Origin of the sequence: Virgibacillus sp. MSJ-26, assembly GCF_018918075.1 — a bacterium.
Lineage (GTDB): Bacteria > Bacillota > Bacilli > Bacillales > Amphibacillaceae > MSJ-26.
Map to the genome: position 1 here is coordinate 115,344 of NZ_JAHLPW010000008.1, position 52,397 is coordinate 167,740.

At 36.8% G+C, this 52,397-nt stretch carries 47 protein-coding genes, 1 pseudogene and 2 riboswitches (1 of these 50 only partly in view); of the genes and pseudogenes, 38 read left to right on the top strand and 10 right to left on the bottom strand.

The features are described 5' to 3' along the window. From KQI49_RS09525 to KQI49_RS09545, 5 genes are all read right to left on the bottom strand, one after another. Window positions 1-234 carry the 5' portion of a DUF1829 domain-containing protein gene (locus KQI49_RS09525; protein WP_216488336.1) on the bottom strand. Its footprint begins 183 nt before the window's first position, so 234 of the gene's 417 nt are visible here — the first part of the coding sequence; it begins with the start codon at window positions 232-234; its stop codon lies off the left edge, out of view. A 525-nt stretch (window positions 235-759) separates the two neighbouring features. Next, window positions 760-1,965 carry a M20 family metallopeptidase gene (locus tag KQI49_RS09530; protein WP_216488338.1) on the bottom strand — a complete coding sequence of 402 codons (1,206 nt, stop codon included), beginning with the start codon at window positions 1,963-1,965 and terminating at the stop codon, window positions 760-762. Between the two features lie 23 nt (window positions 1,966-1,988). Next, entirely contained in the window at window positions 1,989-2,813 is an 825-nt protein-coding gene (locus KQI49_RS09535) for a MetQ/NlpA family ABC transporter substrate-binding protein (RefSeq protein ID WP_216488340.1), read from the bottom strand. A 15-nt stretch (window positions 2,814-2,828) separates the two neighbouring features. Continuing rightward, window positions 2,829-3,479, bottom strand: coding sequence for a methionine ABC transporter permease (locus KQI49_RS09540; RefSeq protein WP_216488342.1), 651 nt, complete (start codon window positions 3,477-3,479; stop codon window positions 2,829-2,831). Next, window positions 3,469-4,500: a methionine ABC transporter ATP-binding protein gene (locus tag KQI49_RS09545; RefSeq protein ID WP_216488344.1), complete on the bottom strand. Its 1,032-nt coding sequence runs from the start codon at window positions 4,498-4,500 to the stop codon at window positions 3,469-3,471. Before KQI49_RS09545 ends, KQI49_RS09540 begins: the two co-directional genes overlap by 11 nt. Before the next feature lie 117 nt (window positions 4,501-4,617). Further along, window positions 4,618-4,716, bottom strand: a riboswitch (SAM riboswitch). 537 nt (window positions 4,717-5,253) lie between these two features. Between KQI49_RS09545 and KQI49_RS09550 the strand changes: the two genes are divergently transcribed. Both KQI49_RS09550 and KQI49_RS09555 read left to right on the top strand, forming a co-directional pair. After that, window positions 5,254-5,703 carry a 2-phosphoglycerate kinase gene (locus KQI49_RS09550; RefSeq protein ID WP_253286753.1) on the top strand — a complete coding sequence of 150 codons (450 nt, stop codon included), beginning with the start codon at window positions 5,254-5,256 and terminating at the stop codon, window positions 5,701-5,703. A gap of 24 nt (window positions 5,704-5,727) precedes the next feature. Further along, window positions 5,728-6,228: a GNAT family N-acetyltransferase gene (locus KQI49_RS09555; protein WP_216488346.1), complete on the top strand. Its 501-nt coding sequence runs from the start codon at window positions 5,728-5,730 to the stop codon at window positions 6,226-6,228. Window positions 6,229-6,757: 529 nt separating this feature from the next. Here KQI49_RS09555 and KQI49_RS09560 read toward each other — a convergent pair. Continuing rightward, window positions 6,758-8,125 (bottom strand): OmpA family protein, encoded by a 1,368-nt coding sequence (locus tag KQI49_RS09560; RefSeq protein ID WP_216488348.1) that lies wholly within the window; start codon window positions 8,123-8,125, stop codon window positions 6,758-6,760. 351 nt (window positions 8,126-8,476) lie between these two features. Between KQI49_RS09560 and KQI49_RS09565 the strand changes: the two genes are divergently transcribed. The 3 genes from KQI49_RS09565 to KQI49_RS09575 all read left to right on the top strand — a co-directional run bounded on the left by KQI49_RS09565 (window position 8,477) and on the right by KQI49_RS09575 (window position 12,254). After that, entirely contained in the window at window positions 8,477-9,526 is a 1,050-nt protein-coding gene (locus tag KQI49_RS09565; RefSeq protein ID WP_216488350.1) for a YdcF family protein, read from the top strand. 127 nt (window positions 9,527-9,653) lie between these two features. Next, window positions 9,654-10,805 carry a VanZ family protein gene (locus KQI49_RS09570; protein ID WP_216488352.1) on the top strand — a complete coding sequence of 384 codons (1,152 nt, stop codon included), beginning with the start codon at window positions 9,654-9,656 and terminating at the stop codon, window positions 10,803-10,805. 78 nt (window positions 10,806-10,883) lie between these two features. Further along, a complete protein-coding gene (locus tag KQI49_RS09575; protein WP_216488354.1) occupies window positions 10,884-12,254 on the top strand; it encodes a hypothetical protein in 1,371 nt (456 codons plus the stop codon). Between the two features lie 93 nt (window positions 12,255-12,347). Here the strand turns inward: KQI49_RS09575 and KQI49_RS09580 are convergent, their stop codons facing one another. Further along, the gene (locus KQI49_RS09580) at window positions 12,348-12,518 is read right to left on the bottom strand and encodes an OmpA family protein (protein ID WP_216488356.1); all 171 of its coding nucleotides are present in this window, start codon (window positions 12,516-12,518) and stop codon (window positions 12,348-12,350) included. Between the two features lie 251 nt (window positions 12,519-12,769). After that, on the bottom strand, window positions 12,770-13,612 hold the full coding sequence (locus tag KQI49_RS09585; protein ID WP_216488358.1) for an aldo/keto reductase: 843 nt from the start codon (window positions 13,610-13,612) through the stop codon (window positions 12,770-12,772). Between the two features lie 207 nt (window positions 13,613-13,819). Here KQI49_RS09585 and KQI49_RS09590 point away from each other — a divergent pair, with 207 nt between their 5' ends. From KQI49_RS09590 to KQI49_RS09640, 11 genes are all read left to right on the top strand, one after another. After that, the gene (locus tag KQI49_RS09590; protein ID WP_216488360.1) at window positions 13,820-15,292 is read left to right on the top strand and encodes a DUF2207 domain-containing protein; all 1,473 of its coding nucleotides are present in this window, start codon (window positions 13,820-13,822) and stop codon (window positions 15,290-15,292) included. Window positions 15,293-15,403: 111 nt separating this feature from the next. Then, window positions 15,404-15,691 (top strand): hypothetical protein, encoded by a 288-nt coding sequence (locus KQI49_RS09595; protein ID WP_216488362.1) that lies wholly within the window; start codon window positions 15,404-15,406, stop codon window positions 15,689-15,691. Window positions 15,692-15,941: 250 nt separating this feature from the next. Further along, window positions 15,942-16,391, top strand: a complete 450-nt coding sequence (locus KQI49_RS09600) for a CopY/TcrY family copper transport repressor (RefSeq protein ID WP_253286754.1) — start codon at window positions 15,942-15,944, stop codon at window positions 16,389-16,391. Window positions 16,392-16,431: 40 nt separating this feature from the next. Then, window positions 16,432-16,647: a copper chaperone CopZ gene (copZ, locus tag KQI49_RS09605; protein WP_216488363.1), complete on the top strand. Its 216-nt coding sequence runs from the start codon at window positions 16,432-16,434 to the stop codon at window positions 16,645-16,647. A 15-nt stretch (window positions 16,648-16,662) separates the two neighbouring features. After that, window positions 16,663-19,125, top strand: a complete 2,463-nt coding sequence (locus KQI49_RS09610) for a heavy metal translocating P-type ATPase (RefSeq protein WP_216488365.1) — start codon at window positions 16,663-16,665, stop codon at window positions 19,123-19,125. A 12-nt stretch (window positions 19,126-19,137) separates the two neighbouring features. Then, window positions 19,138-19,416: a glutaredoxin family protein gene (locus tag KQI49_RS09615; RefSeq protein WP_216488367.1), complete on the top strand. Its 279-nt coding sequence runs from the start codon at window positions 19,138-19,140 to the stop codon at window positions 19,414-19,416. An 835-nt stretch (window positions 19,417-20,251) separates the two neighbouring features. Then, window positions 20,252-20,830: a hypothetical protein gene (locus KQI49_RS09620; RefSeq protein ID WP_216488369.1), complete on the top strand. Its 579-nt coding sequence runs from the start codon at window positions 20,252-20,254 to the stop codon at window positions 20,828-20,830. 31 nt (window positions 20,831-20,861) lie between these two features. Continuing rightward, window positions 20,862-21,554, top strand: coding sequence for a response regulator transcription factor (locus KQI49_RS09625; RefSeq protein ID WP_216488371.1), 693 nt, complete (start codon window positions 20,862-20,864; stop codon window positions 21,552-21,554). 81 nt (window positions 21,555-21,635) lie between these two features. Continuing rightward, on the top strand, window positions 21,636-22,559 hold the full coding sequence (locus KQI49_RS09630) for an ATP-binding cassette domain-containing protein (protein ID WP_216488373.1): 924 nt from the start codon (window positions 21,636-21,638) through the stop codon (window positions 22,557-22,559). Then, the gene (locus tag KQI49_RS09635) at window positions 22,552-23,319 is read left to right on the top strand and encodes an ABC transporter permease (RefSeq protein ID WP_216488375.1); all 768 of its coding nucleotides are present in this window, start codon (window positions 22,552-22,554) and stop codon (window positions 23,317-23,319) included. Before KQI49_RS09630 ends, KQI49_RS09635 begins: the two co-directional genes overlap by 8 nt. A gap of 23 nt (window positions 23,320-23,342) precedes the next feature. Beyond that, a complete protein-coding gene (locus tag KQI49_RS09640) occupies window positions 23,343-24,266 on the top strand; it encodes a sensor histidine kinase (RefSeq protein WP_216488377.1) in 924 nt (307 codons plus the stop codon). A gap of 116 nt (window positions 24,267-24,382) precedes the next feature. Here the strand turns inward: KQI49_RS09640 and KQI49_RS09645 are convergent, their stop codons facing one another. Next, window positions 24,383-25,768, bottom strand: coding sequence for an MDR family MFS transporter (locus KQI49_RS09645; RefSeq protein ID WP_216488378.1), 1,386 nt, complete (start codon window positions 25,766-25,768; stop codon window positions 24,383-24,385). Window positions 25,769-25,997: 229 nt separating this feature from the next. Between KQI49_RS09645 and KQI49_RS09650 the strand changes: the two genes are divergently transcribed. The 16 genes from KQI49_RS09650 to KQI49_RS09725 all read left to right on the top strand — a co-directional run bounded on the left by KQI49_RS09650 (window position 25,998) and on the right by KQI49_RS09725 (window position 48,332). After that, the gene (locus tag KQI49_RS09650) at window positions 25,998-27,644 is read left to right on the top strand and encodes a catalase (protein WP_216488379.1); all 1,647 of its coding nucleotides are present in this window, start codon (window positions 25,998-26,000) and stop codon (window positions 27,642-27,644) included. A 318-nt stretch (window positions 27,645-27,962) separates the two neighbouring features. Beyond that, the gene (locus KQI49_RS09655; RefSeq protein ID WP_216488380.1) at window positions 27,963-28,643 is read left to right on the top strand and encodes a response regulator transcription factor; all 681 of its coding nucleotides are present in this window, start codon (window positions 27,963-27,965) and stop codon (window positions 28,641-28,643) included. A 97-nt stretch (window positions 28,644-28,740) separates the two neighbouring features. After that, entirely contained in the window at window positions 28,741-29,652 is a 912-nt protein-coding gene (locus KQI49_RS09660) for an ABC transporter ATP-binding protein (protein ID WP_216488381.1), read from the top strand. Beyond that, window positions 29,652-30,398, top strand: coding sequence for an ABC transporter permease (locus tag KQI49_RS09665; RefSeq protein ID WP_253286756.1), 747 nt, complete (start codon window positions 29,652-29,654; stop codon window positions 30,396-30,398). The genes KQI49_RS09660 and KQI49_RS09665 overlap by 1 nt, the downstream gene beginning before the upstream one ends. Window positions 30,399-30,417: 19 nt before the next feature. Beyond that, entirely contained in the window at window positions 30,418-31,326 is a 909-nt protein-coding gene (locus KQI49_RS09670) for a sensor histidine kinase (RefSeq protein WP_216488384.1), read from the top strand. 748 nt (window positions 31,327-32,074) lie between these two features. Continuing rightward, window positions 32,075-36,943, top strand: a complete 4,869-nt coding sequence (locus KQI49_RS09675) for a 5'-nucleotidase C-terminal domain-containing protein (RefSeq protein WP_253286757.1) — start codon at window positions 32,075-32,077, stop codon at window positions 36,941-36,943. Window positions 36,944-37,488: 545 nt separating this feature from the next. Next, a riboswitch (TPP riboswitch) is annotated at window positions 37,489-37,592 on the top strand. Window positions 37,593-37,675: 83 nt separating this feature from the next. Beyond that, window positions 37,676-38,278, top strand: coding sequence for a Ykof family thiamine-binding protein (locus KQI49_RS09680; protein WP_216488386.1), 603 nt, complete (start codon window positions 37,676-37,678; stop codon window positions 38,276-38,278). Next, window positions 38,274-38,876, top strand: coding sequence for an ECF transporter S component (locus KQI49_RS09685; protein WP_371817548.1), 603 nt, complete (start codon window positions 38,274-38,276; stop codon window positions 38,874-38,876). Before KQI49_RS09680 ends, KQI49_RS09685 begins: the two co-directional genes overlap by 5 nt. Continuing rightward, window positions 38,857-40,446, top strand: a complete 1,590-nt coding sequence (locus tag KQI49_RS18910; protein WP_371817546.1) for an ABC transporter ATP-binding protein — start codon at window positions 38,857-38,859, stop codon at window positions 40,444-40,446. The genes KQI49_RS09685 and KQI49_RS18910 overlap by 20 nt, the downstream gene beginning before the upstream one ends. Further along, window positions 40,443-41,222 carry an energy-coupling factor transporter transmembrane component T family protein gene (locus KQI49_RS09695; RefSeq protein WP_216488390.1) on the top strand — a complete coding sequence of 260 codons (780 nt, stop codon included), beginning with the start codon at window positions 40,443-40,445 and terminating at the stop codon, window positions 41,220-41,222. Before KQI49_RS18910 ends, KQI49_RS09695 begins: the two co-directional genes overlap by 4 nt. Before the next feature lie 514 nt (window positions 41,223-41,736). After that, window positions 41,737-42,495, top strand: a complete 759-nt coding sequence (locus KQI49_RS09700; RefSeq protein WP_216488392.1) for a cytochrome c biogenesis CcdA family protein — start codon at window positions 41,737-41,739, stop codon at window positions 42,493-42,495. A gap of 15 nt (window positions 42,496-42,510) precedes the next feature. Further along, entirely contained in the window at window positions 42,511-43,077 is a 567-nt protein-coding gene (locus KQI49_RS09705; RefSeq protein WP_216488394.1) for a TlpA family protein disulfide reductase, read from the top strand. A 107-nt stretch (window positions 43,078-43,184) separates the two neighbouring features. Further along, window positions 43,185-43,754 (top strand): thiol-disulfide oxidoreductase ResA, encoded by a 570-nt coding sequence (gene resA, locus KQI49_RS09710; RefSeq protein WP_216488396.1) that lies wholly within the window; start codon window positions 43,185-43,187, stop codon window positions 43,752-43,754. An 18-nt stretch (window positions 43,755-43,772) separates the two neighbouring features. Beyond that, the gene (gene resB, locus KQI49_RS09715) at window positions 43,773-45,443 is read left to right on the top strand and encodes a cytochrome c biogenesis protein ResB (protein WP_216488402.1); all 1,671 of its coding nucleotides are present in this window, start codon (window positions 43,773-43,775) and stop codon (window positions 45,441-45,443) included. Then, window positions 45,440-46,636 (top strand): cytochrome c biogenesis protein CcsA, encoded by a 1,197-nt coding sequence (gene ccsA / locus KQI49_RS09720; protein WP_216488410.1) that lies wholly within the window; start codon window positions 45,440-45,442, stop codon window positions 46,634-46,636. Before resB ends, ccsA begins: the two co-directional genes overlap by 4 nt. A 211-nt stretch (window positions 46,637-46,847) precedes the next feature. Further along, on the top strand, window positions 46,848-48,332 hold the full coding sequence (locus KQI49_RS09725) for a hypothetical protein (protein WP_216488412.1): 1,485 nt from the start codon (window positions 46,848-46,850) through the stop codon (window positions 48,330-48,332). Between the two features lie 158 nt (window positions 48,333-48,490). On the opposite strand, the gene ytxJ is transcribed toward KQI49_RS09725, so the two are convergent. Then, window positions 48,491-48,829: a bacillithiol system redox-active protein YtxJ gene (gene ytxJ, locus KQI49_RS09730; RefSeq protein ID WP_216488414.1), complete on the bottom strand. Its 339-nt coding sequence runs from the start codon at window positions 48,827-48,829 to the stop codon at window positions 48,491-48,493. A 447-nt stretch (window positions 48,830-49,276) separates the two neighbouring features. Between ytxJ and KQI49_RS09735 the strand changes: the two genes are divergently transcribed. The 6 genes and pseudogenes from KQI49_RS09735 to KQI49_RS09760 form a co-directional block, all read left to right on the top strand. Further along, window positions 49,277-50,167: a YitT family protein gene (locus KQI49_RS09735; protein ID WP_216488416.1), complete on the top strand. Its 891-nt coding sequence runs from the start codon at window positions 49,277-49,279 to the stop codon at window positions 50,165-50,167. A gap of 460 nt (window positions 50,168-50,627) precedes the next feature. Then, entirely contained in the window at window positions 50,628-50,909 is a 282-nt protein-coding gene (locus KQI49_RS09740; RefSeq protein ID WP_216488419.1) for a hypothetical protein, read from the top strand. An 82-nt stretch (window positions 50,910-50,991) separates the two neighbouring features. Continuing rightward, entirely contained in the window at window positions 50,992-51,183 is a 192-nt protein-coding gene (locus KQI49_RS09745; protein ID WP_216488421.1) for a DUF6366 family protein, read from the top strand. Window positions 51,184-51,426: 243 nt separating this feature from the next. Then, a complete protein-coding gene (locus tag KQI49_RS09750) occupies window positions 51,427-51,636 on the top strand; it encodes a hypothetical protein (RefSeq protein ID WP_216488422.1) in 210 nt (69 codons plus the stop codon). A gap of 81 nt (window positions 51,637-51,717) precedes the next feature. After that, window positions 51,718-52,041: pseudogene (locus KQI49_RS09755) on the top strand (VOC family protein); the annotation flags it as partial. Window positions 52,042-52,298: 257 nt separating this feature from the next. Further along, on the top strand, window positions 52,299-52,397 hold a 99-nt coding region (locus KQI49_RS09760), incomplete at its 3' end, for a helix-turn-helix domain-containing protein (RefSeq protein ID WP_216488455.1).

Genomic DNA, 52,397 nt, shown 5'->3' on the forward strand with positions numbered 1-52,397 from the left:
CCAACTAATTAATGTTCTTTCTACTTGTGGCTGATTGAAATTATTTATTAATCTTACCAGTTTTTTCTCTTTATTCTGCAGGGTCATTAAATAATCAAAGTGATGTGTTAATTTTGATCTGCCTTGGATTTCAAAATCTGAAAAGGGATCATAAATATCTTCGTTTTTATCAAAGTAAGCTGAAACCTCTTCTCGGAAAATATTCCTAACGGCACTCGTATTGAATTTCAACATCACTAATAGAAAGTATTGTCTGTAGCATGATGTGCACGGATTTTCCTAAATCATTTTGATTGGAAGTGATATAAAACTCTTTTGTTGATTCATCTAAATGAATACTAGAACGGTTTAGAGAAAAGGGCATTGAAATACAACAATACATATTATGTTTTATGTTGAAGAGCATATGGTATTATTTTTGTGATTTTTTTCAACCCAGCTGTCTTCCCAGGAAGGATAGCAGCGCACCCTCTCTGAAATCATATTTAGTACACTTTCCAGGTAGGATTACGAATTTAGCCCCTCTGGATTAATGTACAATCTAATTTCTAGGTAGGCTATTGAGCGTAGCCTCCCATGAATTATACTCAGGTCACTTTCCAGGTAGGATATAAAACATCTGCGAAAGTTAGAATAAAACTTAACTGTCGGGGGAGAACTGTCTTTATCCACATTTTGAAAAACGGGTCAGACCAGTTAGACCGGTCTGACTCCAACCGTTAGATATTTTATTTATCTGACCCTTGTTCCCAATGGACTTTATTTATTTTGTGCTTCCGCTTCTTTTCTTTGTTTAAACTCTTCTTTAATTGCTGCCAATGTCACTGGCTCAGTTACTAACCGTAATGCTGTTAAACCGAGTGCTTTTGCTCCAGTAATTAGGGCTTCATCGCCTTTTTTGGATATAGCGGCTTCTCTAAATGGAATGGTATGAGGAGTGAGGTCGTCAGCTCCAATCTTAAGATAAGGGTGAATCGTTGGAACCACTTGGCTAATATTTCCGGCATCTGTTGATCCCATTCCAGCACCTTCAGTAACGGTTTCTCCTAATTCTTCAATAACTTCTTTAAATACTTGATTATAGGGATCATTTAATAACAAATTGTCGACCTCATTTTGGATAGCATACACATTTAATGTTGCGCCTGTAGCCAATGCAGCCCCTTCAGCAATGGATTTTACTCGTTTTGTTACATCATTTAACCGTGGTCTAGTTGCTGCCCGAATGTAAAATCTCGCTTTAGCATAATCTGGAACAATATTGGGCGCATCTCCACCATGTGTAATAATTCCATGAATCCGAACATCATCAGAAACGTGTTGTCTTAATGCATTGATTCCATTAAAGAGTTGAATAACCGCATCTAAAGCATTGATTCCCTGCTCTGGCGCAGCGGCGGCATGTGAAGATTTGCCGGTGAATTCAAAATCAAGCGGATCGACAGCCAAAGAAGGTTTTGTTAAACTTGTTTGACCGTTCGGATGTATCATCATCGCCGCATCAATGCCGTCTGTTAAGCCGTACTTAACAAAACTCCCCTTTGCACTCCCGTTTGGTCCTCCTTCTTCAGCAGGAGTTCCAAAGACAACCACTTCTCCACCAGTTTCATCAATTACCTTACTAAATGCAATGGCTGCAGCAACACTCATAGTCCCGATTATATTGTGTCCACAAGCATGACCAAGTTCCGGCAAGGCATCATACTCTGCTAAAAATGCAATCGTCTGACCTGATTTTACCGATTTTTTTCTAGCAACAAAAGCTGTTTTATGGCCAGCAACTTCTTTTTCAACAATAAACCCTTCGTCTTCAAGAAGATTTATTAATAATCCTGATGCATAAAATTCCTCGTTTCCAATCTCCGGTTTACCATGAATATCATGACTTGTCTCAATATAACGATCTGTATTTTCCTCAATATCGTTGATAATTTTCTCTTTAATATTTGTTTGTATAGTTGTCATTTTTAAACCTCCAAATATATTTTTTACCAGCCAATTTCCTCCAAAGGTACAAAAGTAGGGATTAAGGTCCCGCCATATTCATCATCAATAAACTCTGCCGTATCCTCTTCCTGGAAAAGTTCCGCTAATTTTAATAGAGTTTCATTGTCTTTGTCTTCTTCTCTTACTGCAATAATGTTTAAGTAGTCATAGGCTGTTTCGTCTTCATGAAAAATAGAATCATCCAGTGGATTTAAACCAGCATCTCTAGCAAAGCCATTATTAATAATACTTGCATCAACATCTTCCATTGCTCGTGGAGTTTGAGCCGGAGCCATTTCCACAAGGTCGATGTTTTTTGGATTATTTATGACCGCTTCTGAAATAGAACCAAGGCCATCATAGTCGTCAACGAGCTCAAGAAGCCCGGCCTCCTGCAGTAAAAGTAATGCTCGACCTTGATTGGATGCATCATTAGGTATAGCAATAGCGGCCTCATCTGGGAGATCATTTATATCTGTAAAGTCATCTGAATAAATCGCCATTGGTGCCAAATAGGTTGTCGCAATAGGAACAAGGTCTAAATCATGTTCTTCTATAAATTCATCAAAATAAGCAACCGTTTGAAAGGAGTTGACATCCAATTCACCATCACCCAAAGCCGTATTTGGCTGTACATAGTCGTTAAAAGAAATAATCTCGATATCTATACCTTCCTTCGCTGCCTTTTCTGATACAAAATCCCATGTACTTGTATCGGTTCCGCTAATTCCGAGTTTTACCTTTTCTTCCCCAGTATCACTTGAACAAGCTGCTAAAATTAAAACGAATGTAATAAGTTGAATAAAAAATAAGAATTTTCTCTTCATGATTTTCCTCCTAAATTATTTTCTGCGTATTTTTTTAGATAAAAAGTTACCAATTGATTGTAATCCTTGAACCATAATTATTAACATAACGACCGTAATCATCATCGTGACTGTATCAAAACGTTGATATCCATATGTAATGGCAAGATCTCCAATACCCCCACCACCAACGGTTCCAGCCATTGCCGAAGCCCCAATTAGACCAATCGTTGCAATCGTGAAATTAACAACTAAGGAACTAAGAGCTTCTGGTAACAGAAACCTAAAGATAGTTTGAGTCGGTGTTGCTCCCATAGCGTTTGCTGCTTCAAACACACCTTCATCAATTTCTAAAAGTGAACTTTCCACTAATCTAGCTATATAAGGACCCGCATAAAAGACCATTGGTACGATAGCCGCTGAAGTACCAATAGACGTACCAACTATCAAACGAGTAAGCGGGATGATGGCCACTAATAGAATAATAAAGGGAATAGAACGAAAAATATTGATAATGAAGTTTAATACTGTGAAAACAGATTTATTTTCAAGTATTTGTCCTTGCCGTGTTACCAATAATGCAATCCCTAATGGTAAACCTAATAGAATTGAACATATAAACGATATGCTGACCATTTGAAGCGTTTCTATCAGAGCTTGAACAATTTGATCGGAATTAACTAGCATGTGGAATCACCTCATTGAAATCTATTTCTTTCGTTTCCAGGTACTCCAAAGCACGGTTCACTTCAGCTTCAGACCCTTGTAATTCGACAATTAAATTTCCAAATGGAATCCCTTGGAGTTCTGTAATATTCCCAAATAGCACATTCACATCGATAGCGAATTTTTTTGCAAGCTGTGACAAGAGTGGCTGACCAGCTGATTGACCAATAAAATTAATCCGAAATACATTTTGTGACCCGTTATTACTTTCAATCATTTTAATAATAGATTCAGGTATTTGATCATGCATAACGGTATTGACGAAGTTTCGGGCTGTCTGGGTTTTTGGCCTGGAAAAAACATCAAAAACAGTTCCTTCTTCAATAATTTCTCCAGCTTCCATGACGGCAACCCGGTCACATATTTCACGGATTACTGACATTTCATGGGTAATCATTAAAATCGTAATATTATATTCTTTATTAATTTTTCTTAATAGCTCCAAAATCGAACTTGTCGTTTGCGGATCAAGGGCAGACGTCGCTTCATCACAAAGTAAAATGGATGGTTTTGTTGCCAGTGCTCTTGCAATACCGACACGTTGCTTTTGACCACCAGAAAGCTGTTCAGGATGAACGTTTGCTTTATCTGATAAACCAACAAACTCTAGTAACTCATAAACCCGTTGTTTTATTTCATCCTTTGGCATTTTATTAAGAATTAGTGGCATAGCAACATTGGCGTACACTGTTTTTGAATTTAATAGATTAAAATGTTGAAAAATCATTCCGATATTCTTTTTCACTTCGCGTATTTCTTTAACTGTTAAAGTTGATAAATCATGACCATCTACAATCATTTTACCGGCAGTCGAACGCTCCAAATGATTAACACAGCGAATAAGCGTACTTTTACCTGCTCCACTAAACCCAATCACACCATATATTTCACCCTTGTTAACCTTTAAATCGATATCGTTTAATGCTTTGATTTGTTCATTACCATTCGTAAACACTTTGCCCACGTTTTGAAAATGAATCATTAAATAACGCCCCCTCATTTCTTTATCGAATACAAACTTTAAAAGAATAAAAAAATCCTTCTTCATAGAGAAGAAGGATTTTACAAGGATATAGCACTTTGACTTGTAAAAGAGCTCTTCTTATCTTCCAAGCACATGCTTGCAGGAATTGGCACGGTACAATTGCCCGTTGCCGAGGTATCATAGGGCCAGCCCCTCCACCTCTCTGGATAAGAATGTTTTATCAATAATCATTTAGATTCTTTTTCATTTGTATAAATAAAAATTATCAAACACTTTTTAATTTAATAAATACCTTACACTTAATATGAATAATTGTCAATAAAAAATATAAAGTCTTTGGTGAATGTTTTTCTTGTTCTCTTTTATATTGTTGATTTTGTTAAAGAAGATAATAATTTGAAGTTTGTAAAAAACTTCCGAAGTAAGGATAAAAAACAATATGGCAGTGGGATCTTCATTATTGGTACAATAACGTTGCTGAGTTTCAGTATGATAATTCGAAATATATAAATCGTTTTGGAATTGGTTACACAGGTCAATTAATTGTGGTAACTGTGGTGTACAATATTTATAGGCCGAATAAGCTCAATCTGAAACGAACCTGTGATGATGGTTTAATTACAAATAAATCAGAACGGAGTAATATACGATTATTATAATAAGTGCTGTAGGTAGTACTGGTAAAACCTTGATGGCTCAAAATTACTAGAGGGGTACCATATTCCTTATCTCTCAATAGACCACTTTAAAATGGGTTTGTACAGAGGGGATGAGTATTGTGGGTTCTCACCATCAGATAATACCGAAGTTATTGGAGATAATCTCTGGCCAATATTAAAAGGGATTATTTTGACAAATATCGAGAATGACCAACATATCATTATTGAGGGGGGCTACATATTATATCTGAAGGATTTTGACATTAATTATTCGGAGGAAATCATTTCAGTATTTCTAGGTTTTTCGACGAATTATATTCAAGAAAACTTTGAAGAAAGAATTGTGAAATATAGAAATGCTGTTGAACGTCGTAGTTGGCCAGAAGAAAGGTCGATGCAAGAACTAATCGAGGAACATAAGGAATTTAAAGCACAATGCTTGCAAGCCGGTGTTAGGTATTTTGAGATTGAAAGCGACTATGATAAAGAGATACTAAAAGTTTATGATTATATAGAGGCCGAAAAACAAAAAAGAAGCTAATTTATTGTGGGGGAGGGGAGTCAAATGGAAATAAAACAATTAGAACCAAAAGACGCGATGCAGTATCGTTCTTTAAGACTTGAGGCACTTCAAAATAGCCCAGATAGTTTTGCGTCGAGCTATGAAGAGGAAAAAGAACAAACCGCTGAGAAATACAAAATTAGATTTGCAGCACCAACGAATACATTTACATTCGGTGCTTTTGATGATAATCAACTCGTTGGAGTCGTTACATTGATCAGAGAGCAACTTATGAAATTAAATCATAGAGCGTCTATTGTGGCTATGTACACTAAGCCTGCAAAGCGTGGGTGTGGAGTAGGGAAAGCACTGCTTAATAAAGCAATTAAAAAGGCATATACTTTGGAAGGAATTGAACAAATATACTTAACTGTTGTATCAACAAATGTACCGGCAAAAAAAATGTATGCTTCTTGTGGCTTTGAAGTATACGGTTTAGAGAAAAGAGCTTTGAAATATAACAATACATATTATGATGAAGAGCATATGGTATTATTTTTGTGATTTTTTCATCTTATGTGTATTGTGATGAAAAAACTTGTACCTGAAGTCAGATGGGATTGTGGTTAGATTCTTACTTTATTAAAGTATTAATTTTATTAATTACGTTCATAATCTTAGCTATAGTATACTGTTAGAACAAAAAAAGTAAGCACACCTAATGAATGCTAGCATTTGGCGTGCTTACTTTTTTATAACTTAAGATGTGAGCTCTCCCTAAAGGGTATTTTTATGAGTAAGGGTCTGACCTGGCCTTAATCCTCAACCATTCCAGTGTAAAATCTGCTTTCTAGGCAGGCTAATGAGCACAGCCTCCCAGAAATCATGTACATCACCTATTCCAGGTAGGATTACAGGTTTACCCTCCCTGGATTAATGTACAAACTAAATTCTAGGTAGGCAAATGAGCACACCCTGCCAGGAATTATGTACATCACCTATTCCAGGTAGGATTACAGGTTTACCCTCCCTAGATTAATGTACAAACTAAATTCTAGGTAGGCTAACGAGCGCACCCTTCCTAAAATTATGCTTACTTTGGATTAATAACTATTTCGACCCGGCGATTTTTTTGTCTTTCATCTTCATTTTTGTTTGAAGCAATCGGTTGGGTGTCACCAAAACCTTGAATATCCATTGTCATTGAATCGATGTCATTATTTTCCTTCATATAATCCGCTACGGCCTGTGCTCGTTCTTCTGAAAGATTTAAATTATAATCGGCTTCTCCTTGATTATCTGTATGTCCGTTTATTTGAATGTCTACGTCTGATGATAGGTCACTTAAATCGTCAATAATGTCATCAAGCGTTTCTTTTGCTTCCGACTTTAACTTACTTTCATCAAAATCGAACAACAAATCGTCAGGGACTTGCATTTTAATTTCCTCTTCTTCTAAAGACAAGTCAACATCTTCCGGCGCGCTAATCTCAGGACCAGCAAGATCTATGGATAGTTTAAGATACTTACTACCATCTTCTTTTTTTTCCACGAGGTTGCCTTCTAAATTTTCTCCTTCCTGACCATACGTATCTAAAACTCTATCCCAGCCATTATTATCAGGATCAAATTCGAAATGCATTTCCATCCCTTCTCTTAAATCCCAATAATGAATTTGAAGTTGAAAAGACCCGTCAGGATTGACTTGAGTATGACTGGATGACCATGCTGAGCTTACTAAATCGTTAGGATCCGTTATATTGCCAGTTATCTTGGATCCCTCTAACAAATTACTTTTCCCTTCAAAAAATAAATAGTTGTGCTTCGTCGTCGCATCTACTTCCATCCATACGTCAGTGTCTCCATAATCATCTGGTACATTGCTCCAATCAGGGGTTTCAAGGTCGATGGTATATGGCATTGCTTTTCTTGAATCGATTTCGAATGTATATGTCGCGGCATATACTCCCTCGTCACGGGTTTGATAAACTTGATGACCTGTTGCCTTTTCTAAATGCTCGCCGTAATGGTCGGTCACGTCGTCATTTGCAGTAGAAAGACTTAGGGTAACTTCAATATCTGACTCTTGCCCGGGAAACTCGAAATAAAACGAGCCATCCTCCTCTACTTCTGCACTGTCTTGATGATCAATCGATGCAAAAGTATCAGTTTGCCCACTTGAAGATATATAAGATCCAGGCAAAAGATTACTTTCTCCTTCGACGACAACTTTGTCTTCTTCAACAATAACTTCGCCGCCAATCCAAATGTCTAAATTTCCGATATCTGAGCGATAATCATCATCAGATGCTTCTGCGTCATCATCTTCCGCTGCTACATCTTCTGTAGCTTCTGCATTGTTTTCATCATCTTTAGAAGTTTTATCTTCTGTAGTTGAACAACTCACCATGAACAGAACAAAACTCAACACTACTAATAAAAAAGGATAACGAATGGTCATCGATTTTCTCCCTTCAATTAATAAATAAGTCTCTGTGCCATGCATTTTACCATATGCAAGCGATAATATGATTAGGTATAAAGAACTAATTAATGAAATTAAGTTTTAAGAGTAAAATAGCACGAGAGTAAGCTTTAGACTGTTAAATAATAGTTATATGTGTTTTATTTTAGGGAATAAGGTAAAGTGAGAGGATATCTCTTAAGTTAATTCTTAGCTCAAAGTAGATGCTTGACGGGAGACACTTAATACATCAGATTGAAATGTCCCTCAATACATTAAGATACTTGCTATCTTTCTGTTGAAATATTAGGATATATTTTGATATCAATCGGTATGAGGAGGAGAAACATGCTAGGCATCATGGCACTATCTATTACAATCATCTTGTTTTTATTATTCTTTTTTGAACGGCGAACGATGATGCTCGGTGGTGTATTCTTATGTTGGGTGATCATTTCAAGCGTTTTTCTTATTATCACATTAGAATCTTATGAACAACATATCGCCATTATTGTGGCTTTATTTATTTTCGCCCCTTTTATATTATTATTTCCTTTTTACTCCGTCTCTTTTATTATTTTATTAATGACGTCGGGAGTGCGACTTATCAGAAGGGAAGGAAGAAAGTTACGTAACTTTTTATCTATAACACTTGGCTCTTTCTTCATTATATGGGCGATTATTTCCCCATTTTTCACTGTGAAAGAAGGAACGCATCCTATTTGGATGGAAATATACTTGTTGATTACATTTAGTGTCTATTATTTCTTGGCGGCATTATTACTATTTACTGTTTCATCTTTGTTAAATCGGATTCCAATTCCTTTTAAAACATATGATTATATTATCGTCTTGGGAAGTGGCTTAATTGGCGACAAAGTTCCGCCCCTGTTAGCCAGTCGAATTGATACAGGTATCAAACTATTTCATCGTTTTCATACAGCTGACCACCCCGTCAAAGTTATTTTTACAGGTGGACAAGGAGCTGATGAGTTGTTAGCAGAAGGTGAAGCTATGGCCCAGTATGCTCTAAATAAAGGAATGAATAAAGAAGATATTATAATAGAAAATAAAGCAATAAACACGTATGAGAATTTGTTGTTTTCTAAACGCCTAATTGAAGAAGACATGTTAAATAAGGACTGTTCTGGAAAATATCAAACTATAACCGTGACAAATAATTTCCATGTATTTCGAGCTTTGTTATGGGCTAGAAAGGTAAAACTCAACAGTGATGGTGCAGGTGCAAAGACAAAATTTTATTTTTGGTTAAACGCTCTTATTCGTGAATTTATTGGTGTTATTTATATGCAGAAGAAATACCATATATCTTTCATCCTGATAGGATATATTTTAATTACTTTGTGGGTCCTTATTTATTCTATTTTAGTATATTAAGTAAATGATATGCTCAATTGACCTCATAAGATGGGAACCTTTAAGTTTGCAGGGTGAAAATAAAGGAAAAGGCTACTCATTCAATAAATTATAGCTACTCCAGGTAAAGGAAGGTATGGTGCTCCATATGTCTGTTTATTTTCAGTCGATCAATACTGCATTTATTATTTTTCTTTTATTGGGATTCCTTCTAATTATTCCATGGTTAATTTTTAGCTATAGAAAATACGGCTATTTAAGTGTGTGGGAATCAATTGTGATGTATTCTTTTGTTTTTTATATGTTGACAGCTTTATTTTTAGTTCTTTTGCCGATGCCAGCTACGAGGGATACTTGCTCATTACAACCACCAGATACTGTACATTATTCACTTGTTCCGTTTTCCTTTATTACGGATATTATGAGTACTAGTTCAGTTGTTTGGTCACAGCCTTCAACTTATGGGAGGATACTTACAGAAAGTGTATTCTACCAAGCTGTATTTAATCTTTTATTATTAATGCCTTTTGGTGTTTATTTAAGGTATTTTTTTAGTCACCGGAGGTATTGGAAGAGAGCGTTAGGATTAGGGTTTTTGCTATCATTATTCTATGAAATAACACAAATAACAGGTATTTATGGAATCTATAATTGTCCCTACCGTATCTTTGATGTGGATGATTTACTATTAAATAGTACTGGCGCACTAATTGGTTTTCTCATTGCACCTATTTTGTTAGCTTTATTCCCGTCAAGAAAAAGTGTCGAAGCTAAAGGGAAAGAGTTACAAAAGGTGAAGTATGTATCACCACTATCACAGTTAGTAGCTGTAATTACAGATTATCTAGTCATCAAACTCAGTTGGACATTTACATTAGGGCTTTTTATAACGGATGGATTTATTGAATTTATTTATACAACAATAGGCTTTTTCATCCTTTTTTTCCTAGTTCCATTGATCTGGAATGGAAAAACAATCGGAACTGGAATCATGCGGTTTAAATTAGCTACAACCAAAGGCAATCAATCTTTTTGGAAATCTTTGTTGATCAGAACCCTTGCATTGTATTTACCTTTCATGCTGTCACGCTTTCTTAAGATGGTCGAAAATATTGACATTGATATGGATTCAATCTTTTATCTTTATTATGTGTGGGGAAGTGTGGCTATCATCGTCTTTCTTTTTATGATGTGGGTCACGTTGTTCCTTCATGTTGTACTTGTTTTAATAAGAAGAAAGCAGCGCAGTTACTACTTTGATGATGTCGCGAATTTAATAGCGAAAAAGGAGTCGTATTAAAATAATAACAGACACAAATTTCATTTTATTGAGTTGCTATACACTTAAAAGTAAACAGTAATGAAATGAGTGATTATATTGCGAGAGAAAATTGAATCGATTAAACATATTATTATTTTATATTATCTAGTTATTGGTGTTATATTTCTGTTGTTTACTTATTTTGTTCCAATGGATACATCAATGGACAGGACAATTACGGTTATATTATGTCTTTATTTATTAGTGTTTCCAGTCGTCTTGTTATTTACGTTACGTTATGCATTACATGTGTTTTTATTTTCACTTGCCTTTATCTCTGGCTTTTATGGATTTTATCATCATTCCGTTGATAATCATTCCATCTCTAATGCCCTTTATTTCACGTTTCGTTTATACTTACTTGATTTAGCAGATGTTTTCACGCAGGATGGCTCTAGTCCTATTAGGTATCCTCTTCTGCTCGAAATAGCACGATGGACAGCTGCTTCTTATACAATTACAACCATCTTTATTGCCATGTATCGAACTTTAGAGCGGGAAATCTCGTTATTTATAGCACAAACGATAGGTAAACATCATATTATTTTTAGTTATAATGAAAAAAGCCATTACCTTATTCAAGATTTATGTGCAAACAACGAACGTGTTATTGTGGTAGATGAAAAGTTCACGCCAGAAATACAAAATATGTTAGAAGCGATGAAAGTCATTGTGATTCAATCCCCCATAAATGATGAAAATATATTTCGAGTTTGTGGTGCAAAGAAGGCACAATCTATTTCCCTTTTTCATCCAAAAGATCAAGATAGTTTATATACCTTAATGAATTTAGAGAAGTTTTCTCGAAATAAAAAAATCAAATTAACATTTAAAAGATTGATTATCCATATTGAAGACAATCATTATAAAATCGAATTACTTTCTTTTCTTGAAAAGGTTGAACATTTTTCTTTTCCTGTAGAAGTTATCAATGTCTATGAGGAAGTGGCAAGAAGATTTTGGAATTGCCATCAATCTATATTTGAAGAACAAAATGATATCCATATGTTGGTCGTTGGGTATAATGCATTTGGAAAACAAATCGTTTCTGAAGCGGAAGAAGCACACCATCAAAGTAGGACGAATCAAAAGATTACGATGGCGATATTAGATGAATTTCCAGAGTATAAACAGTTGAACAACATAGAAAAAATTCCATTTAACATTGAAAAAGATTCAGTTAAAACAGTTATTGAAGAACAACAACAAGTATTCACACATATTTTTATTTGTTTAGATGAAGATTATATAGATTTGATGGAAGGGATCGAGTTGTCAGAGATTTTCTCAACCACACCCATTTATATGAATTTTACGGATGAAACCATTGAGCAAACATTTATGATAGCAACAACTAAAACGAAAAAGTCTCTATATAGCACAGGCACCAATCAAGATGTACTTACAAAAAATTATTTAAATCTATGAAGATAGCACCTTTTTATGAATATATCTAGCTTATGAGATTGGGGGGAGAATTGTTAGAGTAATAAAATAAACAGAGTCATTTTGGATGAATGACTATTTTGACTCGACGTTTTTTTCCCTTTTATTTTCATTTTTGTTTGAAGCAATCGGTTGAGTGTTACCGAAACCTTGAATATCCATTGTTAAAGAACTGATATCATTATTTTCTTTCAAATATGGCATTGCTTTTCTTGGAATCGGTTTCGAATGTATATGTCGCGTCATATTTCCCCTCGTCACTAGTTGTGACTTCTCGTTATTACAAAAAGAGATATTTAGCTAAAGCAATAGATACAAGGGGATTTAATTTTTATAGCTGAAGGATGACTTGGGGACTATAATTAAATGTTACTCATCATGTTAGTGGGAACATGAGAAGGTTATTTCTTTTTCATAAAAAAGTACCGCATCTAATCAGAGCATATGGCTCTTAAGATGCGGCACGTGAAGGATGTATTTCTCTAATAGAATCCTGATTAAAACTCTTCATAAACTGCTGGATCTTGATCTTTTTGTCGTCCATCTGGGCGGGTTAAAGTATTGATCGCATTCATTTCAGCTTCATCAAGTGTAAAGTCAAAAATAGATATGTTTTCTATTTGTCTTTCTTTTGATGCTGATTTAGGAATTGGGATGGATCCAAGTTGATGATGCCAACGTATAATCACTTGTGAGGGAGTTTTATCGTGTTGTGCAGCAATTTTTTGAATTGTTTCATTATCAAAGATTTTATTCGCGCGAGCAATAGGGCTCCATGATTCTGTTTGTATGTTGTTTTCAGCATGCCATTTTCTTTGGTCTGCTTGATTGAAAAAAGGATGAAGTTCAATTTGATTGATACTTGGTTTGACACCAGTTTCCTTTTCTAAACGTTCAATATGTTCTGGTAGAAAATTACAAACACCAATAGAACGAACAAGTCCCCACTTTTGCGCCTGAATTAATGACTGCCAAGCCTCTACATAGTTATCTTGAATCGGGTTCGGCCAATGGATCAGATATAAATCATAATAATCTAAGTTGGCACGATATAAGGATTCTTGAATTGTAGGCACAGCTTGGTCATATTCGTGATAGCGTCCAGGTAATTTTGACGTAATTCTTAATTCCTCTCTTGGAACAGTGCTACGTTGCACCGCTTTTCCTACGGTTCCTTCGTTTTCATAATTATAAGCGGTATCAAGCAATCGGTAACCAACATCAATAGCGCTTTGAATTGCTTGAACCCCAGCGTTGCCATTCAGTCCATATGTACCAAATCCAATGGCAGGCACTTCTAAACCGTCATTCAAAATAATTTTTGGAATTTGTTTACTCATCAAACATCACCTCTCCAATGTACTATCTTTAGATTATCATTAGGGTAAATAGGATGACAACTATATGAGATTAAGGAGGAAGGGGGGGAGTAGAATATGGATACTCATTCTCTCTTCCCACTTTTAAAAATAAACTAATGTATTTCCATATATGTTATAATAAAACAAAATAAACTATATTGTCTAAAAATTAAAAGGTGGCAGGCGATGAAGAAGATAGGATCTTTTCTCATCATTATTTGTTCGTTGCTCATTCTTGTAGCTTGTAGTGATGATAGTTCATACACAATTGATAAAGTAACAATTTACGCGCAAATAAATGATGCTGGTCACATGAACGTCCAAGAAGTTTACACCTATACATTTGATGGTGAATTTAATGGAATGACGCGAACCATTAAGTCGGATGCAAGTCATTTCAATGCATTTCTTCTTCCACATGATGATCATCAATCATTAGGGGATCCTGACGCTATCGACCCGTTATCAATAGAAGTAGATGATGATACGTATAAAATACATACAGCGTCCCAAGATGAAACAAAAACGGTTTTGTATACATATGAAGTTAGCGGATCGATAGAAAAGTATCAAGATATTGGAAAGTTACATTATAGTTTTTTCGATCAGACTAATGATACTGATATACATGATTTGTTAATCGCAATAGAGCCACCAACGTCATTTAATGAAGATGATATGTACGCCTTTTCGCATGAAAAGAGTGATGGTTCTATTGAGAAATATACCAACGCCATTGTTTATACGAACGATTATTTACCAGCGAAAACAGATTCATATATCACTTTTCTTTTTCCAAATTCAGCGTTATCAGGAATGAAAATAACAAATGATAAAAATATACTTGAAAAAGAAATAGAATCTGAAAAAGATTGGCAGACACGTGTAACCAATTTACAAGAAAATTTTGATCAACTGAAGCCAATTATTATTGTACTTATTATGGTCATATTACTTATGACAGTATGCGTTATATATAATCATCCAATTCGTAGGCGACGTTATTATAGGGATGAATCGCTCATTCACCTTTTTGAGGGGACAGATCCACTTTTCATCAGTTATTTGAATCGCTTTCGATTAATAGATAATGAATCGATGATATATGCACTATTTTCTTTAAAGATGAGAGGTATTATTCAGATAGAAGAAATCACTTCGCGTAAAGATGAAAAGAAAAACACGGTGCAATTCACTTGGGTAGATGATGAACAACAGATAGATGAAGCTGATCGTCATTTACAAGATTGGTTATTTACGGAGCGTACGAAGGGCACGAAGAGTTTTTTGCTAGAGGATATCATTGATGATAAAGACGAATCTGATGAGGTGCGCAAAGAGAAAGGGAAAGAATTTGAAAAACATGTAAATACATGGAAGGACCTTGTCTTAAAACGCGAAGAATATAAACATGTTCGTCATCCTTATCAGCTCTTTAAGTGGATATCCATGTTGTTTGCCCTGATGTGTGGTGGCGTGTTCTATTATTTAAGTACAATTGATATATTAACAAGTCAAGAACAGATTGGATTAAATATTGTCATCATATTGAGTACACTTATTATGATTGTGTTCTCTCGGTTTAAATTCGTTTTATTCTTATACTATTTAACCATATCAATATTAAGTTTTATTTTCTTTTCTTTGTTTGGAGGTTGAATTTTTCTTCTTTATTTCGTTGCATTATTAGCAAGTTTAACCATACCTGCCTATTACTGGACAGAAGAAGTTGCTCCAATTAAGCAATCGATGAAGAAAGCTTCTGAATTAATGTGGAAAAATAAGTACCCGGTTGGTTCAGATGGGACAATGATAGAAAATAGAATCTTGTATGCAATTATTATGAATGCTGGAAAAGAATATGCAAAACAATTTGATCAAGAACCGTTTGTACAAGAAATAACTGAAGGTAGTTCATTACTTCGCAACTATAGCTCTGTCATAGAATCACTTACTCCTAAATCACATAAATATTATTCTTATACTAGGGTGAATAGTGGCAGTGGTTCTTCCGGAGGTTCCAGTTCCTCCGGTGGTGGAGGAGCAGGTGCATTTTAAATACAGACCCCTGAAAGTTAGAGTGAAAACTTTACTTTCGGGGGTATTTTTATGGTACATATAGTGATGAATATTTATATGGGCGTACCGCGTAGTTTAAGTTAAATCAATCCCCTATTTGCTAACTCAAATGCATCAATCATCTGCTGTTATGAAAAAGTAAAAAAGAGGCTTGACAATAATCGATTACAAGTGTAAACTTAAATTAAACAAATCGATTACGTTTGTAATCATTGGAGGAATGAAAATCATGACTATTGAAATAGACTCTAAGATAACTGATTCTGAATGGGAAGTTATGCGTGTTGTATGGGCGCAAGATAAAGCTACGAGTAAAGAAATTAGAGAAATTCTACAACAAAAAATGGATTGGAAACCTTCGACGACCAAAACTTTTATTGGGAGGCTTGTCAAAAAAGGAATGCTTGATACACAAACAGAAGGAAAAAAATATATTTATTCCGCTAATATAAATGAAAGTGAATTTATTAAAAGTACCCTTAATGAAACTTTCGAAAATATATGTAATAAAGACGTTGGTCATACGATAGTGGACTTAATTTCAAAGGCAACGCTAAGTTTTAAAGATATAGACATGTTGGAAAAAGCACTTGAAATGAAGAAAAAAGACGCTGTTGAAGAAGTCCCTTGCAATTGTATTCCAGGTCAATGCAAATGTAATATCCATGATGTTCATTAGTACACCTGATAAAAATTAATTATAAAAAGGAGCGAGAATCATGAAAAAGATTACCTTAAAAATCACAGGAATGAGTTGTGCTCATTGTGTAGGTAAAGTTGAAAAAGCACTACAAGACCTTCAAGGTGTTGTAAAAGCAAAAGTCAATTTGAAAAAAGAAATTGCCAAAGTTAAATATGATGAATCAGTTCAAACCATAGATAATTTAACAGCAGCTGTAAAGGATGCTGGCTATGACGTTGAATCAGTTAAATAAAGGAGTTGACAACGAATGACAACAAAAACATTTAGTGTAGAAGGTATGACGTGTGCCTCTTGCGTACAAACAGTTGAAAAAGCAACTAAGAAATTGTCTGGTGTACAGGAGTCTCATGTAAACCTAGCTACTGAAAAGTTGAATATTAGCTTTGATGAAAATGTAGTGTCAGAAGAAGATATCCAAGCTGCCGTAGATAAGGCAGGATATAAGGTGGTAACAGATACAGAGAAGAAAACCTTTGCTATCACGGGTATGACGTGTGCCTCTTGTGTCCAAAGCGTTGAAAAAGCAACAATGAAATTAGCAGGCGTTATGAGTGCTAATGTCAATCTGGCTACAGAAAAAATGATGGTCGAGTATGATCCGACAGTCGTCACTGTATCAGATATCACAGAAGCAGTAGCAAGTGCAGGATATGAAGCTCATGAAGATGTGGCAACATCCGATTCAATCGATGAAGAAAAAGATAAAAAACAAAAGAAAGTAAAATCGATGTGGACTCGTTTTTGGGTTTCGGCAATCTTCACCATTCCTTTGTTTTATATTTCAATGGGCCCAATGGTAGGCTTACCATTGCCGGAGATTATCGATGAAGTAGCAAACCCTAAATTGTTTTCACTGGTACAACTTATTTTAACGATACCAGTTATTATTTTAGGCTGGAAGTTTTATTCAGTAGGATATAAGACGTTATTTAAAGGACACCCCAACATGAATTCACTGGTTGCATTAGGAACCAGTGCTGCATTTGTCTACAGTTTAGGGGCAACCATTGCAGTTTGGTTTGGTAACACGAGTTATGCGGCAAGCCTATATTATGAATCTGCAGCCGTCATTCTCACCTTGATTACGTTGGGTAAATATCTCGAAGTTCGTTCGATGGGTAAAACATCAGAAGCGATTGAAAAATTAATGGGATTAGCTCCCAAGAAAGCTATGGTTATAAGAAATGGGGAAGAAGTAGAAATCTCCGTTGATGAAGTCGTTGTAGATGATGTCGTCATCGTGAAACCCGGGGAAAAAATACCAGTTGATGGTGTCATTGTAGAAGGGATAACATCTATTGATGAATCGATGTTAACAGGAGAAAGTATTCCAGTAGAAAAGAATGCAGGTGACAATGTTATCGGTGCAAGTATCAATAAAAATGGTACTATTCGGTACCAAGCGACTAAGGTAGGAAAGGATACAGCTCTATCACAAATTATTAAATTAGTGGAAGATGCACAAGGCTCTAAGGCCCCGATTGCGAAAATGGCCGATATTATTTCAGGATATTTTGTTCCAATTGTTATTGGTATTGCGGTTATTTCTGGTTTAGCGTGGTATTTTGGCGGACAAACAGGACTGTTTGCTTTAACCATTACCATTTCAGTTCTTGTTATAGCATGCCCGTGTGCCCTTGGTTTGGCAACTCCAACAGCTATTATGGTAGGTACTGGTAAGGGTGCAGAAAATGGCGTGTTAATAAAAAGCGGTGGAGCTCTTGAAACAACCCATAAAGTTGAAACCATTGTATTTGATAAAACAGGTACGATTACAGAGGGTAAACCTAAAGTGACAGACATTATAACTGCAAATGGCATGACAGAAAATGAATTATTACAATTAACAGCTTCTGCTGAAAAGGGGTCAGAACACCCATTAGGCGAAGCTATTGTGAAAAGCGCAGAAGAAAAAGAACTAGATTTTATAGAATTAGAAAACTTTAACGCGATTACTGGTCACGGCATTGAAGTGACTGTAGATGGTAAAGCAGTACTCGCCGGTAATAGAAAATTAATGGATGACCGTAAAATATCCTTAAGTAAGTTAGCAAGTACATCGGATGAATTAGCTCATCAAGGAAAAACGCCTATGTACATTGCTGTTAATGATAAGATTGCTGGTATTATTGCAGTTGCTGATACAGTGAAAGAGAATAGTTTAATAGCAATTGAAAAACTTCATGATATGGGAATCGAAGTGGCAATGATCACAGGTGACAATAAAGGTACAGCTGATGCAATTGCCAAGCAAGTTGGCATTGATCGTGTGTTAAGTGAAGTATTACCAGAAGATAAAGCAAATGAAGTGAAAAAACTTCAAGCAGAAGGCAAGAAAGTAGCCATGGTTGGAGATGGAATCAATGATGCGCCAGCTCTTGCACAAGCAGATATAGGAATAGCTATTGGTTCAGGTACAGATGTAGCTATGGAATCTGCTGATATTGTCTTAATGAGAAGTGATTTAATAGATGTCCCAACAGCCGTGGAATTAAGTCATTCTACGATTCGAAATATCAAGCAAAACTTATTCTGGGCATTTGCATATAACGTACTTGGCATTCCGTTTGCAATGGGAATTTTATACCTCCTTGGTGGCCCATTGTTAAATCCAATGGTTGCTGGAGCTGCGATGAGTTTAAGTTCTGTTTCAGTCTTAACAAATGCTTTACGTTTAAAACGATTTAAACCATCAATGATGAAGTCATAGGGAGTGAGGAGAATGGAAGATAAATTGGAACTTGAATTATATACACGACCAACATGCTCAGATTGCCAGGACGCCAAAAAGTATCTTACGTCTAACAGAATCCATTTTGCCGATAAAGATGTCAGTAAAGATCTTAGCTTAGAAAAAGAGATGAAGAAGATATCTGGCAACCGGATCGTTCCTATGTTTGCTTTTTATAAAAAGGGATTATTCGGTAAAAGAAAGTTAATCAAACATTTTATAGGATTTGAAAATAATAGAAATGACATATTGACTATGTTAAAAAAGTAAATGAAGTAAATCAGTGATTTTTTATTAAATTTGAAAAAACTGTTTACCCTCCCTTTGGAAATGCAATTCAAGGAAGTGGTGTACAAAGATTGATAGCCTCTAAACAACCTTTTGTTGTTTTTTAAAAAGTTAACAACATACATTACGGGGGTATTGTATGTTGAGGGTTAGGTGTTCTTATTGCTTTATGGCCGGTTTGAGTTCAATATTGTATTGGACTTAAATCGGTCATTTTTTTATAGCTTAGCGTACTATAATATTAAAACTTCTGTGGATAACTTTATACTTAAATTGGCCACATCTAGCTGGGGGACGCCCAGCAACTATCAAGCTTCGAATACCTTCCTACGATAAGTCGAACTCGAATCGCTCCGCTCTTCGGTTCTCCTTTATCTCGTCAGGTCTTCTTCAGCTTGTACGTTGCTAACCGGGCGCTTCAGCTTTTGTTACGTCCAGCTTCAGCGCCCAGCCCGCCTGAGGTCTTAAGCAGTAAATCTACGTGGCAAAAACCGCCACTACGTTTTCCTTCTTAAGCTGTGCCTAAGGCTAAACGGGCGCCCCACGCTTTTGTTCTTTTTTCACTGATGTATGATGGTGAGGGGTTAGTCATGTTTAGATTTTCCTCTATTTTTCCTCATGTCTATAGGAAGGAATAATCAACATTATTAATTGAATAATGAACTGGATAAGAAAACAAGGCTAAAGATTCGATATGTGACATATTCTTTATTAAAACTTAAGGTTTTCTTAAGGATTGCATTAAGCTTTTCTTATGGTTCCATATGTATATTAATAATAGAAAAATGTTTCTTTGACAACAGGAGGGAAAATGACTATGACTGTGAAAGAGGGATATATTCTATTAACAGATACAGGTTCGTTATTAACGAAATTGATAAAGCTCTATACAAAAAAGTCTTATAATCATGCCTCAATTGCTTTTGATTCTAAACTTTCAGAGGTTTATAGTTTTGGTAGGAAGTCAGTTAGAAACCCATTTATCGGTGGGTTTGTAAAAGAAGATTTGAAGTCGAGCTTGTTTGATAAAGCGGATTGTGTTATCTATTCTTTTGAAGGAACAGATGTACAATTTGAAATGATGAAACAGTATATAGAAGGGATAGATGCAGAAAAGAAACAGTATAGTTACAATTTCTTAGGATTATTTGGTTTTATCATTAAAAGGCCTATCAAAAGACATAAAGCATTTTTCTGTTCTCAGTTTGTTGCGTCTGTATTAGAGGAAGGTAAAATTGTAAAATTTAAAATACCTATCTCTTTGGTTGCACCACACAATCTGCAACATTTATCTAAGTTTCAATTCGTGTATCAAGGTAAACTAAAGACTTATACTAAAAGAAATGAGGATAAGGAAGTTTATGTATCGTCCCAATGTCGTTCTATAGGTATGTGATTATAAAAAAGATATGAAAGGGAGAGAGACAGTGGCGCAGCAAATTAACATTTTAGTCGTTGAAGATGATAATGATATAAACCAATTGCTATGTAAAATTATTAAGAAAAGTAACTACTACGCGCAGCCTGCTTACTCTGGAACAGAAGCGTTAATCTATTTAGAAAAAAAGGAATGGGATTTAGTTTTATTAGATTTAATGCTTCCAGGTATGACAGGGGAGGAAATACTAGCGGAAATAACGTCAAAAGGTTCTGTTCCTGTCATCATTATTTCGGCCAAAAGCGAACAACAGACAAAGGTTAAAGGTTTACGCTCTGGTGCAGATGATTTTATTGCAAAGCCGTTTGATGTTGAAGAAGTATCTGCACGGATCGATTCTCTATTAAGAAGATACAAACGAGCCAATGTCGCTCCAAAGGGAAATCAGTTAGTTCATAAAGATGTTCACCTAGATCTAGAAGCGAAAAAAGTTACTGTAAATGGTATTAAACTTGCATTGACCGCTCGTGAATATAAAATATTAGTCCTTCTCATGACATCCCCTAACAAAGTCTTCTCAAAGTCGAATCTATTTGAAAGTATATGGAATGAACCTTTTTACGGGGATGACAATACAGTAAATGTTCATATGAGTAACTTACGAAATAAACTTACGAAAGCAAATCCAACTGAAGAATATATAGAAACTATTTGGGGAATGGGCTATCGTCTTAAATCTTAAGGTTTTCTTAAGGATTGAGTTAAGATTTTCTTATGATTTACACCTCATACTAAATGTAGATTGAATAAGGAGGTTAACCAGATGAATGAATATATTTTAAAAACCAATCAGCTTTCAAAAAAATATAGAAGTAATTTCGCCATTGAGAATATCAATGTCACCATTAAAAAAGGTGATATATACGGTCTGATTGGTCAAAATGGCGCTGGTAAATCAACGATGCTACGTTTAGTAACTGGACTAGCCTTTCCATCAAGCGGAGCAATTGAATTATTTGGCGACGATAATCCGAAACAGCTAACAGAATCACAAAAAAGGATGGGGGCAATTATCGAAAGCCCGGCACTTTTTACAAATATGAACGCTTATGAAAATTTAGAAGTTCAGCGATTACAAAAAGGTATCCCTGGTAAGGACTGTATCAAAAACACACTAGAACTTGTAGGTCTCAAAGATGCAGGAAAGAAAAAAGTGAAAGATTTCTCCTTGGGAATGAAGCAAAGACTTGGACTTGGGCTTGCGTTATTAAGTGATCCGGAATTCTTAATTCTTGATGAGCCAACAAATGGATTGGACCCAATGGGAATTGTTGAATTAAGGGAATTAATAAAGAAACTAAACCGCGAAAAAGGACTTACTGTTTTAATATCTAGCCACATTTTAAGTGAACTCCATCAGCTTGCTACTCATTTCGGTATTATTCATAAAGGGAAGTTATTAGAGGAACTTTCATCAAAAGAATTGGATGAAAAATGCAAACAACATTTGCGAATCAAAGTGGATGATTCTTCTAAAGGAGCAACTGTGCTGGAGAGATACCTATCCACTACTAATTTTGAAGTCATGCAAGATGGTACAATTAAACTTTACAATTATCTTGACGATGTTCGTATAGTGTCACGTGCCTTAACCGATTATGGTCTTATCATAGAACATCTCTCCCAAAATGGTGATAGCCTTGAGAGTTATTTTTCAAAGCTAATCGGAGGTGTAGACCATGATTAATCTTATGAAAACAGAAATGTATAAATTGATACGGAATAAGACATTTTGGGTATTAATTGTAAGCTTTACGGGGTTAAGTGTATTGTTACATTGTCTTATTTTAACGGACTGGTGGTTCATGTCAGGGACTGAATTTGATGAAGCCGGTCTAAGTGAACTCAATGCCTTATCTCCATTTAAAACGTTATTATTTTTTAATTTAATTGTTAGTACGTTGGCTGGGTATTATATCTCAACAGAATTTTCTCAAAGCAATGTAATCAAAAATCAGATGATGAGCGGTAATAAGAGAACGACTATCCTTATGTCAAAATATCTTACTTTTTCATTTGGATCTTGGATTGTAGTGATAATGATTCCACTCGCAACAGCTCTCATAGTGGTGCATTTATTAGGATTTGGCGATATATTTACTCTTGCTACTATAATATACCTAGGAAGGGCATACAGTTTATTTATCTTACACTTTTTAAGTTTTACCGCGATTGTATTATTAATTGCCATTGTGACGGAGGATAGTGGCAAGACCATCATTTTTACACTTTTGCTTTCAATAATGATGTTTGTAATCGAAAAATTTTCGACTTTGCCATTTATCAATAAGATGTATGAGCATACATTCTTTTATCAATTAAATGAAGCATTCAAGGTTAGTATAACAAGTGGAGAGATGATAAAATCGATTCTCATTGGAATCGTATCATTAGGTATCGTTATGTTGTGTGGAATTTTTATTATTAATCGTAAAGAAATTAAATAAATTCAAATGAGCGGGTGTGGAAAATGTTGTATTCAACCATAACAATAATCATGTTATTTTTAGTGACAGTATTTTTAATCGCTCGTTTATTTGCTTTAAAAAAAGAAGTGAAAAAGATTAGCAAACAGCTGCAAATGTATAATAATCGATATACAAATAAAAAAATAAATATCACTCTTTTGGATAAAGATATCGAAAACTTAGGACTGGAAATCAATAAACTTATGGATCTGTACGTGACCGAAAATCGAAAAAGAGTTCATTTCGAACATGAGCAACAACAAGCAATTGCCAATATGTCTCATGATTTGAGAACACCATTAACTTCTATCATAGGATATCTTCAGCTCGCTGAAGATGAAGACGTTTCAGATGATGAAAAGAAAGAATGGCTATTGATTGCAAAAAATCGAGCCAAAAGACTGGAGATACTGTTAAAGGATTTCTTTGAGTTGAGTGTCATTGAATCCGCGGATCATCATCTGAAATCTGAACGAATTAATATAAAGAATGTAGCAATTGATGTATTAATGAGTTTCTATGACCGCTTTAATGAGAAAAACATGAAGCCCGTTGTTCATATGCCAGAATATGATGTTATCATAATCTCAGATAATTCAGCTGTAACAAGAGTCATTGAAAATTTAGTGTCCAATGCAATTACCCACTCAGAGGGTAATATTGTTATTAGCCTTGAAGAAAAAGATGCTATAGCAAGCCTCGTTATTAAGAATGAGGCTCAAACATTAACTGAACAAGATGTTAATCAAATGTTTGATCGATTTTATATGGCTGATCAATCTCGATTAGGCAATAATACAGGCCTAGGTTTGTCGATTGCGAAGAGTTTTATGGAAAAAATGAATGGAAAGATTACAGGACAACTAAATGACGAGCAACTCTCTATTATTTGTGAATGGAAAGTAGGTGAGAAATATAGAAATTGAAACAGAATATAGGATATGCAAGGAAATCTACAAAAAAGTAACCGACCATTGAACGCCTAAATGCATTCTGGTTGGTTACTTTTGTGAGCTGATCCTCGTGATGGGATTTAAACTTTTTATTCACTTTTAGATTTATCAATAAAGAAACTGAGCACAATACCTATAGCTGAAATAAATGTCAAAACGATAAAGGCAACATTAACACCGTGTATCGATGGATTATCGATGTTGGGATTAGATTGCGATGCTGTCGTAGTGATGGTCATCACGGTAACAAGGACAGCTGTACCAATGGAAGCGGCAACTTGACGTAGTGTATTTGTCATAGCAACGCCATGCGGAATTAAACTCTCTTTAAGTTGATTCAATCCAGCAGTTGTTGCGGGCATCATGACCATAGAAATGCCGAACATGCGGATAGCATATAAAATCATAACCGTCAGCATAGAAGTGCCTATCCCTAAATTGGTAAAAGCTAATGTACTCACTGTTATAATAATAAATCCAATGATAGATAACCATTTCGCTCCGTATCGGTCAAATATTTTTCCAGTAATGGGTGACATCATTCCATTGATCAATGCTCCGGGCAAAATGGCGATACCCGATTCCATCGCAGAAAATCCGCGCATGTTTTGCATATATAAGGGAACTAAAGTTTCCGTACCAATTAACCCCAAAAATGCAATCATAGGTAGAATAACAGATAACGTAAATATAGGGTTTTTGAATACACGAAACTCAAGCATTGGGACCTTCAAACGAAGCTGCCTTAGTATAAATAAAGTGAGGGCTAGTACACCAATAACAAGTGAAATAATCGTAATCATACTTCCCCAACCATTATTTCCAGCACTTGTAAAACCATATAGTAAGCCACCAAAACCAAAGGAAGATAGAATGATAGACAAGATATCTAGTTTTGGATAAGTCAAAGTCGTCACATTTCTCATCACTTTAAGTCCGATTAGAACCTCTAAAATTCCAATCGGTAATATAATATAAAATACCGCTCTCCAAGAAAAAGTGGTAATAATCCAGCCAGAAATCGTCGGACCAATAGCAGGGGCAAACGAAATAACCAGTCCAACAAGACCCATAGCCATACCGCGTTTTCTAACAGGGAACATTAGTAAAAACACTGATTGCATTAAAGGCATCATGATTCCTGCTCCAATCGATTGGATGATGCGCCCAATAATCAATGTATTGAAATCAATCGCAATGGCAGAAAACAATGTACCTAGTGTAAACACACTCATAGCGGTGGTAAATAACTGTCTGGTCGTATACCTTTCAATTAAAAATGCAGTAATAGGGATCATAATTCCATTAACAAGCATAAAAATAGTCGTTAGCCATTGTCCAGTATTCGCGCTAACTCCCATTTCCTTCATAATCGGTGGAATGGCAGTTATCATTAATGTTTGATTTAATATGGATATGAAACCACCAGACAAAAGTAATATAATAATTGGTTTTCTATTAAACGTATTTTCCATAAAGTAATCCTCTCTATAATTAATAAATTCATACTAGCTAATGTACATAAAATGTTGCTCGTGAATCAATGAATATGCCTAATCTTTTTCCCTGAATAACTTTCATTATAGGTTAATAGTGGCATGAGTTGTGAAGAAATCCACTATATTCAACCATGGTCGTAATATTGTATAAATTCCTGTTTAAAGGTAGAAGATAAAGATATCTATTTTTAGGGAGGATGTCAATATGGAAAAGAACGAAAATAATAAGGCTCAAAATAAACAAGATAGACATCGTAAGACATTGACTACACGCCAAGGCAGGCCGGTTACAGATAATCAAAACATTCGGACAATTGGTAACCGGGGGCCAGCTACTTTAGAAAATTATCATTTCATTGAAAAAATATCTCATTTTAATCGAGAAGAGGTTCCAGAGCGAATTGCACATGCTCGAGGAACGGGTGCATTTGGTTATTTTGAAACATATGGGAAAGTTGGAAATGAACCGGTTGAGAAGTATACACGAGCTAAAGTTTTCTCAGGTGCCGGAAAGAAGACGCCGTTAATGGTACGTTTCTCTACAGTCGCTGGTGCCAAAGATTCTCCTGAGACAGAGCGAGATCCACGCGGCTTTGCGGTGAAAATGTATACAGAAGATGGAAATTGGGATCTTGTAGGAAATAACTTGAAGATTTTCTTCATTCGAGATGCAATGAAATTCCCTGATATGATTCATGCGTTTAAACCTGACCCATCTTCAAACGTTCCCCATCCACAGCGAATGTTTGACTTTGTTTCTCGCACGCCTGAAGCGACTCATATGATCACTTTCTTATTCTCCCCTTGGGGAATTCCGGCTACATATCGCCATATGCAAGGTTCCGGAGTAAACACGTATAAGTGGGTGAACGACAAAGGTGAATCTGTATTGGTCAAATATCACTGGGAACCTAAGGAAGGTATTCGTAATTTAACACAGGAAGAAGCGAGTAAAATTCAGGCAAAAAATGTCGGTCACGCGACACAAGATTTATACGAAGCAATAGATCGTGGTGATTATCCTGAGTGGGAACTGTTTGTTCAGATTATGGAAGATGATTATCACTCTGAACTTGATTTTGATCCGCTTGACGATACGAAACTGTGGCCTGAAGATAAATTCCCGTGGCTGCCAGTAGGTCGTTTAGTGCTAGACCAGAATCCAGTTGATTTCCACTCGGAGATAGAACAAGCTGCTTTTGGTACGGGAGTGCTTGTTGATGGGATGGACTTTTCAGATGATAAAATGCTGCAAGGCCGTACATTCTCCTATTCTGACACACAGCGTTATCGAGTTGGCTCGAATTATTTGCAGCTCCCTGTTAACGCACCTCAAACTGAAGTGCGGACAAACCAGCGTCGAGGGCAAATGGATTTCCGCGATCCGGAGCAGTTCGAGGAAGATAAACATATTAATTATGAGCCTTCTATGCTCGGTGGGTATAAAGAAGCGGATGAGCAGCTACCGCCACATCGTCCTACTTTTAACGCAGCTGCCATGAGTGCGCCTATTGATCGTCCGAATAATTATGGGCAGGCTGGTCATACGTACCGCAGCTTCGAAGATTGGGAACGTGAAGAATTGATTAAGAATTTATCCGAAGCGCTTGCTGTATGTGATGAGAAAGTTCAAAATGCGATGATTGAGCATTTCACACAAGCGGATGAAGATTACGGCCGTCGTGTGAAGAAAGGTATCGAGGCGAAAATGAAAGAACTTGAAGGTATGGAAACGGGGAACAACATTCCAGGTCGAGAGTCCGGTCAATCAAAATATGGACAAAGTTCGCTAGCTGCGAATGAAGCAACAATAGATGCTGTGGAAAAGAGCCGTGAGTCCGACCCGTATTGAGTTAGGGAAAAAATATAAAGGCTGTCTTGTTGTCGGTGAAAGCTGGCAGACGAGACGGCCTTTTTTAAGGGGTGAAAGGGTTGACCTATTAGTGGTTGCCTTTTTTTATTTTGACAAAAAGCGATATGATCAACTGCTAAATCAATTTACTGATAAAAAATTACATCTTAATACAAAACTTTTAAATGCTTGGGCAAGACAAATATAAAGAGTGTCATCAGACAGATCCCTCTTTTAAATGGTAATATAAGACTTAGCCAATAATGTAGATTAGGGATAATAATATATAGACAATGTATTTAAAGATGGGTGACGATTATGTATGAAGATAAGAAAGTTTTAGTGATTGAAGATGATCAAGAAATTAATAAGTTATTGAGCATGATTTTAACAAAATCAGGTGTGGTGGCTGTGCCGGCTTATTCTGGTACGGAAGGTTTATTGCAATTAGAAAATAATACATATGATTTAATTTTACTGGACTTGATGTTACCTGGGATGAGTGGGGAAGAGTTCATAAGTAAAATTAGGGAAAAGAGTATGATTCCAATTATTGTTATTTCAGCTAAAGTTGATATAGAGAATAAAATTGAAGTGTTAAAAATGGGGGCAGATGATTACATAACAAAGCCATTTAACCAACAAGAAGTTTTAGCTAGAGTAGAAGTTCAGTTACGCAAATCAGGTGTTCGATCATCACAAACGGTTGAGAAAGTATGGCGTGGTCTAAAAATAAATCCAGAAAGCCAAACGGTGTCTTTAGAAAACAAGGAACTGCAGTTGACCAAGGCAGAATTTGATATTCTGTCATTGTTTATCAGTCATCCAGAACGCGCTTTTTCCAAGAGGAAAATATACGAGGAAATTTGGACAGGGCCTTATTTGGGTGATGATAATACAATTAGTGTGCATGTCTCCAATTTACGTAAAAAAATCGCCAAAGCCACAAATGAAGAGTATATAAAAACTATTTGGGGAGTAGGGTTCATGCTCGTTTAATTTCTTTATGAATTCTTTATGTTTTGCTTAAAACAAATTAAAGACTCCTAAGCTATACTACATATATTAAGACACTTGAGTTAAGGGAGTTGATAAGATGAATACGATGATCCAAACCTATCAGTTAACTAAAACATTTAAAGAAGATGAAGTGATTAAACCTCTTGATTTTACATTAAGAAAAGGAGGAATTTGTGCGTTAATTGGTAAAAATGGTGCTGGCAAATCAACCTTTTTTAAAGTTCTAGCCGGACAATTATTTCCAACATCAGGGCATATTCACCTATTTGGCAAATCTGGTGAAGGGGCGGTCCAAGCCAGAAAGAGAATGGGATTTATGATAGAAACACCAGAATTTTTCCCGGATTTCACTGCAACTCAAAACTTGGAATACTTTCGAATTCAGCGAGGTGTGGTTGAAAAGAAACGCATTTATGAGGTGTTGCAAATTGTTGGTTTAGCTAATCAAAAGAGGAAGCGTTTCAAGGATTATTCGATGGGTATGAAACAAAGATTAGGCATCGCCCTTTGCCTCTTAGGAAGTCCAGACTGTCTCGTATTGGATGAGCCGATTAATGGATTGGATGCAGAAGGGATTAGAGAAGTACGTACATTATTATTGAAATTAAACCAGGAAAAACAAATTACAATTCTCGTCTCCAGCCATATTTTAACGGAACTACAATTGCTGGCAAAACGTTTTGTGTTTATAAAAAACGGTGTCATTGTCGATGATGTAAGTAAGGAATCCCTGGATGACAAGAGTAGAAAACAAATTCAACTAAAAGTCGATGACCCCGCAAAAACGGCGCGACTATTAGAACAAACATATGAGGATATTGATTATAAGGTCTTGCCAGACGATACGGTGACCATACAAAACTATATAGAAGCGAGTGGTGAAATTAATCGACTTTTAATTGACAATGGTGTATTAGTTATGGAATTTCGGATAGAATCATTGAATTTGGAAGAGTATTTCTTGGGGTTAGTGGGTGATGACCGATGATGAATTATATGAAAAGCGAGAGATACCGTTTAATGCGTAAAAAGAGCCTTCATATCACCACTGTGATCTGCTTAGTGTTAATTACCGCAGCAGCGGCTGTCTTGTATTTTTCTGGGCAGTACGAATCAAGTTTCCCTTACGCAACAAGTTCATTTTTCTATTCAAATGTCATTGGCAACACCGCACTCATTCTTATTGTTGCTCTTCTATTTAATTTAGCCCTTACAGGTAAGGATATGTCATTAATCAAACAATCCGTCTCTTTTGGCATCTCCAGAAACACTATTTTTTGGTCAAAACTTATCCTGACTTTGAGTTACTTTTTGGTGGTATGTGTGATCGGTTTACTATTAATGATTGGGTTAGGAGAGAATCTTTTTACTAGTGAAGAACATTCGGTTAGATATTTTCTAATCGCAAGCTTCAATATGTTGCCAATCGTGCTTAGTGGCTTTTTCATGATTCATGCGATGAAGATGCTGAAGGTTAGTGAAGTCTATATCGTTATTATGTTGCTGTTCATTTTTGTGATTTCTGGGGATGTGTTACGAACGCTCCTTAAGCCTGTGTCAGGATTAGATGAACTGTATCATTACGCACCAAGTACACAATTAACCGAAAATCTTATGAAATTTATGGGCCAAACAATTCATTTTGAAATAAGTTATTGGATAACAGGTATCGTTATCTCGGTCATTTGCTTACTCATAGGTGCGAGAAGATTCGCTAAACAAAATATAGATTGATAGAGGGAGGTTGGGCAAAGTGAGTAGCTGGTTAATTATTATTCTATTAATAGGTCTGTTGACGATTAGCGTTGGGCTGCTGCTCGTTTTTCATTGGGAAATTAGAAATATGACCAATCAATTGGAAGAAATTATCGAAGACTTCGGTACAAATGAATTGGTCCGTACTACTACCCATAGTAAAATCTTCAATCGTTTCATTATAAAAATTAACCGGCTTATTCATTTATTCAAGCAAGATCAGCAACAAAAAGAACAGAGAGAAAGAGAATTAAAACAAGAGATTACCAATATCTCGCATGATTTAAGAACCCCTTTGACATCCATTAAGGGGTTTTCGGAGTTGTTAACAGATCCAGCATTATCTGAAGAAGACAGACAAGAATCTTTGTCGATTATTCAAAAGAAAATTGACAACCTCACTATGATGGTAGATTTATTTTATGAGCTTTCCCAAATCAATTCATCCGACAATCAACTGATTATAGAGGAGCAGTTTTTAAATCAAATCATTATCGAAGTCATGTTAATGTTCTATAATGATTTTGAAGAAAGAGGGCTCAAGGTACAGGTGGATGAAGAACAAGTCCCCTCTATTTTAGCTGACAACAAAGCAACAAACCGAATCGTAACCAACATCATTCAAAATGCGTTACGTTATGCCAAAAGCTATGTGACCATTAACTTAATGGATAAAGATGAATATGTGCAATTACGAGTAAAGAATGACGTGGACGAGCTTGATCACTCTAAGCTTCACCGCATTTTTGATAGAACATATAGATTGGACACGAGTCGGTCTGGTGGTCAACTTGGGCTAGGCCTACACATTGTTAGGCAGCTGGTTCACAAACAAGGTGGTAAAGTCGCTTCTGATGTTCATGACAATGAATTTAGTCTTGTTGTATTGTTTAGGAAATGGGATTAGAGTTTGAGTGTAAAGGTATTAAAACTTACTGTCAAAAAAAAGAAAATAACCACCCTTGAGCCTGGTTAGGGACAGGGGGATAGGGACAGGGGGACAGGCACGCTGTCCCATTATATTATTGATGGATGAAGGCTATAGAACCGGATGAAGGCGCATAGAAAAAACGGTGCCAGGTACAGACACAATTCTGAATCATGTCTATATCTGGCGCTTTTTGAAACTTTTTGTTGTTTTTTTGTTGTATGGTTTTTTGGACTGAGATACATGAATAAAGACCCTGATTAACGCCGTAATCTAGTCGTCAATTGTAAAGATGACTAGAACAAGGGAACGATTGGAAAAATAAAGAAAACGAAAGTAGGCACTCGGAAAAAAGCATCATTTCAACGCCAATAGCAAGAACAGCTCATCTGTATGATAGAAAAATCTTATCAATAGACGTAGACACTCATCAAAGGTATCAATCAAATCACTCTTATAAATGCCTCGTTAAAATTAAATTTGCAAAATACAGACAACTAGAACTTTATGCTCACTATCCTCCGAGGGTAGGGACATTAGGTCTATTTAATTTATATCAAAATCTCGTAAACTATTAAATAGACATAAGAATATCTAGCAACCCGTAAAGTGGAGGTGTTATCAGGTTAAAAATGTAAGCGCTGTCGTTTAAAGGAAGTATTAGAGAACAGTACTTGGAATAAAAGTTTTGCAGAATACGTAAAACGAGAAAAAAGGGGAGGATTAAATGCAGATGAAGTTATACCAAAAACATTACAGTATCATGCTTATTTTTGTAATGATTTTAAGCTTACTGACACCGATAGCAGAAACGGTGGCAAGTGCAGAGACAATTGCTGATACCGATACAATTTCGGTGGAAGACGGAATAGCTCTCGATAATGATGGTAGTACACAAAGTGTGCAAGGTTTTATTGTTGGATTTGTTAAAGGGAAAGATAATGTAACAGACAATCCATCAGAGTTCACTGAGGATTATAACTTTGCGATAGCGGACTCTAAGGATGAATCAAATGTTGATAAAATGTTATCCGTTCAAATACCAGCACAATTTAGAGGGGAATTTGGTTTAAATACGAACCCTGATAACTTAGGTGAAGAGGTTATTGTCACTGGTAGCATGGAGGCGTATCATGCTAATAACGGAATTAAGGATGCTACAGAAATGGTTTTTGCAGATGAATCCGAAGAGCCGCCAGTGGACTTAGAATTAAAAACAATCCAAGAAGCACGTGATCAAAACGAAGGTGACGTGAAGACAAAAGGTGTCGTCACAGCTAAGTTGAAAAACACGCTTCACATCCAAGATGAGGGGGCGGGGATTGCTATCTATCCAGTATTATCAGATGTTCAACTTGGTGATGAAATTACTGTGATAGGTAGCTTAAGTAAACATAATGGCCTGTTGCAGATTCAAAACGCTAATGTCGATGAAAAAAATGAAGACGTTGGTGTACCTGATGCATTTTCTCTTGACGGCAGCCAATTAAAAGACCATGAATCAGAATTGGCAGTTGTTGAGAACGTCTCATTAACAGGTGTGGAAGATGGCGGCGATTGGGCTAACTTCACAGCTGAAGATGCAGACGGAAACGAATTTGTTGTCCGCGATGAAACGAATTCGCTTGGACTTAACGAAGGCGGAGAATATGACAGTATCACTGGAATTGTTACGCAATTTAATGGTGACTTCCAGATCATTCCAAGATCAGAAACAGATGTTATAGCTGATTCTTCTGTTGTGCAACCTGTCTCAGCTACACCAGGGGAAGGAAAAGTTCCTGAAGGTAAAGAAGTTACCCTTCAAACATCCACAGAAGATGCTGATATTTATTATACAACAGATGGTAGCGAACCCGATCAGGACAGCACATTATATGAGTCGGCGATTACAATTGACCAAGACATGACAATCAAAGCTATCGCCTATAAAGAAGGTTTAGAAACTAGTAAAGTATCGAAATTCAACTATACGGTTTATGACCCTGAAGAAGGAATCATGATTCATGATATTCAAGGTGAGAGTCATACTTCTCCAATGGAAGGCGACCTTGTCGATAACGTTGAAGGGGTTGTCACCTATAAGTACGATATTCGTGGCAGTAACTACTTCCACATGCAAACACCGGAAGAAAAGTACGATGGCAATCCCAACACGTCAGAAGGAATTGTTGTTTACACAGGTAAAGAGGAAGATGTTTCAGTCGGTGATTTAGTTGAAGTATCTGGTAAAGTCAGTGAATATTATATCGATGGGTATGACGATAAAGAGCAGACAGATTTACCTGTAACACAGATTAATGCACGTGATGACCAAGGGGGTATCATTGATGTCACAGAAGTAGACGTTGAACTACCTGAACCTGTAAAAATTACGTCAGAAAGCATTCCTGATGAAATCAGCAGTGAGGATTTCGAAGTATTTGAACCGGAAAACTATGCTATTGATTTCTGGGAAAGCATTGCAGGCATGCGTGTTGAAGTTGCACCTTCAAGAGCAATCGGCCCGCAATTACATGGTGACCTTGTTGTTGTGACAGATGAGTTTGAAGTAGAAAATCCGACTACTAACGGTGGTGTTCAGTTGACCAGTGATGCACCGCTCGCACAGGCAATTCATTTTAAGGTTCAGCCAAATGGACCGGCAAGAGACCTTGAAGTGGCAACCGGTGATGAGTTTACCGAAGCCTTAACAGGTGTCGTGAATTATGGGTTTGGAAATTACAAAGTCTATGCTGATCTTGAGGATGTCGAAGAAGCTCATGAAGCGACTGGGGCAGACAGAGAAGATGGAAAAACGACTATCGTAAAAGATGAAGAAAAATTAAGTGTCGCAACGTATAACGTTGAAAACTTTTCAGCTAACAGGAGTGAAACACCTGATTCTAAAGCACAAAATATCGCTAATGCGTTTGTTGAAGAAATGAATAGCCCAGATATTATTGGTGTCGTTGAGGTAATGGCGAATGATGGTTCAGATTCCAAGTCACCTGAAGCTGATCAGAGTTATGAACGTTTAATTGCTGAGATTGAGAAAAAAGGTGGTCCAACATACGACTATGCCAATATTGATCCAGAGTATAATGCAGATGGTGGAAAACCGACAGGAAATATCCGTGTTGGATTCCTATACAACCCTGAGCGCGTATCGATGACGGACGCCGATCATGGGGGCACTCATGACGCAGTAGGCTACGAGGACGGTCAATTAACACTTAATCCAGGTCGTATCTCACCAGAGGTGTTTGAAAATACACGTAAACCACTTGCTGCACAATTTGAATTCAATGGTGAGAGTATTGTTGTTGTCGCCAATCATTTGAATTCAAAACTCGGCGACGATCCGTTTTTTGGACAAAACCAGCCACCGAATTTAGGAAGTCGGGAGCAACGAAAAGTATTAGCTCAAGAGTTGAATGATTTTGTAACAGATGTTAAAAAAGATAATCCCGATGAAAATGTCGTCGTACTTGGAGATATGAATGATTATGAATTCTCAGAGCCATTACAAATTCTTGAAGGTGAAGAGTTAACAAACATGGCTGATAAAGTACCTGCTGAAGAGCGTTACAGCTATGTTTACCAAGGCAACTCACATGTATTTGATCATGTACTAGTGTCAAATAATATTGCAGAAGCAACTGAAATTGATTTTATCCATGTGAATGCTGATTTCACAGACATGCATGGCCGCGCCAGTGACCATGACCCTGTACTTACGCAAATTGATCTTGAAAAAGAAGAAAATGATACGTTTGAGCTACCGATTATGCATATGAACGATACGCATTCACGTGCTGATAAATTACCCAACATGATCACGGCGATTAATGAGTATCGTGATGCTCATCCTGATTCTCTCTTATTTAATGCAGGAGATGTTTTCTCAGGAACGCTATATTTTAACGAGTTTAAGGGACAAGCAGATTTAGCGTTAATGAACTTAATGGATATTGATGCGATGACATTCGGTAACCATGAATTTGATTTAGGAGACAAAGAGGGCGGACAAGAATCTCTATCCGAATTTGTGAAAAATGCACAGTTCCCACTGCTTGGAACAAACATTGACTTTTCTGAGGATCCGTTTATGAAGGATCTTGAAACAAATGAATATAACGTAGCGGATCCTAATAACGGAGAAATTTACAACAGCATTGTTAAAGAAGTCAATGGTGAAAAAATTGGTATTTTCGGTTTAACAACAGAAGACACAGAAGATATTGCGAGTCCGATGGATGTTGAATTCGAAGACTTTAAAGAGGCTGCAGAAAAAGCAGTTCAAGAATTCGAAGATGCTGATATCAACAAAATTGTAGCTGTTAATCATATTGGCTTTGACAGTGCTCCGGAAGTCGGAAATGATATGCGCCTCGCAGAAGAAGTTGAAGGCATCGATATCATCATTGGAGGCCATTCACACACAGAACTTTCAGAACCAGTTGTTGTTGAAGAAACTGACACAGGAGAAGAAAAAGATCCTACTGTTATTGTTCAGGCTGGTGAATATGCGGAGTATTTAGGTACACTTAACGTTTGCTTTGATGACGAAGGTAAGGTCATTGGACAGTCAGGTGAATTACTACAAGTCGATAATTATGAAGCTGATGAAGAAGCTACAGAAGTGCTAGCGGAGTACAAAGAAAAGGTTGAAGAGATTAATCAAGAGGAAATTGGTGCGGAAGCGATGAAGGACTTAACCAACCCACGCGAAAGTGATGGAGACGGGACAGATAGTGTCCGTGCGAATGAAACAGAACTTGGCAACCTAGTAACAGATGCGATGCTTGCAAAAGCTCAAGAAAAATACCCTGAAACGGTGATTTCCTTCCAAAATGGTGGTGGCATTCGAGCGCCAATTGAAAAAGGGGAAATTACAACTGGAGAAGTAATTAATGTTTTACCATTTGGAAATGACCCAGTGATTGCTACACTTTCTGGTCAGGAAATTAAAGAGATTCTTGAACACAGTGTACGCCAAGCACCGGCAGAAAATGGCGGATTCTTGCATGTATCAGGCATGAAATTCCAATATGACAGCACAAAAGAAGTGGGCGAACGTGTGGTTGACATGTCCATTGACAATGATGGTGAGCTTACTGAAATTGATTTAGATGAAACATATCTTGTCACAACGAACAACTTCACGGGTCAAGGTGGCGACGGTTTTGAAACATTCGCCAAGGCTTATGAAGAAGGACGTGTAAAAGATATTGGAGAAATCGATTGGGAACAACTTCGAGACTATATGGTTGAAGAAGACTATCTCAATGGTATTGTAGACCCTGAGCGTGAAGACCGTATTGTCGATTTAAAAGGTGAAAGCGACGATATAAGCGCAGCCGATATGAAGGAGCTTGTTGATCAACTTGAGGATTCGGGAGCATTCGCCAATAGTCAGAGCGCCCGCGCCCTAACCCTGCATTTGACTGCAGTAAGTCATTACGAAGAGAGTGGCAAGGGTGAAAAGGTTGTCAAACATATGGAAGGATTCAAACTTCTATTAGACCATCAAGAAGAAAATGAATTGATTTCTGAAAAAGCTTATAACAAGCTCAAAGCAAATACAGACGACTTGATTAAAAAATGGCAATAAAATTTGTAAGATGGTGTATGTAAGAAAATCTCCCCTGTGGCAAGCACGTCACAGGGGATTTTTAATGGAAAGCCAGAACAAGCACGCAGCCTCACGACAGTAAATTTGTCTATAATAGATGAAAGAACCTCCCGCAAATTTAAAATGAAGGGCTATAGAATGGAATGAAGGGCTATAGAATGGAATGAAAGGCTATAGAACGAAATGAAAGGCTATAGAATGAAATGAAAGGCTATAGAATGAAATGAAAGGCTATAGAATGAAATGAAAGGCTATAGAATGAAATGAAAGGCTATAGAATGAAATGAAAGGCTATAGAATGAAATGACGGGCTATAGAACGAGATGACGGCGCATAAGAGGAAATGACGGCGCATAGCACGTGATAAAGCCGCATAGCCTAGGATGAAACCGCATTGGCTCGAGCAATCACATAGCGTCTATTTATCTTCCAAATAAAAGGGAATCCGACTAGCTTTAATCCAGAGGGAACTTGACAAAGCTGCTATTATCTCTTAATCTAGTAGTTGAAAAATTGCATAATTAAACTAGCACTAGGGGAGCCGGCATGTTCGGCTGAGAAAGGATAATCTTGACCCTTGGCACCCGATCTGGATAATACCAGCGTGGGGAAGTGCAGGACATCATATATGTTATGAATGTTATATATCATGGACTGCATTTCTCTCGGGGGAATGCAGTTTTTTTAATATGATTAAAAGGGAGATAAACGATGAAAAAATCAACAAGTACTACGAGTGAAGGTTGTCAGTTTACCTTGTTTCCGATGAGCGATGATTTTGTAAAGGTGATTTTATCAGCACTGGATGAGGTGGACACTACAAATATATCGATGCAAACAGATGATGTGAGTACATTTATCCAGGGGGAAACGATGCACTTGTTCGATGTCACTCAGGCTATTTTTCTCCAAGCGGCTAGTACCGGCGCCCATGTTGCGATGAGCGGTACATTTTCAGTTGGCTGTGCAGGAGAACATGATAAAAATATCCATGCATTCAAAGAAGGGGCTCTGCTGAACAAAAAGAAAATGCAACATATCTCACAACAGGCTGCCTGCAAGATAGCTCTATATCCGATGGGCAGTGACAATTACATAGATGTCATCAATGAACAACTGGGTTTAGCGAGAAAGGAAAATGTCAAGGTGAGTGCGGATCATTATTCAACACGACTTGATGGCGATGTAAATGATATTTTCAAAATAATGGAGGCGTTTTTTACAAATACAAAAAAAGAGGTTCAACGTCTCAGCCTTACTTTTACGATATCGGCAAACAGTCCATCAAAAAAAGAGGGTGGTTCAAATGATTAAAAACTGGAAACTGAAAGAAATTGTAATGTTGTCTATCATCAGTGTGGTTGCTGGTGTGTTGTATATGGCTTTTTCCCTGTTAGGGTATGGAATTCGCAATGTGTTAACTCCGTTCGGCCTCGCGCCATTCGGGTTTGAAGTTATTTTTGGTCTATGGCTTATCGGTTCAATCATTGCGGCGTATGTAATCCGAAAGCCTGGCGCTGCATTGTTGGTTGGCTTGATTTCCGCTGCAGTCGAAATACTTTCCGGATCTCCCGGAGGAGCAAAAATTATGCTGGCAGGACTCGTTCAGGGTGCAGGTGTAGAATTGCCGTTCGCTCTTACGAAATGGAAGAATTATCAAAAGCGGACTCTAGTTCTGGCTGCGATGTCTGGCGCTGTTTTTAGCTTTATTTGGCAACTGTTCGCAGGCGGTAACTTGGCACTCGCTCCGTGGCTTCTTGTGTCCATGCTCGTTGTCCGTTTGATCGCTAGTTCATTGCTTGGAGGATTACTTGGCAAATGGGTCAGCGACAAATTGGCACAAACTGGGGTGCTCGGCGGCTATGCATTAGGAAAGGAGCAAAAGAAAAAACGTGAAGACGAAGCAATATGAATCACAGGAAGCGGCTCTTATTTCAGTAGAAAACTTTTCATTTGCTTATGAATCAATCGATGATCCACTTTTAATAGACTTGAATTTCACGCTACATCACGATGAGGTTACGTTGTTAATGGGGGCGAGCGGTTCTGGTAAAAGCACTGTCTCCCTCTGCCTTAACGGGTTGTATCCAGAGGCAGTGGAGGGGGAATCTAACGGATGCATCACCTTTTCAGGCAAGGATATTACGAAGTTCCCGTCTGGCATGCTTAATCAGCATATCGGTATTGTGTTTCAAGATCCTGAAACACAATTTTGCATGATTCATGTGGAAGATGAACTGGCCTTTACGCTGGAAAACCTTCAAACACCGCCCGCTCAGATGGCCGGTATGATAACAGAGGCGCTCAAGTTAGTGGGTATGGAATCATACAAACATAGCAAACTTCATGAGTTATCAGGTGGAGAGAAACAAAAAATCGCACTGGCTTCAGTCTTATTGTCCGAACCTGAACTGCTCATTCTAGATGAAGCAACCGTCAATTTAGATCCTGCCTCCACCCGGGAGTTTGTCCAGCTAGTAAAAGCTATCCAGGAAAAGCAGCAAATATCCGTCTTGATCATCGATCATCAAGCAGATGAATGGCTCCAATTTACTGATCGCCTTCTTTTACTCGGAAAAGAAGGCAGGCTTATGGCTGATGAACACCCGGACAGACTTTTTACAGCTAAAAAAGCATTGCTGAAAAAAGAAGGCGTTTTTTTACCAAAAAAGTATGATAACTCCCCATTGTTCACCAGGTCAATGCAACCAATTCCTCCTGCAGCCAAAAACATATTGACTGTTGAAGGAATAAATTTCAACAGAAAAAACAAATCGATATTGAACGGGGTGGACTTGGAAATAAGAGGTGGAGAATTTATATCCATTGTTGGTCGGAATGGCTCAGGAAAATCCACCTTGCTTGAAATTATGGCTGGCATTTTAGAACCGGCGGGTGGTCAAGTCTTAATGCATGGAAAGCCGCTTCAACTCTGGCAAGAAAGTGAATTACGTCAGAAAATGGGATTCGTGTTTCAGAATCCAGAACATCAATTCATCACCGATACTGTTTATGATGAGATTGTTTTCGGCATGAAACTGAATGATTATCCTGAAGAGGTAATACAGCGATCATCTTCATTTTTACTGGAGCAATTCCAATTGAGTGAACATAAATTCCAGAACCCGTTTTCGTTAAGTGGTGGACAGAAAAGACGCCTCAGTGTCGCAACAGCGCTTGATGATACACCTGATATCCTACTTTTTGATGAACCGACATTTGGACAGGACGCCTACACGACACACCGTTTGATGGAGATGATCCTCGACTTGAAGGAGAGAGGCATTGCCATCGTGTTTGTAACACATGATATGGAATTGGCTTCATTATCTGATCGAATTTTAGTACTGCATGACGGGATGATTGCATTCTCAGATCAACCGAAGAACTTATGGATGCAGGGAGATTTGTTGAAAAAAGCACGCTTACGCTTGCCGTATCATAGAGAGAATCCCGCATCAAGGGAGGAAGTTCACCTATGATGACAGCTGTTAACCCGACTTTTAAATTTATTGCCATATTGGTTCCTGGCGTGTTGCTGAGTTTCGTGTATGATGTGTTCACACCGCTCGCTTATTTAACGTTCTTGATTGTGGTGACATTTACCCTTTCAGATATTTCGTTTAAAAAGTGGATTCGCTTATTTGCTCCATTTGCATTGTTTGCTCTAGGTTTTGGTTGGACTGCAGCATTGTATACGAATGAAGCATTTTCAGGCGGCACTGTCTTGTTTGAATTCTGGGTGATGAAATTGACGGTCGGCGGCCTGCAAACCGGTCTCAGTATCACATTTCGTTCCCTTTGCTTTTTTGCCATGTCATTATTATTTATTTTTACGACCGATACGACTAAATTTATGATGAGTTTAATCCATCAGTGCAAAGTCCCACCCAAAATCGCCTATGGAATTATCGCGGGATATCGCTTCCTTCCTGTGTTCCAGCATGAACTTCAGATCTTGAGAAAAGCGCATCAGATTAGAGGAATGAGAAGATTGAAAGGGATAAAAGGAAAACTAACCCAGTTCCAGAGATATTCCATCCCACTCTTAGCTAACGGCATCCGGAAAGCGGAACGGGTGGCCATCGCTATGGAATCAAAAGGCTTCACAGGAAATCGGGAGCGGACTTATTATCACCGGATGACTGTCATTAAGCGTGATTGGCTTTTTCTTGCCATGATGGTGGGCGTACTTTTCATTGTTGCATTATTGTCTTATCAGTTAGGTTACCTGAAAATATTTAGCAAGAAAATGTAGTGTCCTGATTTATGAAGTCACCATTAAGTGTGAAAATTAATTTAAAGAACGGGATTTAAATTTAATATGCAACTTTTATTTTTTAAAACGAGGCAGGGACTAAACTAAGTATTGGTTATTAAATGTCAAAAAGTTTTAAGTGAGCGTTATTCGCTTTGGAAAAAATACTTCGCTTTCCACAGGCGCGGCTGAGTCTCCACAAGCTAGGCTTGAACCGCCCCCCAAAAGTTAGAGTGAAAAACTCAACTTTTGGTTTTTTTTACTATTACCAACATTATGCCGTTAACAAAGCAGTGAAACTAGTGAAGCGTCTAGCTGGTACGCTATAATCTTGTGGATTTCAACCACTTTCATGAATCTTTCATATTAGCTTGCTATGTTCTATATGGAGTAAGGTAAGACAACCTTACTTTTGATTAAAACATACTTTTTGATGTTTGATACAATCTTGTTGTTCGTTAGTTTATTGGTCTAGTTATTACAATCTTTACATTAAAAGAAAGAAGGTGCACAAATGGGCGGTATAGAAACAGATACATTCCTTTTATTGGGAATGATAATGGCATTAGGGGCAGGGGCACTTTCCTTTTTATCCCCCTGTGTTTTACCAATTTTTCCAGCCTACTTATCTTATATTACAGGAATGAGTGTCAAAGAAATACAAGGAGAAAGAACAGGAAAGGTTCGCAAAACACTCCTTAATCATTCATTCTTTTTCTTGTTGGGTGTTTCACTTATCTTTATCAGTTTGGGTGTTGGCGCATCCTTTTTAGGGCAGTGGATTCAACAACTGTTATCAGGAGATTCTGGGTTATTAATACAGAGAGTCGCTGGTATCTTTATTATTGTGATGGGTTTATTCGTAGGTGGCTGGATAAATATTAATTTCTTAATGAAAGAAAAACGTTTGCAATATAAAAAATCAAATGTTAGTTATCTCGGTACATTTTTTGTAGGTACAGGCTTTGCAGCAGGGTGGACTCCATGCATTGGCCCTATATTTGGTTCCATATTATTATTAGCTGCCAGTAATCCAGGACAAGGAGTCATTTACACGATTATGTATGTAGTCGGTTTTATCATTCCTTTTTTATTATTAACATTTTTCCTTGGATCGACCAAGTGGATTGTCAAACGGAGTCAGATGATTATGAGGGTTGGCGGCGTTATCATGATTGTGATGGGGATTGTTTTACTTGCAGGTTTCATGCCACGGATCACAGAGTTTTTACTTGATTTAGTCGATGGAACGTGGATGTCGAAATTAGGATAAACTGGAGGAATAAATGTGAAAAGATGGATTATTATTATTGCTGTTGTAGGGGTGGTTGGTTGGGCTGTATCTGATTTTGTCATAAGTAACAATGCCAAAAAAGATTCAGTATCTGAAACGGAAGTTGATAATCCATCCCTTGAAGCGGACGGGGCATCAGGTCTGGAAGAAGGGGATCAAGCACCAGATTTTGAATTAGAAACAGTGGAAGGGGAAACGGTGCGATTATCGGAACTTGAGGGCGAAAAAGTTTTATTAAATTTTTGGGCGACTTGGTGTCCACCATGTCGTGCGGAAATGCCTGATATGCAGAAACTTCACGAAGAAGAACATGATTTTGTTATCTTGGCTGTTAACTTGACTGAAACTGAACAAAGTTTTGAAGATGTAGAAGGCTTTCTTGAGGAATTTGGCATCACTTTCCAAATTTTAATTGATGAAACTACGGAAGTCTCAAGTGAATATAATGCCTTTGCGTTGCCGACATCCTATTTCGTTAATTCGGATGGAACCATTCATAGGAAAACAATCGGTACATTAAATTACGATCTTATATTGGAACTGATTGAAGAAATGGATTAGTTTTTTAGGGGGTGTTGAAGTGATAAACACTGTCCTTTCGTAAAAGTGACCCTTTTATCACCCCTTTATTGAAAATATTCGTGGCAAATTGTTAAGGAGTTATTGACATGGCTTTATATCAGGCACATAAAAATAAACGAAAGAAAATGAAGAGGCGTTTTATTTTTCGAACGATTACGCTTGTGATTATTTTGGCTGCGGTCATCTTTGCATTAATTATGAATTTAACGAGAGATAAAGGCGCTGTTAAAAAAGGTAATCAAGTTCCTGATTTTGAATTAACCCAATTAAATGAAAACTACGAACAAGAACATATTCGACTTAGTGATTTAGAAGGTAAAGGAGTTGTGCTTAACTTTTGGGCAACTTATTGCAAGCCTTGTGAAGCGCAGTTGCCCCTAATGGAGACGCTGTACCCTGAGTATAAGGATGATATTGAGATTGTTACTATTAGCTTAGATAATAGCGATTTGGTTATCAAACAATTTATTGATAAATATAATTTAACATTTGCTGTTCTGCATGATAAAAGAAGTGAAGTGATGGGTTTATATAGCGTTTCTCCTATCCCGAACACATTTTTTATAAGTCCAGAAGGTGAAGTTCAAGATGAGGTTGTTGGCGCTATACCATTGGAAAAGTTAGAAAGTCATTTTAAAGCAATCCAACCTAATTAAGTGGAGTGATGGGTTTAGATGGACAAATTAAAATGTGAGTGCGGACACATGAATCTTGAAGGAACCATTCTTTGTGAATCATGTGGTAAACCGATTGAAGGAAATCAACATTTAGATGGAAACGATAAAACAAAATTACTCAATATGCGCTATGATGGTTCTGCTAGAAGATCAAAAACGTATAGCCGAACGTTAGTAGATAAAACATGGAACCTTTTTTCGTCGGTAAAAGTTGGTGTTATTTTCATCATTATTGCTCTGCTCGCTTCAGGAATCGGGACTATTTTCCCGCAGGAAATGTACATACCTGAAGAAGCAGAAAACAGAGATCCAGCCGTTTTTTATGAAGAATGGTATGGATTGGCTGGAAAAATTTATTATCAACTTGGGTTCCATGAACTTTATAGTTCCTGGTGGTATTTGATTTTAATTGCCTTGATTGGTGTTTCATTAGTTATTTGTAGTATCGACCGATTCGTGCCGTTATACCGTGCACTAAAGCTTCAACAACCCAAACGTCATAATACATTTTTGAGTAGACAGCGGTTGTTTAGCAAAACTGAAGTTGTAACGGAAGATGAAAAAAAGACATTAATCCATCGTTTGAAAAAATCTAATTATAAAATAATGAATAAAAGTGGAAATGTTTTGGCAGAAAAAAATCGCTTTTCACGGTGGGGGCCTTATGTCAATCATATTGGCCTTATTATAATTTTGATTGCTGCTATCTTAAGGTTGACTCCATTTTTCTATTTAGATGACTATGTTTGGGTAAGAGAAGGTGAGCAAAAAGTTATTCCAGGGACGAACAATGAATATTACATAGAGAATAAACGTTTTTTACTAGAGACATATGATGAAGATGATGAACGATTTAGTGCTGCTATGGAGAAATCGGGTGAACTTGTACATAAAAACTATCAAAGTGATGTCGTCATTTATAAAGCTAAACCGAGGGATGTTGTTGGGAAAGAACCCGAATTAGAAAAAGTAGTCGAAGGTTCCATCCAATTGAATGAGCCATTAAAATTCGATAACTATACGTTATATCAAGCGGGGTACCAAGAAAACGAGTTAGCAAATATGACGTTTCAACTATACGAAAAAGATGACCCAAAAGAACAATCATTGGAGGATGTAACCATTGATTTAAACTCACCTGACCCATTATATGAACTAGATAATGGTTTTGAACTAAGGGTGTCAGAGTATTTTCCAGACTATGAAATGGAAGATGGTGAACCTCGCACCGATTCTAAAATTCCGAGAAATCCAGCATTTATTTTCAATTTATTTCCACCAGATTCAGATGAGGGGGAGCTTAGTCTAGTAGGGGCAGAAATGAACTTTGATCCTACAGGAGAAAATAAATATATGCTAGGTATTGCCGATTTAGAAACTCGTCATGTAAGTGGAATAAGTATTCGCAGAGATTATACAATACCTCTATTTATTATCGGAGCAACCATATTCATGATTGGCGTTATGCAAGGCATGTACTGGCAGCATCGCCGCATCTGGGTTAATCCAGAGGGTAATGGAATAGTGCTAGCGGCACATACGAATAAAAACTGGACAGGTTTAAAGAAAGATATAAATAAAGCCATTGCAGGCTCGAACATTCAAATGGTTGTTGATCAGGAAGAAATGGAAATAGAAAAAAAGGTGTCTAGGAGGACTAACACATGAGTGATTTAGTGAAAATTAGCAGTATTGCCCTTTATACTGCTTTTATTGTTTATTTATTAGCGACCCTATTTTTTGGAGCAACAATTAAAGATAGACGGACGGCAGATACTTCGAAAAGGAATATAGCAGGAAACATCGGAATCACCTTAACAATTTTAGGTTTCCTTGCACAACTGGTCTATTTTATTACACGTTGGGTTGCAGGTGGACATGCTCCTGTCAGTAATATGTTTGAATTTGTAACGTTTTTAGGGATGAGCTTGGTGCTTGGATTTATTATTATATATTTTTACTATCGGTTAAATGTTTTAGGATTATTTGCTTTACCGATAGCGATGCTAATCATCGCCTATGCTAGTGTATTCCCATCCGACCTTGCACCTTTAGTCCCATCCCTACAAAGTCATTGGCTTTATATCCACGTCACCACCGTTTCGATATCTCAAGGAATATTAGCAATCAGTTTCGTTGCAGGATTAATTTATCTCATTCGAACTGTTGAACAAGCTAACGCAACGAAAAAAACAACTTGGCTTGAAATTATTCTTTATTTATTGTTATCGGGATTAGGGTTCGTTATCACGACGACTTCATTTAGCATAATGGATTATAATGCACCATTTTTAGTTCCTATCGAAGGTGATGTTATAACAACAGAATATCATATGCCTGCTATTGTTGGGCCGAAAGATGGTAAATTAATGGACAAGAACAGGATGACACCATTATTCGATATCCCAAGTTGGTTTCAAGGAGAAGATGCATCTAGAAAATTAAACACACTCATTTGGTCATTTTCAGCAGGGCTAATTATGTATGGCCTTATTCGATTGTTCTTAAGAAAAAGGATTGGAGCAGGCATTCAGCCACTATTGAAAAGGATTAGTCCCAGTTTAATTGACGAAATTGTCTATCGATCCGTCGCCATCGGGTTTCCACTTTTCACGTTAGGCGGGTTAATATTCGCAGCAATCTGGGCACAAGTTGCCTGGGACCGGTTCTGGGGATGGGATCCAAAAGAAGTATGGGCGCTTATTACATTTTTCTTTTATGCCGCCTTTTTACATTTAAGACTGTCACGAGGGTGGCACGGAGAAAAATCAGCTTGGCTGGCGGTCATTGGGTTTGCAATCATTATGTTTAATATCATTGTCGTAAACTTAGTGCTTGCGGGTTTGCATTCATATGCCTAGCCAAACAAAGAGGTAGGGGCTAATTTTGTCCCAACCTCTTCAAGTTATCTGCCTTATGCCCGGCTAACAAATTAATTTTTTATCAAGAAAACCAAAAAACATATGCTATCCAGATACTATTGGTAAAGATATGCATATATGGTAATCTAATAAAGAACTATCATTTTTAGCTTACTCATATGTAGGGTTATCAAATAAAGGGGAGATTTATTTGTCTGTAAGGAAAATGAGTTTATTTATTTTTTTGAGTCTTGTAGTGGCACTTGCAGGTTGTAGCGCGGCTGCTAAGGAGAGAGATGAGTACTTTGAAACAACGCAAAAGAATATTGAAGACAATCAGGAAGATATTCAAGCAGCGTTAGATGATTTTGTCGGGGCTGTTTTTGATTCCGAACCTGAAAAGGCTATTAAACTATTAAATGAAGAAATGATTCCTAAATATGAAGAATTACTAGACATGATGGATGATGTCGAGCTTAAGGAAAATGAACTGCTGATTGAATTAAATGATCTATCGAAGAAATTGATAGAGGATGATATGGAAAGGCACCTTATTTTAAAAGAATTGTTTGATGACATTATGGGTAAGAAGGAAACGGGTGAGACGGAAGACATTGACCTCGACGCTACTTTAGAAGAGATTCATAAATCCAGTAAAGAACAAGCGGAAACAACAGATAAATTTGTTGAAAAGCTGGAAGAAGTCGATGAAGAATATGATGATGTGGAACTTCGTGAGAAAGACGTACCAGACGATGTCAATGCAGAGGAGATCTATGAGGGTTATGAACAAATTATCATGCAATTTATTGAAAGTGTTGGCGGCCTCTCCTCCAAACCAAAGGAGGCGCCAGACGTAGATGAAGACATTTTGGCTGATCAAGGAAATCCAGAAGTGGTGTTTGACGGGAAAGTAACGCTTGACGGTAAGTTTCAATTAGAGGGGAAATCCAACTTGCCAGAAGGCTCCGTTTTACAAATGAAAACACACGAGTATGGAACGGAAAATCCATATTTTAAAGGGGATATACCCGTGGAGGAAGATGGAAGTTTTTCAGTAGAGACGGATATTGAAGGCGGAGTATTAGATGGCGAATTACTAGTCGTTCGTGTCGCTTATATCCCCGACGCCACAGACAATAAACGAAATGTCGGCATTTATGGTGAAGAGGGAGAGAAATTAGAAGGAAACTTCATCCACCCTTATACGGATATTAAGCGAACAAGACAAGGTGCGTTTGCTTATGCTTATCTTGAACTAAACGATGGAGGGGAAGCAGAACTCGAGGCAGACGTCTGGGGAGAGGAGCCTGAAGATTATGGTGATTACGATGTGTGGATGGAAGAGGCACATGTTGAAGTACATGATAAATATTACGACGTGTCGATGAACAGTAATTTGATGGCTTTGACATACATTAAAGCAGAGGTGAAATCGCCTGGTCATCAATTAAGTGCTTTTAGAAGCACAACAAAAGTATTGCCTGATGGTTCTTTCCGTTTCCAGATTCCACGTTCGGATATAGAAAGTGATGATATAAGTATTGAAATCCAAGCTCTGAGTGACTTTGCCATTGATACTGAAGAACTGTATGGCGCGGATGGTGAAAACTTTAAAGGTGATCTCGTCGAACCAACGAAAAAAGGTAAGAAAATCCAATATATCCTTCCGATAAATGAAGAAGATGAGGAATAAAGAACCATGAATCTAGCAAGGTAATATGCGGATTTAATGTTTAGGTTGGGATAGAGCAGTAATTCATTATAAAACAAAAAAGTAACCGCCCTTAGAATGTCCAGCCGCTTGGCCGCATTTGGGATGGTTACTTATTTAAATTTAAATAAGATTGCTTATTAGTCAATAACTGCTTGCATATGAGCCTTTGTTACAGACCAATGTGTAGCAGACCAATATTTCTGCTTATCTTTTATATAAATGATTTGTGGAGATTCATGTTTAACGCCTAAATCCTCTTCAATTTTATTTGAAACAGGACGAGATTCTCGAACTTTCACTAATGTGTAATCAATATTTTCATTTGGATTTTCTTCTAAATAGGCATTGTATTCATTTAAAGCATTTGTACTAACTGGACATGTCGTGCTGTGTTTAAGAATAACTTGATCTTTATCAGATGATTTTTCTAAAATGTCATCCCATTCTTCAATTGTGGTAATTTCCTTCCAATCCATTATATCGTCCCCTTTACGTAATAGTTATTATTAAGTAGCTGCATCAAAATTAGTTTACGTTAAGAATCGTATAATTTCAAAAATAGTGCTCTATCGTTTTGATAGATTAGTTAGATTTAAACTCCATTTATAACTTTCTATTCTCATAATCTTCTTTAGTAAACCGTTACTCAAGCACGCCTTCTTCTTACGCTTTAAAGAATACTAAGATTTGATCGAAGTATTTTGTTAAACCTACTATAAAATGAGCTGAAAACTTCCGGCTATCTATTGTCAAGCTGTGACCCCTTTATCTCTTCGGCACTTTCGATGATAATCAACTCGTAGGATTAATTACCTTAATGAGGGAACAACTATTTAAAAATAGAAGTTTCACTGAATTTGTGCAATATAAAGCAAAAACTTGTATACTAATCATTAATTAGAGAGAGAAAAAGGAAGTGCGATATGAAAGATTTTGGACTCATGGTATTGGGTACTTTTTTCTTTGCTTTTTCAGTAGCTATATTTGCAATGCCTAATTCACTCGCAGAAGGTGGTATCCCTGGACTATCCCTTTTACTTTATTTTGGGTTAGGTTGGTCTCCTGCATTGGTGACCTTGATTGCAAATGGACTCATTTTATTAGTTGGTTATCGCTACTTGCCCAAGGCGATGATTATTAAATCTACTGTTGCCATTCCTTTATTTTCAATATTTCTGTTTATAATAGAGGATTTTGGCTCTGCAATGGGTGATCCTCTTCTTGCTGCCCTTTATGCAGGAGTATTCACAGGAATTGGTTTTGGCTTCATCTTTCGGTCGGGAAGTACAATTGGTGGAACGTCTACTATTGCAAAAATGTTAAATTATAAATTTGGATGGGAATTGACAGGAACAAACTTTGTGCTAGATGCTTTAGTTGTTGTAGGAGGAATATTTGTTATTGGTCCAATTCTAACACTATACACTGTTGTGGCTTTATTTATTGGCAAACGAGTGACGGACTATGTATTAGAAGGCTTTGAATCAAAAAAGATCGTTCATATATTCTCAGATTATAGTGAATTAATAGCCCGTTCTATTCGAGACAATCTCGGTTCTCATACTACTATCTTACAAGGAAAAAATGATGGGAATGGACAAGATGAGAATCTTATTTATGTTGCAGTTCCAAAACAACAATTATTTTATTTAAAAAAATTGATTCGTGAAATCGATGAAGATGCGTTTACTGTTGTAAGTACTGTAAAAGATGTAAGTGGTGGTTCGTTTGCAAAGGCTCACTATCCAACACAAAAAACGTTTACTACTACAAAGGAAGAAAAACAGTACTATAAAGAAAAAGCTGAAGAATGACGTATTATTAGATAGGTAGGTAGGATAGAATTTAAGATGGAAGACTAGGGTGGAAATGTAATTAAAAGCCACTAAGCAGGCGCAACAGGATAACGAGTAAAGGGGAAGTCTCACAATGAAACAGAGCTGATATTCAGTTCTGTTTTTTCTTTTATAATATAGGTGTGGATCAATTCGATCTTTAATAAGAGGTATTGAGACAAATAAACTGCAATAAAATATTTGTAATTATCAAAAATACTTAATTATTCATGTTATAATTGATGTCAAAAACTTACCTTGGAAAGGACATGTCTAATCCAAGCCAGTTCGGTTGCCGCATTTATTGGCTCAGATTTTTGTAAATCTGGAGGGGAGCAATATTAAGAGGATTTATATACTTTTTATATCTGTTTTCGTGTTAGTAACGATCTTGAGTATTTCGGGACTTATATTAGTAATGCTATTTGAAAATCAAGATATGGATACTTATGTAGAAACTGAATCTCAGCAAAAGAAGAACCAAAGTGAATATTGGACAAAAGAACGAATGCAAGAGGCGGAACCACAATTAATGCCTACTGAAAGTAAATCAGATAATTTTAAGGAATTCGTTAGAGACATTTTACCGATATCGATTATTTTGTTTATCATTTTAACGGCTGTATTGAACTTAATAAATATAAGGAAGATTAATTTACTTGAGAAAAAACTAATAGAAAAAAGTAAATTATTAAATTGTAATGATAGGCAAAATGAGTGATTTTTTTAAGTTAATGAGCATGTACTTAACAATGGTGTTTCAGTTCGGCCAGAATTCTAGATGAATACTAAGGGGTGATGAAGTGAGTAAAGACAACGAAACTCCCGAAGAAAGAAGAGAGAGACTAAGACAAAAGGAGTTGGAAAATCCTTCAAGCAGTATGCACGGAAGCAATCTTTCTGATTTAGTTGGTGGGTTAGGTTGGAAGGGTACTGGAATAATTATTCTTGTATTAATCATTGCTGTGGTCATATTTGCTGTATTCTTCCGTTAATAGGCGAACTTAAGATATAAAGGAAGTGAGGGGTATATTGAATAAAAGTTTAAAATCATTTCTGTATGGGATTATTGTTATACTCGCAGTTTTTTCAGTTCCAACTATAATTCGAGTTGGGAAACTAAATTGGGGAATTTGGGGTACCATTGGGGTTTTAATTATGCTAATTTTCTTAGTTTTACTTTTCGGTTTAGGATTGAGCTTATATGATAAAAAAGATAGATGAAAAGGGGGAATTACATGAAATTTAGAGATTTGGTAGTAAAGAAAGGGTTAATAATAATTGGTTTACTGGTTTTGATTGTAGGGGGTCTTTTATTTGCTTCACAAAGCTATTTCAGCCATCTTGAAGTCAAAAATATAACCGAGAAATGTTATGAAGATGGTGGGCTACCGACCATCGAAAAATCAGGTTTTAAAATAGTCCATTTTTCTTGTGACAAAGGCTGATTAATATACCTCACTGGCTTGCTAAAGTCGCATAACTTATTTCAAAATCAAGGCATTATATTGAATAAGTACTTAGGAGTGATGTCGTTGTTCATAAAGGGAATTAATCATATGACGTTTTCTGTTTCTAATTTAGATAAATCCACTAAATTTTATCAGGATGTATTTGATGCTAAATTGCTCGTTAAAGGAAGAGGTACTGCTTACTTTGATTTGAATGGAATGTGGCTGGCGCTTAATTTAGAAAAAGATATTCCTCGTAATGAAATAAGTCATTCATATACGCACATTGCTTTTACGATTGAAGAAGCAGAGTTTGATAATGCATTTGATAAGTTGGAGAAATTGGGAGTAAATATTTTAACTGGACGTCTCAGAGATAGAAGAGACAAGAAATCTATTTATCAAAAACAGGTGAGAAAACTCCCACTTCAAGCGTGTGCAGGGCAAAGCCCAGCGGTAAGTGGGAGATGAATCGCCTTCAGACAAGGGATAGCTTTAGTTATCTCAGTTGTCTGACTGTTCGAAAACTTATTGAATGAAATTAATAATAGTTAGAGTACGGGTACCAAACTATTACTTGTTTTCTTGTAAACGTTGTATAAACCGTTACGGTATGATATAATAGAACATACATTCCCATGCGGAAAAGGTGAGTATCCATGTTCATCCATAAAGCCTATTGTTTTCGTATCTATCCAACTAAAAAACAAACAGAATTGATCAAGAAAACAATTGGATGCAGCCGCTTTGTTTTCAAT

Coding starts and splice junctions, on each gene's coding strand:
- KQI49_RS09530 (WP_216488338.1), bottom strand. CDS start 1,965: ATGACAACTATACAAACAAATATTAAAGAGAAAATTATCAACGATATT.
- KQI49_RS09535 (WP_216488340.1), bottom strand. CDS start 2,813: ATGAAGAGAAAATTCTTATTTTTTATTCAACTTATTACATTCGTTTTA.
- KQI49_RS09540 (WP_216488342.1), bottom strand. CDS start 3,479: ATGCTAGTTAATTCCGATCAAATTGTTCAAGCTCTGATAGAAACGCTT.
- KQI49_RS09545 (WP_216488344.1), bottom strand. CDS start 4,500: ATGATTCATTTTCAAAACGTGGGCAAAGTGTTTACGAATGGTAATGAA.
- KQI49_RS09550 (WP_253286753.1), top strand. CDS start 5,254: ATGGGTTTGTACAGAGGGGATGAGTATTGTGGGTTCTCACCATCAGAT.
- KQI49_RS09555 (WP_216488346.1), top strand. CDS start 5,728: ATGGAAATAAAACAATTAGAACCAAAAGACGCGATGCAGTATCGTTCT.
- KQI49_RS09560 (WP_216488348.1), bottom strand. CDS start 8,125: ATGACCATTCGTTATCCTTTTTTATTAGTAGTGTTGAGTTTTGTTCTG.
- KQI49_RS09565 (WP_216488350.1), top strand. CDS start 8,477: ATGCTAGGCATCATGGCACTATCTATTACAATCATCTTGTTTTTATTA.
- KQI49_RS09570 (WP_216488352.1), top strand. CDS start 9,654: ATGTCTGTTTATTTTCAGTCGATCAATACTGCATTTATTATTTTTCTT.
- KQI49_RS09580 (WP_216488356.1), bottom strand. CDS start 12,518: ATGACGCGACATATACATTCGAAACCGATTCCAAGAAAAGCAATGCCA.
- KQI49_RS09585 (WP_216488358.1), bottom strand. CDS start 13,612: ATGAGTAAACAAATTCCAAAAATTATTTTGAATGACGGTTTAGAAGTG.
- KQI49_RS09590 (WP_216488360.1), top strand. CDS start 13,820: ATGAAGAAGATAGGATCTTTTCTCATCATTATTTGTTCGTTGCTCATT.
- KQI49_RS09595 (WP_216488362.1), top strand. CDS start 15,404: ATGTGGAAAAATAAGTACCCGGTTGGTTCAGATGGGACAATGATAGAA.
- KQI49_RS09600 (WP_253286754.1), top strand. CDS start 15,942: ATGACTATTGAAATAGACTCTAAGATAACTGATTCTGAATGGGAAGTT.
- copZ (WP_216488363.1), top strand. CDS start 16,432: ATGAAAAAGATTACCTTAAAAATCACAGGAATGAGTTGTGCTCATTGT.
- KQI49_RS09610 (WP_216488365.1), top strand. CDS start 16,663: ATGACAACAAAAACATTTAGTGTAGAAGGTATGACGTGTGCCTCTTGC.
- KQI49_RS09615 (WP_216488367.1), top strand. CDS start 19,138: ATGGAAGATAAATTGGAACTTGAATTATATACACGACCAACATGCTCA.
- KQI49_RS09620 (WP_216488369.1), top strand. CDS start 20,252: ATGACTGTGAAAGAGGGATATATTCTATTAACAGATACAGGTTCGTTA.
- KQI49_RS09630 (WP_216488373.1), top strand. CDS start 21,636: ATGAATGAATATATTTTAAAAACCAATCAGCTTTCAAAAAAATATAGA.
- KQI49_RS09635 (WP_216488375.1), top strand. CDS start 22,552: ATGATTAATCTTATGAAAACAGAAATGTATAAATTGATACGGAATAAG.
- KQI49_RS09640 (WP_216488377.1), top strand. CDS start 23,343: ATGTTGTATTCAACCATAACAATAATCATGTTATTTTTAGTGACAGTA.
- KQI49_RS09645 (WP_216488378.1), bottom strand. CDS start 25,768: ATGGAAAATACGTTTAATAGAAAACCAATTATTATATTACTTTTGTCT.
- KQI49_RS09650 (WP_216488379.1), top strand. CDS start 25,998: ATGGAAAAGAACGAAAATAATAAGGCTCAAAATAAACAAGATAGACAT.
- KQI49_RS09655 (WP_216488380.1), top strand. CDS start 27,963: ATGTATGAAGATAAGAAAGTTTTAGTGATTGAAGATGATCAAGAAATT.
- KQI49_RS09660 (WP_216488381.1), top strand. CDS start 28,741: ATGAATACGATGATCCAAACCTATCAGTTAACTAAAACATTTAAAGAA.
- KQI49_RS09665 (WP_253286756.1), top strand. CDS start 29,652: ATGAATTATATGAAAAGCGAGAGATACCGTTTAATGCGTAAAAAGAGC.
- KQI49_RS09675 (WP_253286757.1), top strand. CDS start 32,075: ATGCAGATGAAGTTATACCAAAAACATTACAGTATCATGCTTATTTTT.
- KQI49_RS09680 (WP_216488386.1), top strand. CDS start 37,676: ATGAAAAAATCAACAAGTACTACGAGTGAAGGTTGTCAGTTTACCTTG.
- KQI49_RS09695 (WP_216488390.1), top strand. CDS start 40,443: ATGATGACAGCTGTTAACCCGACTTTTAAATTTATTGCCATATTGGTT.
- KQI49_RS09700 (WP_216488392.1), top strand. CDS start 41,737: ATGGGCGGTATAGAAACAGATACATTCCTTTTATTGGGAATGATAATG.
- resA (WP_216488396.1), top strand. CDS start 43,185: ATGGCTTTATATCAGGCACATAAAAATAAACGAAAGAAAATGAAGAGG.
- resB (WP_216488402.1), top strand. CDS start 43,773: ATGGACAAATTAAAATGTGAGTGCGGACACATGAATCTTGAAGGAACC.
- ccsA (WP_216488410.1), top strand. CDS start 45,440: ATGAGTGATTTAGTGAAAATTAGCAGTATTGCCCTTTATACTGCTTTT.
- ytxJ (WP_216488414.1), bottom strand. CDS start 48,829: ATGGATTGGAAGGAAATTACCACAATTGAAGAATGGGATGACATTTTA.
- KQI49_RS09735 (WP_216488416.1), top strand. CDS start 49,277: ATGAAAGATTTTGGACTCATGGTATTGGGTACTTTTTTCTTTGCTTTT.
- KQI49_RS09740 (WP_216488419.1), top strand. CDS start 50,628: ATGGATACTTATGTAGAAACTGAATCTCAGCAAAAGAAGAACCAAAGT.
- KQI49_RS09750 (WP_216488422.1), top strand. CDS start 51,427: ATGAAATTTAGAGATTTGGTAGTAAAGAAAGGGTTAATAATAATTGGT.